Source organism: Streptomyces sp. WZ.A104 (genome assembly GCF_002382885.1).
Classification (GTDB): Bacteria; Actinomycetota; Actinomycetes; order Streptomycetales; family Streptomycetaceae; genus Streptomyces.
Genome location: NZ_NWVL01000014.1, coordinates 56,336 through 112,944 on the forward strand (window position 1 = coordinate 56,336; position 56,609 = coordinate 112,944).

Sequence of the window (56,609 nt, forward strand, 5' to 3'; positions counted from 1 at the left end):
TCCACGTGCACGACCTGCGGGAGTGGACGTACGACCGGCACAACACGGTCGACGACACCCCCTACGGCGGCGGCCCCGGCATGGTCATGAAGACCGAGCCCTGGGGCGAGGCGCTGGACCAGACACTCGCCGACGGCTACGAGTCCGGGGCGCACTCCCCGGTGCTCGTCGTGCCCACGCCCAGCGGCCGCCCGTTCACGCAGGAGCTGGCCGTCGAGCTCTCCGCGCAGCCCTGGCTGGTCTTCACCCCGGCCCGCTACGAGGGCATCGACCGCCGCGTGATCGACGAGTACGCCTCCCGGCTGAGGGTCGTCGAGGTCTCCATCGGGGACTACGTGCTGGCGGGCGGGGAAGCGGCCGTCCTGGTGATCACGGAGGCCGTCGCCCGGCTGCTGCCCGGCGTCCTCGGCAACGCCGAGTCCCACCGGGACGACTCCTTCGCCCCGGGCGCGATGGCGAACCTGCTGGAGGGCCCCGTCTACACCAAGCCGCCCGAGTGGCGCGGCCGGTCCATCCCGGACGTCCTGCTCAGCGGCCACCACGGGAAGATCGCGCGCTGGCGCCGTGACCAGGCCTTCGCCCGCACCGCACTGAACCGGCCGGACCTGATCGAGCGGTGCGAGGCGAGCGCCTTCGACAAGAAGGACCGCGAGATCCTGTCCATCCTGGGCTTCGCGCCGGAGCCCGGCGGCCGATTTTGGCGCAGGCCCTCCGCCGTGGAAGAATAGGCCGCTGCTGTCCGTCCGGTGTGCGCCCCTGCCACAGGGGGAAAGACGCCCGCCCGACGTGATCAGCACCCCGAACTCTTCAACGACCTTCCCGTCGATGACCTGTGGCATCGGCGAAGAAAGCAGAAACCATGGCTTCCCTGCTCGATGGCGTCAACGCCGCCTCCCTCCGTACGGACGTCCCGGCGTTCCGCCCCGGTGACACCGTCAACGTCCACGTGCGCGTGATCGAGGGCAACCGCTCCCGTATCCAGCAGTTCAAGGGTGTTGTCATCCGCCGCCAGGGCTCGGGCGTCAGCGAGACCTTCACGGTCCGCAAGGTCTCCTTCAGCGTCGGCGTCGAGCGCACCTTCCCGGTGCACAGCCCGATCTTCGAGAAGATCGAGCTCGTCACCCGCGGTGACGTCCGCCGCGCCAAGCTGTACTTCCTCCGTGAGCTCCGCGGCAAGGCCGCGAAGATCAAGGAGAAGCGCGACAACTGAGCTGAGTCCCGCGTCCACAGGGCGGCCGGATAAGCTTCGGCCGCGATGGACACGCAAGCACAGCACTCGAAGCGCGACCGCTCCCCGGAACCCGATGCGGGTCCTGGGGAGCGGTCGCGCTTCTCGCGTACCCGGGACCGTATCGTCGCCGTGGTCTCCTGGCGGCGGGTGCTCGCCGGGGCGGTCGCGGGCGCCCTCGCCCTGCTGTTGTGCAGCGCCTATGTGGTCCAGCCCTTCCTGATCCCCAGCGGCTCGATGGAGCCCACGCTCCAGGTCGGTGACCGGGTCCTTGTCAACAAGCTGGCGTACCGTTTCGGCGCTGAGCCCCGGCGTGGCGACGTGGTGGTGTTCGACGGGACCGGCTCCTTCGTACGGGAAGACCTCGACGCGAACCCGGTGGCCGGGCTGCTGCACGGTGCGGCGGCGTCCCTGGGCCTCGCGGAGCCCGCCGACACCGACTTCGTGAAGCGGGTGGTGGGCGTGGGCGGTGACCGTGTCGTCTGCTGCGACGCGCGGGGGAGGGTCCAGGTGAACGACGTCGCCGTGGACGAGCCGTATCTGTACCCCGGTGACACCGCGTCCCGGGCGCCGTTCGACATCGTCGTGCCCACGGGGACCCTGTGGATGATGGGCGACCACCGCAGCCGCTCCAGCGACTCCCGGGACCACCTCGGATCGCCCGGCGGCGGGATGGTCCCCGTCGAGCGTGTCATCGGTCGGGTGGACTGGCTGGGCTGGCCGCCGGCCCGGATCGGCCCGCTGGAGGGGACCGGCGCCTTCGGGGGCGTACGGAAGCCCGGCGGGGCGCATGGGTAACCGCGGGCGCCCGCGCGGCGCTCATGACCCCGACGCGTCCCTGCCGACCGGCAGCAGGCCCACCGGACCGCGCTCGCTGCCCAACCGGGCGGAGCGCCGCAGGCTCGCCAGGAAGGTCCGGCGCAAGCGCCGCAGGTCCGCGGTGAAGGAGATACCCGTCCTCGTCGTCGTGGCGCTGCTCATCGCGCTCGTCCTGAAGACCTTCCTGGTCCAGGCGTTCGTCATCCCGTCCGGATCGATGGAGCAGACCATCCGGATCGGCGACCGGGTGCTGGTGGACAAACTGACCCCGTGGTTCGGGTCGAAGCCGCAGCGCGGTGACGTCGTGGTGTTCAAGGACCCCGGCGGCTGGCTCCAGCAGGAGAACCCCGGGCAGAAGAAGGACCCGCCGATCGGCGTCAAGCAGGTCACCGAGCTGCTGACCTTCATCGGGCTGCTGCCGTCCGACGACGAGCAGGACCTGATCAAGCGCGTCATCGCGGTCGGCGGCGACACCGTGAAGTGCTGCGGCGAGGACGGACGGGTCACCGTCAACGGAGTACCCCTGGCGGAGACGTATCTCCACCCCGACGACCGCCCGTCGGCCATCCAGTTCGAGGTGAAGGTCCCCCCGGGGCGGCTCTTCGTCATGGGCGACCACCGGTCCGACTCCGCCGACTCCCGCTTCCACCTCGACGAGCCCGACCGGGGCACGGTCTCCGAGGAGGAGGTCGTGGGGCGGGCCGTCGTGATCGCCTGGCCCTTCGGGCACTGGAGCACGCTCGAACAACGCGACGCCTTCAGCGCGGTCCCGGACGCGCGCGGCTCCGGGGCGGCTGTGTCGGCCCCGTCGAATAGTGTGGCACCTCCGGATCGATACGGAATGGTCCGGCTCCCGACCCCTGCGGAACTCCCGCTCGTTATGGGAGTGGTGGGCCTGCACCGGATCGGGCGCGGGCAGTGGCACGTATTGAGGAGTGGATGTGGGGGATTTGGCGGTCGGCGCACGATCCGGACACGACGAACCCGAGGACCGGCCGGGGCACGACGAGTCCCCCGCGGCAGGAGGGGCGGACGGGGCGACGGGTGAGTCCGGCCCGGCGGACAGCGGCGGTGCCGCACCCAAGAAGCACCGTTCCTTCTGGGTCGAGCTGCCGCTGCTGGTCGGTATCGCCCTGGTTCTGGCGCTGCTGATCAAGACGTTCCTGGTCCAGGCGTTCTCGATCCCCTCGGACTCGATGCAGAACACCCTGCAGCGGGGCGACCGGGTGCTGGTCGACAAGCTGACCCCCTGGTTCGGCTCCGAGCCGGAGCGCGGCGAGGTCGTGGTTTTCCACGACCCGGGCGGCTGGCTGGAGGACACCGAGACCCCGGACCCCAACGTGGCGCAGAAGTTCCTGAGCTTCATCGGCCTGATGCCGTCCGCCGAGGAGAAGGACCTGATCAAGCGGGTCATCGCGGTCGGCGGCGACACCGTGGAGTGCAAGGAGAACGGGCCGGTCACGGTCAACGGCAAGGCGCTCGACGAGAAGTCGTTCATCTTCCCGGGCAACACCCCGTGCAACGACAGGCCCTTCGGCCCGATCAAGGTGGAGGAGGGCCGGATCTTCGTCATGGGCGACCACCGGCAGAACTCCCTGGACTCCCGCTACCACCAAGAGCTCCCGGGCCAGGGCACCGTCTCCAACGACGAGGTCGTCGGCCGCGCCGTGGTCATCGCCTGGCCCCTGGGCCGCTGGGCGACCCTGCCCATCCCGGACACCTTCGACCAGCCCGGTCTGAACGCGGCCGCCGCGATGGCCCCGGCGGCACTGGGCGTAGCCGGAGCGGTGCCCCTCGTGTTGTGGCGGCGCAGGAGGCTGACCGGCGGGCGTACCGCCGGGTAGGGTGCCGACTCGGATCAGCGATTGTCGATCTCCGACGGGGGAGCGCTGGGATGAGCGGTACAGGACGCAACAACGACGGCCGCGGCCGGGCCGGCACCATGGTGTCGGGCTTGGCGGTGGCCGTCGGCTGTGTGCTCTTCCTCGGCGGTTTCGTCTGGGCCGCGGTGGTCTACCAGCCCTATACGGTCCCGACCGCCTCGATGTCCCCCACGGTCAAGCCCGGCGACCGGGTGCTCGCCGAGCGGATAGAGGGCGCCGACGTCCGGCGCGGTGACGTGGTGGTCTTCACCGACGAGGTCTGGGGGGCCGCCCCCATGGTGAAGCGCGTCGTCGGCGTCGGCGGCGACAAGGTGGTCTGCTGCGACAAGGAGGGGCGGCTCACCGTCAACGGCACCCCCGTCGACGAGCCCTATCTCAGCCGGGGCCCGGCCGCCCCGGGCAAGCAGGCGCCCGCCTCGCCCCAGGACTTCACCGCCGAGGTGCCCCGGGGCCAGATCTTTCTGCTGGGCGACGAGCGGGCCACCTCCCTGGATTCCCGGGTCCATCTGGAGGACGCGGGTCAGGGTTCGGTGCCGCTTAGCGCCGTACAGGCCCGGGTGGACGCCGTGGCCTGGCCGATGAACGGCATGATCGGCCGCCCCGCGTCCTTCGCGGCGCTGCCCGGCGGGGTCTCCGCCGAGGGCCCGCTGCAGCTCCAGCTGGGTGCGACCGCGGTCGGGGCCGCGCTGATCCTGGGCGGAGCGGTGTACGGGCCGGTGGCCGCCCGTCTCGCCCGCCGCAGCCCGCCCGCGGGAGGGGCCCGGTGACCTCCGAGGCCCGCAAGGTCGCCCGGGTGGTCCTCCTGGACCCCGACGACCGCGTACTGCTGCTCCACGGGCACGAGCCGGACGACCCGGCCGACACCTGGTGGTTCACCCCGGGCGGCGGTCTGGAGGGCGACGAGACCCGGGAGCAGGCGGCCCGCCGCGAGCTGGCCGAGGAGACCGGTATCACGGACATCGAGCTGGGCCCGCTGATCTGGACCCGGACCTGCTCCTTCCCGTTCGCCGGACGGCGGTGGGACCAGGACGAGTGGTACTACCTGGCCCGTACGGTGCAGACCGCCACGGCCCCGCAGGGCTTCACGGACCTGGAGCTGCGCAGCGTCGCCGGTCTGAGGTGGTGGACCTCCGCCGAACTGCTCGCGACGCGTGAGACGGTGTACCCGACCAGACTCGCCGAGCTGCTGCTCACGCTCCTCGACGAGGGTCCTCCACATGATCCGTTGGTTCTGGCCCCCGAAATCGTCTAATCGTCCAGGGGCGTCCGAGGCTGACGCACAATGGGGGAACGCACGGCTGAAGGGGAAACATGCCATGAGCGCCGAGGACCTCGAAAAGTACGAGACCGAGATGGAGCTGAAGCTCTACCGGGAGTACCGCGATGTCGTCGGTCTGTTCAAATATGTGATCGAGACCGAACGGCGCTTCTACCTCACCAACGACTACGAGATGCAGGTGCACTCCGTCCAGGGTGAGGTTTTCTTCGAGGTGTCCATGGCGGACGCCTGGGTCTGGGACATGTACCGGCCCGCGAGATTCGTCAAGCAGGTCCGCGTGCTGACCTTCAAGGACGTCAATATCGAAGAGCTCAACAAGAGCGATCTGGAACTTCCGGGAGGCTGACCCCGCGCGGCCCGCAGCCAGGGGCCGCCGGTACGTGCGAGACGTGGGACGAAGGCCCGGTCACCCGTGTGGGTGACCGGGTTTTCCACATCCGCAGGGTTATCCACCAAGATCCACATTTTCTGGCGGGCCGGGTCAGAGTCGGTGCCGGAGGTGGTGCCGATATGAACGCACGGGGGGCACTCGGGCGGTACGGCGAGGATCTGGCGGCACGGCTGCTGACCGGAGCCGGGATGACCGTGGTGGAGCGCAACTGGCGCTGTCGCGCCGGAGAGATCGACATCGTGGCCAGGGACGGAGACGCTCTGGTCTTCTGCGAGGTGAAAACCCGCAGGTCGGAAGCCTTTGAACATCCCATGGCGGCGGTCGGCCCGGAGAAGGCGGACCGGCTGCGGCGGCTCGCCGAGATCTGGCTCGACCGGCACGGCGGGGCCCCGCCCGGCGGGGTGCGCATCGATCTGGTCGGGGTGATCGTGCCCCGGCGTGGCGCCCCGGTCACCGAGCACGCGCGGGGGGTCTCCTGATGGGCTTCGCACGAGCGTGTTCCGTGGCGCTGGTAGGCGTCGAGGGAGTGGTGGTGGAGGTCCAGGCCGACCTGGAGCCCGGGGTCGCGGCGTTCACCCTGGTAGGGCTGCCGGACAAGAGCCTGGTGGAGAGCCGGGACCGAGTGCGGGCCGCCGTGGTCAATTCCGGCGCCGAGTGGCCGCAGAAGAAGCTCACGGTCGGACTCTCCCCGGCCTCGGTCCCCAAGAGCGGCTCGGGCTTCGACCTCGCCGTCGCGTGTGCGGTGCTCGGCGCGGCGGAACGGATCGACCCCGCCTCCATCGCCGATGTGGTGATGATCGGCGAGCTGGGCCTGGACGGCCGCGTGCGCCCCGTACGCGGTGTGCTCCCCGCCGTCCTCGCGGCAGCGGAGGCGGGTTACGAACAGGTCGTCGTCCCCGAGCAGACGGCCGGGGAGGCGGCGCTGGTGCCGGGGGTCTCGGTCCTCGGCGTCCGGAGCCTGCGCCAGCTCATCGCCGTCCTCTGCGACGAACCGGTGCCCGAGGAGCCCGTCGCCGACCAGGGACGCCCCGACGCCATGCTCGCCGGTCTCATGATCCCCGGCACCGGCCTCGGTACGGGGCTCGCCCCGGCCGCCATGAGGGGCGAGGGGCACCGGCCGGACCTGGCGGATGTCGCGGGCCAGCCCCGCCCCCGTCAGGCCCTGGAGGTGGCGGCGGCCGGAGGACACCATCTGCTCTTCTCGGGACCGCCCGGTGCGGGCAAGACCATGCTGGCCGAACGGCTGTCGGCGGTCCTGCCGCCGCTGACCCGACAGGAATCCCTCGAAGTGACGGCGGTCCACTCCGTGGCGGGCATCCTCCCCCCGGGTGAACCGCTCGTCTCCCGGGCGCCCTACTGCGCCCCGCACCACTCGGCGACCATGCAGTCCCTGGTCGGCGGGGGCAACGGGATGCCGAGGCCCGGAGCGGTCTCGCTGGCCCACCGAGGGGTGCTGTTCCTCGACGAAGCGCGGGAGAGAGTTTGACGCCGAAGCGGACAGTACAGCATCGGCCGTTCAGTTCCGGCCCCCTTGACCAGCGCTGTCCGGCAGAGTGAAGGTCGTGCAACCAGGCGCAACGCGCTCGACAGGGAGGGACACCATGGCCTTACGGTTCGTCGGTAAAGATCCCGAGTCCGGAGACCACGGATCACCCGCTGTGTGGGTGGACCAGGAGTCGAAGGATCTCGTGATCCAGGGGTGGACGGCAGATGAGCGGACCACGGGCGAGAGCTCGCGGGATGTGCCGATCCCCGGGCATGAGTCGGTGATCAGGGTTCCGAAGCGGATGATCCCGCTTCTCAGGGAGGCGCTCCGTGTCGCAGAGTCTGACTGACTTCTCTGACCTCATCAGGTCGGTGCGGGAGTCAGCCGTGCATCTTGAGATGCGCGACACGTACGGCGTCGAGAACGAGATCGAAGGCTTCGCCGCATGGAAGCAAGGGCGTCGGCTTGACCCGGAGGACCGGGGTTCGTGGTGGCGTCCTTGGCTCGACCTTGTTCAGGAGGTCACGGCCAAGGGCGTTGTCATCCGACGTGCCCGCATCGTCTCGGAGCCCGTCAGCGATTACATCGCCTTCGAGCACTCGGGCACCTTCACGAATGTGGCGGCTGGGGAGCAGATCCGTTGGCTGCCCCGTCGCAGCGCCTCGGGCCTTGCCCTGCCGGGCAACGACTTCTGGTTGTTCGACGGCCGCCTAGTCCAGTTCAACGTCTTCGATGGAGTCGGCCGGTGGGTCCACACTGACCAGACGGAAGACCCTGCCGCAGTTGAGCTGTGCGCGTCGGCGTTCGAAGCGGTGTGGGAGCGAGCCATCCCGCACGAGAAGTACGCCGTCTGATTCCTGACCGGTCAGCTCATGCCTTCCTCTCCGCTCTCCAGCGCCCAAGCGGCACGAGCCGCTGTGGCTGCCCGCTTGCAGGGCCTCATGCAAGACGCTGGCCTGACAGGGCATGAGCTGGCCGCTCGGTGCGGCTGGCATAAGTCGAAGTCATCACGGATCGCGCGGGGCAAGACGCCGCCCTCGGACGCTGACATCCGTGCCTGGTGCTCTGCCTGCGGGGCCGACGACCACGCGGCTGATCTGATCGCTGCCTCCCGAAACGCAGAGTCGATGTACGTCGAGTGGAGGCAGATCCACCGTGACGGGATGCGGCGCGTTCATGAGCAGACTGTCCCGCTGTACCAGCGGACCCGCTCCTTTCGTGTGTACGCCTCGAACGTCATGCCGGGGATGCTCCAGACCCCCGGCTACGCAACGGGGCTTCTACGGTCCATCACGGCCTTCCAGGGAACCCCGGACGACGTGGCTGACGCGGTGCAGGCGCGGACCCAACGGTCCCGTGTGATCCGGGAAGGGGATCACCGGTTCGCCTTGCTGCTCGAAGAGACGGTTCTCTACTACCGGGTGAGCGACGATGCCGCGATGGCGGCCCAGCTTGAGCACGTGCTCTCGGTGATGGGACAGCAGAACGTATCCCTCGGCATCATCCCGGCACGGGCCCGCCGTACCGTCTGGCCGCTTGAAGCCTTCTACGCCTTCGATGATCGACAGGTGGCGGTGGAAACTCTCACGGCAGAGATCAACCTGACCACCCCCGGCGAGATCCGTACGTACCTCCGAGCCTTCTCCGAGCTGTCCCGATCCGCTGTGCGCGGGACAGATGCCCGCGCCCTGATCACGAAGGCTCTCGCTGCCCTCGGGTGAATCCGTGCAACCGCGTGCAACAGCGTGGACCCCTCACAACCCCGCTCCCTACGGTCTGTTCATCGACCTCGGAAGCGACAGGGAGGGCGCGACGGTGACGAGGACTGAACCCACGCGATGGCAGGAAGTTCCGGTAGAGCTGCCGATCCGGGAGGAGCGCCCCGCGCCCCGTCCGGTGCCCGGCTGTCCCGAGTGCGCCAGGCTCGGCCAGCTCCGGAAGGCAGCCGGGATGGAGCACGACAGCACCACGGTCGCTGACTGCAACATCCTGCTTCGGATGCACGGGACCGGCCACTGATGGACATGCAGACGTGGAGAGACGCGAGGACTCAGGCGACGGACGCGACGGAGTCCATACGTGCGGCACTTGCTGCGCTCGGGGTTCCCGAGTCCGCGTGGAGCAGCGTCCGGCCCGTGGTGACGCACAGCGGGCAGGCGTACGTCCATCTCGGGATGATCCGCGCTGACGCAGTCGAGCAGATCGCAGAGGCTCTGCGGGTGCCCTCGGCTCCTTGAGCCGCTCACAGAATCCTGTCCCTGGTGCCCTCCCAGCAGGAGGCAGGTAGACCCCCGACCGGACAAGGCTTGAACAGGGACAGGACGTGTCCCGTCTGAGCTGACGTGCTCAGGTTCTCCCCCCGGTCCGCTCCTTGACTGGAGTGCCGCCCTGGGCGGTGAGGGCATCGCTCCGGACTCAGGGAAGCCGGGGCATCCACTCCATGACTTCCGTCCGCTACGGGCGGGGGGCGGCCCTGTCCGGGCCGTCAGTAGATCAGGAAGGGCACAACGATGACCGACCTGTACGGGCTCCCCATCAAGGGAGCCGAGTTCTCGAAGGCGTGCGGCGGCAGTACTCACCCGGACGGCGAGGCGTGCGTGACCCTCGCGAAGATCGGGCCGGACGCGTGGGCGATGGGTGACAGCAAGCGCCCGGACGCGGAGCCGCTGCGCTTCACCACGGCCGAGCTGGACGCGGCGGGCATCGACCCCGCCCGCTTCGACCTCTCCGCCTGATCCACGGCACCACCTGAACTGACGGCCCTGCCCTCACGCCGACGGGCGGGGCCGTCGTCATCTCTCGGAACGGAGCAGCGGTGCACCACCACGGTTACGCATGGGTGGGAGAGAAGAAGACGTTCGACAGGGAGAGTGTCCGCAGACCGCCCGGCCAGGCTCCGGCGGCGACCAGTGAGCAAGAGGTGCACGACCGCTACCGGGAAGCCGTGGCAGTCTTCCCGACCACCGACCTCCCTCCGATCCAGACTGCGCACTGGCTCATGAAACCGCCTTCGCTGATCAGGGGGACATGGGAGGAGCCCAAGGAGGCCGGCGAGTGGCTGGGCCTCCAGCTCGCAGAGTTCGCACCCCGGTTCGCCTCGGAGCAGGATCGGGAGGTGACCAGGCTGGTTCTCCTGGTGAAGTCTGCTGTCGAGCGGCTGACGTGGGGAGGAGACGTGTCCCTCGGCCACTACCTGAAGGGCACGGTCTTCCACTCTGTCGCCCTTGTGACGTGCTCGCCGAACCGTGCTGCTCCCGACCTGCTCTGTCCCGCCGGACAGACCCGTGCATGACAGCGGCCCCCGACGTTATGCCGGGGGCCTGTCTGTGTCCGTGTGCGCCTGTCTCAGGCGCTCTCTCCCAGGTGGCGGTACAGCGTGGCCCTGCCGATTCCCAGGGCCTTGGCGATGGCCGTGACGCTGTCTCCCTTGGCGTGCCGGGCACGGGCTACGGCTAGCTTGTCGTCGTCCACCACGGACGGACGCCCACCGACGTTGCCCTTACGGGCCGCAGCGTCCAGCCCTTCCAACGTCTTCTCCCGGATGCCTTCCCGCTCCACCTCTGCACTCACGGCAAGGACGGCGAACACGATGGCACCTGCCCCGTTCGGGTCGTACACACCCTGAAGAGGACCGGACAGGAGTTCTAGTTGGATGCCGTCCGCCTGAAGGGTGGAAGACAGAGTCATCAGCTCTGCCGCACTGCGGGCAAGACGCTTCATCTCGACCACGGTCAGGATGACCGGCTGATTCGGTGCGGCTGCCTTGATCTCCCGTGCCAGCGTGAGCGCCTTCTCCAGTTCCGGCCGCTCCTTCACACGGGTACTGATCTTCTCCGAGAACACGCGGGTGCAGTCGGCACGGGCAAGCATGTCCAACTGAGACTGAAGTTCCTGCCCGACAGTGCTGCACCGGGCGTAGCCCAGCCGGATCGCTGCGCCCGGTATCGCGTCGGACACCTGTGTGACGGGCGTGCCTTCCGTCCATACCTTGCCGGGGTTGCGGTCGGCCGGGGTCTTCACGGTCAGTTCCGCTTTGAGCGCGGGCACCAGGGCGAAGCGGCCCGTGTGGTAGTTCGCCGCCACCTTGCCCGTGGTCGTACGGCAGGGGCTACCGGCGGGGGCATCGCACTTGGGGCAGGCGTGACGTTCGACCTGATCGGCCGGGGTGTTCGTGGTCATGAGCTGACAGTCTCATAAACGTGTCCCGAAAGCTAGTCAGGAGAGGCATCTTTCGGGACGGGTTGCGGGACTGTCGAGTGAGGGCGAAACGGACACGCCCCAAGCGTGGCCGAACCGTCCCGATAACGAAGGTTTACGAGACTCCCTGTCGTGGGTGGTCGTGGTCCTGGTGCTCATGCTTGCCACCCCGGACGGCAGGGCGCTGATGCGCCCTGTCTCTGGCTTGCCCTCTGCCCTAACTGCCTGCCCTGTCGAGCGGCTGTGCGCCTGCCTGCCAGCCTGCCGCTTCGCTCTCGTCCCTTGTGAGGCTTGCGGCCTGTCGGCCCTGCACAGAGCCGTACAGCCGTACGCCTGGCGACGGCGAAGGGAAGGGTGAGGGCTCACACCAGCCCAAGGGCAACGGCGAAGGGGTAGGGGGTATGACCCCCTGAGGGCGCCCGCCTCGACCGCCGTGTCTTAGCAGCTCAGATCCTGCCACGGTTCCAAGGGTCGTCAGAGCGGCCTGCAACCTCAGCCGGCGCAGGGATAGTGCCTGATCACAGGCTTACACCAGCCTTGCTGGCAACGGCGGTGAGGTGCAGAGAGTGAAGGCTTTCGCCCCTTGCTCTGGAGTCTTCGACAGGTGGCCGCGTAGCGGCCCACAAGCCGTATGCCCTTGGTCTAGCGGGCTTGCTCCGTGGGGGCGCGGCAGCGCCCCACTTGGCTTGCCCCTTGCCCTTGCTCTGTCGGCCCCTTCCGGGGCCGCTCCGCCGTTGAGTGCTTGCGACTGTGGCGGCGGAGCCGCCCCCATCCACTTGCCGCTTGCCTCCTTGCCTGTGGGGCGCTGTCGCGCCCTGCTTCTCCTCGCCGCTGGAGTAAGGGGCTTTCCCTTGTCGGCCCCTTCCGGGGCCGCACTGTCGTAGATCCTTCGGCTTGCGCCTGTACGTCTTCACCTTGACGTACATCGCTTGGAGTCTTCCAAGAGAGATAGAGAGGGGCGGCACGTCGCCCCAGGTCAAGAGGCTGTGGCGGCACGTCTCGCGTGTCGTTGGGTGCCGTATCGACATGCCTGGCGTGTGGGTGCCCAGCTTGACTGGCACGCCTGGCGTGTGGCCTACGGCCTGAAGCGCTTGTGCGGGCGCAGCCCGTGTTCGTCGCACGTCCTGTCCCCGATGCCCTTCTGGAAGTGGTACATCGGCAGCACAAGGCATCGACGGTTGGACTCCACCTCGATGAACCCCCACCCCTTCGCCTTGCGGATGTGGTTGTTCACGGCGTTGTGGCTCGGCACCTTGTCGTCCGTGTCCGCGAGGATCTTGTTCAGCTCGCCCGGCGGGAACTCGGCGTGCCCGATCTGGTTCGCCCAACCCATGGCCGCGTACTCGACGCGGTGGGCGTTGTCGAAGCGTGGGTCTCGCGCCCGGCGCTTGTACTCGTCCTGGGAGACGGCGGCGTAGTCGCCTTCAAACTGAAACGGGGTACGCCCCACTGCGGTAGTCCCTTCCTGTGGGCGCACACGAGTGCGCCAGTGACCCCCGCCAGACGGCGGGACATGTGCCTCCCTTTCTTCGCGGGGGTGGCCGTGCGGCGAGCACGGCGCTTCACAGGACGCCCAAGGCTTTCGGGCCTGGACTCGGTCTCTTGCAGTCGGGAGCGACGGCGGCGACCTGGCAGAGCAGGATACAAGACAAAGGAGGCCCCCACCCGGGGGCCTCCTCGCTTCACGTTATGCGTGGGTGGCTGTGTGCTGCCGTATCTTCTCTGCGAAGTTCCTGGGGAAGATGATCTCGATGCGCCCGATGCGCCCGAACATCCTGCCTCGGTCCATCTCCATGAGCCGCTTTCCTCCGACGTACACGGGAGGGATGTCCTCGGTATGCACGATCACTTGGAGCCCGGAGGCGCGTAGTTCCTTGCTCTTCTCGCTGGCCGTCGTGAGCTGTGACCAGCGCTCAGCGTAGGTCTGCCCTGTCGGGATCTCCTCCCAGGTGTCCGGCCGGGCGGGCAAGGACATGAGCTGCTCCCGCTTCCTGTCCATCCGCGCGTACTCCTCGCGGTACTCCTGCTTGCCTGTCTCGGAGGAGTAGAGGCCCGCCTCACGATCTTCTCGGAGTTCCTTCATGGCGCGGGTTACTTCGTTGATGTCGTGTGTGTAGTCGACCCCAGGACGGAAGACCCTACGGATGATCTCAAGCCGACCGGCGACGCTCAGGAACTCCTCTTCGACTGTGCCTTCCAGTAGCGGGGCACTGATGGACTTGCTTTCATCGCAGGACAGACCAGTGATCGCCTTGTTCGCGCACCGGTAGTAGCTCCAGTTCCGGCCGGGGTAGCGGTAAAGGGGCTTGCCGCAGGAGCAGAAGGCGACGCGCAGCAGAGGGGAACCGCCTGTACGGTTGCCCGCCTTCTTGTTGCTGTTCTCTTGCAGCTTGAGGCTGACGCGATCCCAGTCTTCTTTGGAGATCAGCGGCTCCGCTCGCTGAAGGGGCAAGCCGTCCTTGTCGCGTACCAGACGGGTGCGCTTCTCCCTGCGTCCGTCAGGCAGGCTCACTTCCTCAGTCATTTCTACTTGGCCGAGAAGGGTGTGAGAGCGAAGCATCTTGATCAGGTTGCCTACCCGCCACACTGCGCCCTTGGGCTCCTTACCGTTCCGGATGCGTTGAGCATCCAGCGGGGGCGGGGTCTTCCCCCGGTTCTCGTTGAGCCACCGGCAGACGCTGTTGGCCGACTGCCCGTCGATGATCTTCTCGACTATCTCTCGCAGGGTCTCGGCCGTGTTCAGGCCGTACTCATCGGGAACAAGCTTCCACCCGTCGCCTGTGTCCTGCTTCTCCGGCCGGTAGCCGTATGGCACGAACCCTCCCCGCCAGCGTCCCTCCTTCATGAGGTGGACATACGAAGACTTGGCCCGCGCCTTGATCGCTTCGAGTTCTCCCTCAGCAAAGGAAGCGATGAGCTGGAACAGGATGCGCCCCATGGGAGAGGACAGGTCGATGTCTCCCTCAGCCGTGGCGATCTGCTTTCCGTTCTGGTCGCACCACTCGGCCAGTACGTTGACGTGGATCACCCGGCGGGAGATCCGATCAAGCTTCCACGCGGCGATGATGTCGAACTCGGAAGCGCGGGACTCCTCCCATGCGAGACGGTGTTCTATCTCGCTCACGTCCTTGCCGATGGTGGACGGCAGCCACTTGCCGAACTCCGGACGCTTCCACGGTTCGATCCCGCCGGACACGTCGACGTCCTCGACCCATCCGATGATGACGTGTCCCTTACTGTCTGCCCATCGCTGGATGGACTCGCGCTGCCGCACGACCGACGTACTCTCGTCACTCGCCCGGGACAGGCGGAGGACTCCCAGGACCCTTGCCACTCTTGCTCGCTCTCTGCGCCCCGCTTGATCCGGAGGCGACAACCAGTTCGATTATGACTGGTGTCAAACTCGCTCCTTCGATGAGGCTCCCGAGTTCCCGGGCAAGGCCCTGGACGCACTGCGCCAGCCCTTGGAGTCGGGCCATGTGGTGGTCGCGCGGGCGGCCGGGGTGGTGCGGCTGCCCGCCAGGTTCCTGATGGTCCTGGCGGCGAACCCGTGCCCCTGCGGCCGCCACACGCTGACCGGCGCGGGCTGCGAGTGCCCGCCCTCCGTGGTCCGCCGCTACCAGGCACGCCTGTCCGGACCGCTGCTGGACCGGGTGGACCTGCGGGTAGAGGTGGAGCCGGTCGACCGCGCCGGCCTCCTCGGGCAGGGCGGCCGGGGCGAATCGACGGCCACGGTCGCCGCCCGGGTGCGGGCGGCGAGGACACGTGCGGCCGAGCGGCTGGCCGGCACCCCGTGGACCACGAACAGCGAGGTCCCCGGCCATGAGCTGAGGACCCGGCTGCTGGCGGCCCCGGGGGCGCTGGCAGCGGCGGAACGGGACCTGGAATGCGGAATCCTCACGGCCCGGGGCCTGGACCGGGTGCTGAGGGTCGCCTGGACGGTGGCGGACCTGCGGGGCGCCGACCGCCCGGACGCCTCCGACGTGGCGGTGGCCCTGGAGCTGCGGACGGGCATCCAGCGCGGGGTGCCGATGGGGGCGGGTGAGCGGTGAGCGGACTGACGGGGGAGCGCCGGAGTACGGACGGGGACGGGGGATGCGGGATGCCTGGCCAGCGGGAGGAGGAACGGGTGCGGGAGTACGCGCCGCAGCCCGGCCGGGAAGAGGTTCGGGCAGGGGCAGGGGCAGGGGCCTGGGACGGGGAGTGCGACAGGGAGGCGTATGGAGATCGGGAGCCCGCTCGGAGCGGGGCTCGGGCGCGGGGGTCTGACCGCGAAGGAAGCCGGGTGCGGGATCGGGAGCCCAACCACGAAGCCTATGGGGATCGGGAGCCCGACAGGGGTGGCGCTCGGGCGGGAGAGCTGGAGCCGGAGCCTGATCTGGAGCGGGTGGCGCGGGCTGCGTTGACGCGGGTGCTGGAGCCGGGGGACGAGCGTGCCGGGCGGTGGCTCCGGGAGACCGGGCCCGTCGAGCTGATGCGTCGGCTCACCGTCGAGGACGGTTCCGCCGAGGGGCTGCCCGGGATGACCGCTCTGCGGCTCGGCGGCTACCGGCTGCGCGCGGCCGCCGCCGAGCCGGAGCGTGACCTGGCGGCGGTGGCCGCGGTGGGCGGACGCTTCGTCTGCCCGGGGGACCGGGAGTGGCCTAGCCAGCTCGACGACCTGGGCGACGGTCGGCCCGTCGGGCTCTGGGTGCGAGGGCGGCCGGACCTGCGGCTGTGGTCCCTGCGGTCGGTCGCGGTGGTCGGTGCGCGGGCGTGCACGCCGTACGGGGCCCGCATGGCGGCGACCCTCGGCTCCGGGCTGGCGGAGCGGGGCTGGGTCGTGGTGTCGGGCGCGGCGTTCGGCGTGGACGGAGCGGCGCACCGCGGGGCGCTGGCCGCGGGCGGGGCGACGACGGCAGTGCTGGCCTGTGGTGTGGACGTGCCCTACCCGCGCGGGCACGCCGAGTTGCTCGGACGGCTGGCCCAACAGGGGCTCATCGTCGCTGAGTTGCCCCCGTCCGCTCATCCCACCCGCAGCCGGTTCGTCCTGCGCAACCGCGTCATCGCCGCTTTGACCAGGGGAACGGTCGTGGTCGAGGCGGAGTACCGCAGCGGCTCGCTGGTGACCGCCCGTCAGGCACAGCGGCTCGGCCGTTTCGCGATGGGGGTGCCCGGCCCGGCCACCAGCGGGCTGTCTGCCGGGGTCCACGAGTTGCTCCGCGGGGAGGGCGTGCTGGTCACCGACGCGGCCGAAGTCGTCGAACTGGTGGGTGACATCGGCGATCTCGCGCCGTGCAGGCGCGGCCCGGTCCTGCCCCGGGACCGGCTGGACGCGGTCGCCGCGCGGGTCCTCGACGCCCTTCCGTACCACGGCGTCACCCACCCCCGTGACCTCGCCCGCAGCGCGGGGATCTCCGCCGACGAAACGCTCGGGCGGCTGTACGAACTGCACTCACTGGGGTTCGTCGAACGCGAGGGCGACGGCTGGCGATTGACGAACCCGTCGGCACGCAACGACGACGCGCGGCGAGGCGGTACTTGACCTGGAGCATTCGGGTGAAAAGGTAAGGCCGATGACCTCGCACGATCGATCGGTGACCTGCTCAGGGCCGGTGCCCATGGCGACTGCACCGCCCCCGGGCAGGTGCGGACAGCGTGAACGGCAGAACGCAATCACGCGTCATGGAACTGCCGTCCTGCGCGGACTGCGACGCCGCAGTCACGCTACGCTCACAAGGATTCCGCCCCAGACAAAAGTCCCCCAGCACTTCACGGCAGAACGGCTCAAGGCACCACATGCCCCAGCACACCTCCGGGTCTGACCGCGCGGCAGTACCACCCGTTGCGCGTGGCACTGTGCGCCCTCCCGCCCCCTCCTCGCTCGACGAACTGTGGCGTTCGTACAAGACCACGGGCGACGAGCGGCTGCGGGAGCAGTTGATCCTGCACTACTCGCCGCTCGTCAAGTACGTCGCGGGCCGGGTGAGCGTGGGGCTGCCGTCCAATGTCGAGCAGGCAGACTTCGTCTCCTCCGGAGTCTTCGGACTGATCGACGCCATCGAGAAGTTCGACATCGAGCGGGCCATCAAGTTCGAGACGTACGCGATCACCAGGATTCGCGGCGCGATGATCGACGAACTGCGGGCCCTGGACTGGATCCCCCGGTCCGTCCGGCAGAAGGCGCGCAACGTGGAGCGCGCCTACGCCACGCTGGAGGCGCAGCTGAGGCGTACGCCCTCGGAGGCCGAGGTCGCCTCGGAGATGGGCATCGCACTGGAGGAACTGCACGCTGTTTTCAGTCAGTTGTCCCTGGCGAACGTGGTCGCGCTGGAGGAGTTGCTGCACGCCGGCGGGGAGGGCGGCGACCGGCTGAGCCTGATGGACACCCTGGAGGACACCGCCGCCGACAATCCGGTGGAGGTCGCCGAGGACCGCGAGCTGAGACGGCTGCTCGCACGCGCGATCAACACCCTCCCCGACCGGGAGAAGACCGTGGTGACCCTCTACTACTACGAGGGCCTGACCCTCGCGGAGATCGGCAACGTCCTCGGGGTGACGGAGAGCCGTGTCAGCCAGATCCACACCAAGTCCGTCCTCCAGCTCCGGGCGAAACTGGCCGACGCGGGCCGCTGACGATCCCTCCCCGGCCTTCTTCCCGATCCCTCCCGGCCACTCGGTCAGAGGCCGTGCCCTTCCCTCGGACCCCTGCCGCCGTAGAGTGGATGCGTGCCCAGGATTCGAGCGGCCTCCGTGGCCGAGCACCGGACCATGCAGCGCGGCGCCCTCCTGGACGCCGCGCGCTCCCTGCTGTCCGAGGGCGGTACGGAGGCGCTGACCTTCCCCGCACTCGCCGAGCGCACGGGCCTCGCCCGGTCCTCCGTGTACGAGTACTTCCGCTCCCGAGCCGCGGTCGTCGAGGAGCTGTGCGCCGTCGACTTCCCTGTCTGGGCGGCCGAGGTCGAGAACGCCATGCAGCGCGCCGAGACGCCCGAGGCGAAGATCGAGGCGTATGTGCGCCGACAGCTGGACCTCGTCGGCGACCGCCGTCACCGCGCCGTCGTCGCGATCTCCGCGAGCGAGCTCGACGCCGGTGCCCGGGAGAAGATCCGGGCCGCGCACGGTGCGCTGATCGCCATGATCGTCGAGGCCCTCGGCGACCTCGGTCACACCGAGCCGAGGCTGGCCGCCATGCTCCTCCAGGGCTCGGTGGACGCCGCCGTGCGCCGTATCGAGCTCGGTGTCGCGGAGGAGCCGGGCGTCATCGCCGACACCGCCGTCGCGATGGTCCTGCGTGGTGTGAGCGGCTGACCCGGCCCCGCACCCCGCGGAACGCCCCCGCCGTCGCGCTTCCCGGCTCCGGCACCCCGAACACCGGCAGCAACCGCGAAGGGCCTCTCCGCAGTAGTGAGGGCGGCAGCAGCGAGAGCGGGTCCAGGTAGGCGTCACCGCGTCGCAGCCCCCAGTGCAGGCAGCCCGCCGCGCAGTGGAAGGGCCCTTCCTCCAGCGCTCCGACCGGCTGTCCGGCCCGCACGCTCGCGCCCTCCTCGACCAGCGCCCGCACCGGCTCGTACGTCGTGCGCAGCGGAGGCGACCCGCTGCCGCCCACCTCGATGGCCAGCACCCCGCGTCCCGCCACCCGCCCCGCGAACGACACCCGGCCCCCGGCGGCCGCCAGCACCGGGGCGCCCGGCCCCGCCGCGAGGTCGACGCCGCGATGGCCGGGCCCGTAGGGGCCGGTGGGCGGCTGCCACCCCCGTAACACCGCGGGTCTCCCCGTCAGCGGCCAGCTCCGGTCGCCGCCATCGGCGGCAGGGTCGGCATCGACATCTGTGCCCGCCCCCGCCAAGGACGCCTCGGCCCCGGTCGGCATGACGGCTCTGCCCGGCGTGCTGCTCCCGGCCGGGAGCAGCGCGTACAGCAGGAACGCCGGAAGGAGCGGGAACAGGAGCAGGGTGCGGAGAGCGAGGGAGCGGCGTCGGCCGGGGTGGGTGCACATGTCCGCCACCATCGCCCGGAGGCCGGGATTCCGGTGATCATGGACCGTTCCTGTGGACTACTCGCCGGTTGTGGACATCGCCGTCACCCGGCACCCGGCGGGTCCCGTACACTTCTTACGGCGATCCGGGTCACCGGGTCGACTTCGCACGCCCCGCCACCTCCCTCTTCGAGGAGGTGGCCGCGCTCCTCGGTCCCTCGTGGCACGGCGCGTCGGGGCGTCAGGCGCGACAGCAAACCTGCGGTCGCGACAACCGAGCACCTCAAGGAGTACGGCCATGGCCGTCGTCACGATGCGGGAGCTGCTGGAAAGCGGCGTCCACTTCGGTCACCAGACCCGTCGCTGGAACCCGAAGATGAAGCGCTTCATCTTCACCGAGCGCAACGGCATCTACATCATCGACCTGCTCCAGTCGCTGTCGTACATCGACCGCGCCTACGAGTTCGTCAAGGAGACCGTCGCCCACGGCGGCTCCATCATGTTCGTGGGTACGAAGAAGCAGGCCCAGGAGGCCATCGCCGAGCAGGCGACGCGCGTCGGCATGCCGTACGTCAACCAGCGTTGGCTCGGTGGCATGCTCACCAACTTCTCCACCGTCTACAAGCGCCTTCAGCGTCTGAAGGAGCTTGAGCTCATCGACTTCGAGGACGTGGCCGCCTCCGGCCTCACCAAGAAGGAGCTCCTGGTCCTCTCGCGCGAGAAGGCCAAGCTGGAGAAGACCCTCGGTGGTATCCGCGAGATGCAGAAGGTGCCCAGCGCCGTCTGGATCGTCGACACCAAGAAGGAGCACATCGCCGTCGGTGAGGCGCGCAAGCTCCACATCCCGGTCGTCGCGATCCTCGACACCAACTGCGACCCCGACGAGGTCGACTACAAGATTCCGGGCAACGACGACGCGATCCGCTCCGTCACCCTGCTCACCCGCGTGATCGCCGACGCCGTCGCCGAGGGCCTCATCGCCCGCTCCGGCGCCGCCACCGGCGACTCGAAGCCGGGCGAGAAGGCCGCCGGCGAGCCGCTGGCCGAGTGGGAGCGCGACCTGCTGGAGGGCGACAAGAAGGACGAGACCGCGGCTGCCGCCGAGGTCCAGTCCTCCGCCGAGACCGAGAAGGTCGCCGACGCCGAGAAGCCGGCCGAGGCCGTCGCCGAGGCCGAGGCTCCGGCCGCGGACGCCGAGCAGGCCTGACACCCGTCACGGCTACTGACGGCGGGGGCCGACGCCACAAGCGTCGCCCCCGCCGTTCACCCGTAGATCTTTCAGACTTCGAGAGAGACATACAGACTCATGGCGAACTACACCGCCGCTGACGTCAAGAAGCTCCGCGAGCTCACCGGCGCCGGCATGATGGACTGCAAGAAGGCGCTCGACGAGGCCGACGGCAACGTCGACAAGGCCGTCGAGGCGCTCCGTATCAAGGGCCAGAAGGGCGTCGCCAAGCGCGAGGGCCGCTCTGCCGAGAACGGTGCCGTCGTCTCCCTCATCTCCGAGGACCAGACGTCCGGCGTTCTCCTGGAGCTGAAGTGCGAGACGGACTTCGTCGCCAAGGGTGAGAAGTTCCAGGCCGTCGCCAACACCCTCGCCGCCCACGTCGCCGCGACCTCCCCGGCCGACCTCCAGGCGCTGCTCGCCTCCGAGATCGAGGCCGGCAAGACCGTCCAGGCGTACGTCGACGAGGCCAACGCCAACCTCGGCGAGAAGATCGTCCTGGACCGCTTCGCGCAGTTCACCGGCGAGTACGTCTCCGTGTACATGCACCGCACCATGCCCGACCTGCCCCCGCAGATCGGTGTTCTGGTCGAGCTGGACAAGGCCGACGCCGAGCTGGCCAAGGGCATCGCGCAGCACATCGCCGCCTTCGCCCCGAAGTACCTGTCCCGCGAGGACGTCCCGGCCGAGGTCGTCGAGGCCGAGCGCCGCGTCGCCGAGGAGACCACCCGCGCCGAGGGCAAGCCCGAGGCCGCGCTCCCGAAGATCGTCGAGGGTCGCGTCAACGGTTTCTTCAAGGAGGCCACCCTCCTCGGCCAGCCGTACGCGCTGGACGCCAAGAAGTCCGTCCAGAAGGTCTTGGACGAGGCCGGTGTCACCCTGAAGCGCTTCTCGCGCATCAAGGTCGGCATCTGAGTCCGTCCGGGCGAACAGCACCGGACCCGATAGGGTCTGGTGCAGTCGACGGCCGCACCCACGCCGGACGACCGCAGATCTGACGAGGAGGCCATTGCCGCTGTAGGGACACCAGACCCACCGGCAATGGCCTTCTTCGTATGTGCACGAGGAGAATTTCCATGGACAAGGGCGCGGACGCCATCCAGGCCGACGAGAAGCGCGACGACGACAAGGGTTCCGGGCGCTTCATGCTGAAGCTCTCCGGTGAGGCATTCGCCGGTGGCGGCGGCCTCGGCGTCGACCCCGACGTCGTGCACACCATCGCCCGCGAGATCGCCGCCGTCGTACGCGACGGCGCCCAGATCGCGGTGGTCATCGGGGGAGGCAACTTCTTCCGTGGTGCCGAGCTCCAGCAGCGCGGCATGGACCGGGCCCGGTCCGACTACATGGGCATGCTCGGCACCGTCATGAACTGCCTGGCGCTCCAGGACTTCCTGGAGAAGGAAGGCATCGACTCGCGCGTCCAGACGGCCATCACCATGGGCCAGGTCGCCGAGCCGTACATCCCGCTCCGTGCCGTACGGCACCTGGAGAAGGGGCGCGTCGTCATCTTCGGTGCCGGTATGGGCATGCCGTACTTCTCCACCGACACCACCGCCGCCCAGCGCGCCCTGGAGATCGACGCCGAGGCGCTGCTCATGGGGAAGAACGGTGTGGACGGTGTCTACGACTCCGACCCGAAGACCAACCCCGACGCGGTGAAGTTCGACGCGCTGGAGTACGGCGAGGTGATCTCCCGCGATCTGAAGGTCGCCGACGCCACCGCCATCACGCTCTGCCGTGACAACCAGCTCCCGATCCTCGTCTTCGAGCTGACCGCCGAGGGCAATATCGCTCGTGCGGTCAAGGGTGAGAAGATCGGCACGCTCGTGAGCGACGCGAGCACCCGGGCCTGACGGCCCCCAGGATGGACAACGGCCTGCCGGTCGGACACCGCGCAGGTGAGGACGCGACGCAGGACCCGCAGGGCCCGACGATGACGATGCCGGGCCCACCCAAGACACGCAGGAGCACGTGGTGATCGAAGAAATCCTCCTTGAGGCCGAGGAGAAGATGGAGAAGGCCGTCGTCGTCGCGAAAGAGGACTTCGCCGCGATCCGTACCGGCCGTGCGCACCCGGCGATGTTCAACAAGATCGTCGCCGACTACTACGGCGCGCTGACCCCGATCAACCAGCTGGCCTCGTTCTCGGTTCCCGAACCGCGGATGGCCGTCGTGACGCCGTTCGACAAGACGGCGCTGCGCAACATCGAGCAGGCGATCCGCGACTCCGACCTCGGCGTCAACCCGAGCAACGACGGCAACATCATCCGGGTGACCTTCCCCGAGCTCACCCAGGACCGCCGCAAGGAGTACATCAAGGTCGCCAAGAGCAAGGCCGAGGACTCCAAGATCTCGATCCGCTCCATCCGACGCAAGGCCAAGGAAGCCCTCGACAAGCTCGTCAAGGACAAGGAGTCCGGCGAGGACGAGGTGCGCCGCGCCGAGAAGGAGCTCGACGACACCACCGCGAAGTACGTCGCGCAGGTGGACGAGCTGCTCAAGCACAAGGAAGCCGAGCTGCTCGAAGTCTGATGAACGACTCTTCCTGGGGCGCCCCGCAAGGAGCGGGTTACTGGGGCACGCCCGAGATGAGGGCTGCCCCGGCGGGTCCTGCCCACGATGTGCATGACGCCCAGCAGACTCGGCCCATGCCCAACGTGCCGGACGTTCCCGACGCAGGTAGAGACGCAGCCGACCGCGCCGACCGGGACAGGGATGCCGCTCACGTCAGCGGCCCCCTGTTCCGTGACGAGATGCCGCAGGAGCCCATGTCCACCCCGCTGCCGCCCCCGCCGCAGAAGAAGCGCGCGGGGCGTGATCTGCGCGCCGCCATAGGGGTGGGCGTGGGTCTCGGTGCCGTCATCGTCGCCTCGCTGTTCATCGTGAAGGCCGTCTTCATCGGCGTGATAGCGGTCGCCGTCGTCGTCGGCCTCTGGGAGCTCACCTCCCGTCTCCAGGAGCGCAAAGGCATCAAGGCGCCCCTGGTTCCGCTGGCCGTCGGCGGAGCCGCGATGGTCATCGCCGGTTATGTCCGGGGCCCCGAGGGGGCCTGGGTCGCCATGGCCCTCACCGCCCTCGCGGTGCTGGTCTGGCGGATGACCGAACCGCCGGAGGGATATCTCAAGGACGTCACCGCCGGGGTCTTCGCGGCGTTCTACGTCCCCTTCCTGGCCACTTTCGTCGCCCTGCTGCTGGCGGCGGACGACGGGCCGTGGCGGGTCCTCACCTTCCTCGTCCTCACCGTGGTCAGCGACACCGGGGCGTACGCCGTCGGCTGGCGCTTCGGCAAGCACAAGCTCGCCCCCCGCATCAGCCCCGGCAAGACCCGCGAGGGCCTGCTCGGCGCGGTCGCCTTCGCGATGGCCGCCGGTGCGCTGTGCATGGAGTTCCTGATCGACGGCGGCGCCTGGTGGCAGGGGCTGCTGCTCGGCCTCGCGGTCGCGGCCAGCGCCACCCTCGGTGACCTGGGCGAATCCATGATCAAGCGGGACCTCGGCATCAAGGACATGGGTACCCTGCTCCCCGGCCACGGCGGCATCATGGACCGGCTGGACTCGCTGCTGCCCACCGCGCCGGTGGTGTGGCTGCTGATGGTGCTGTTCGTCGGCTCCGGCTGAGCCACCGCACACCCCGTCCCACCTGCAATTCTTTACGGTGAGGGCTCGTTGTCCACAGGGCGGCGGGCCCTCACCCGTCTGTCTGCGACACTGGATGAACCATGCCTAAGCCCGGAGAACTCACTTTCGTCGCGCCCCGCGGAGCCAAGAAGCCCCCGCGGCACCTCGCCGACCTCACGCCCGCCGAGCGCAAGGAAGCGGTCGCCGAGACCGGCGAGAAGCCGTTCCGCGCCCAGCAGCTCTCGCAGCACTACTTCGCGCGGTATGCGCACGACCCGGCCCAGTGGACCAACATTCCCGCCGGGTCCCGGGAGAAGCTCGCCGAGGCGCTGTTCCCCGAGCTGATGTCCGTGGTCCGCCACATCAGCTGCGACGACGACACCACCCGCAAGACCCTGTGGAAGCTGCACGACGGCACGCTCGTCGAGTCCGTCCTGATGCGCTACCCGGAGCGCGTCACGATGTGCATCTCCTCGCAGGCGGGCTGCGGGATGAACTGCCCCTTCTGCGCCACCGGGCAGGCCGGGCTCGACCGCAATCTGTCCACCGCCGAGATCGTGCACCAGATCGTCGACGGCATGCGCGCCCTGCGCGACGGCGAGGTGCCGGGCGGCCCCGCCCGGCTGTCCAACATCGTCTTCATGGGCATGGGCGAGCCGCTCGCCAACTACAAGCGGGTCGTCGGTGCCATCCGCCGGCTCACCGACCCCGAGCCGGACGGCCTCGGCCTCTCGCAGCGCGGGATCACCGTCTCCACCGTGGGCCTCGTCCCGGCGATGCTGCGCTTCGCCGACGAGGGCTTCAAGTGCCGCCTGGCCGTCTCGCTGCACGCCCCGGACGACGAGCTGCGCGACACCCTGGTCCCCGTCAACACCCGGTGGAAGGTCCGCGAGGTCCTGGACGCCGCGTGGGAGTACGCGGAGAAGTCGGGCCGCCGCATCTCCATCGAGTACGCCCTGATCCGGGACATCAACGACCAGGCCTGGCGCGGTGACCTGCTCGGCAGGCTCCTCAAGGGCAAGCGGGTCCACGTCAACCTCATCCCGCTCAACCCCACGCCCGGCTCCAAGTGGACCGCCTCGCGCCCCGAGGACGAGAAGGCGTTCGTCGAGGCCATCGCGGCCCACGGCGTGCCCGTCACCGTCCGGGACACCCGGGGCCAGGAGATCGACGGGGCCTGCGGGCAGCTGGCGGCCTCCGAGCGCTGACAGCGGCCACCTCTCCGGGGTCGGACGAAACCGCCGGTGTAGCCTGGGCCCGCAATCAACTGCATATTCCGACAGGGGAGCGCCACAGCGCTGAGAGTGCGGCACCAAGGACAGGTTGGCCGCAGACCCTCTGAACCTCGCCCGGGTCATTCCGGGTAGGAAGTTCGGACCTTACTCAAGCTGTTGCGTCCTGCCCGCTTCCGGTTACGGCTCCGGCGGCGGGCGGGGCCGCGTCTCTTCCTGGTCACCTCCAGGAGGACCACATGAACACCACCACGAAGTACGCGGCGACCGCGCTCGCCGCCGCGCTCGGCGTCACCGTGCTCGCGGGCTGCGGCAGCGACGACGGCACGGCGGGCTCCGGCGCCTCCAAGGGCAGCGGTTCCAAGACCGTGACCCTGGTCAGCCATGACTCCTTCACCGTCTCGGACGAGGTGCTGAAGGCGTTCACCAAGGAGACCGGCTACACCGTCGAGATCCTCAAGAGCGGCGACGCCGGGGCCGCGCTCAACCAGGAGATCCTGACCAAGGGCTCCCCGCGCGGTGACGTCTTCTTCGGCGTCGACAACACCCTGCTCTCCCGCGCCCTCGACAACGGTCTCTTCACCGCGTACGAGGCCAAGGGCCTGGACCGGGTCGCCAAGGGCACCCAGCAGGACGAGAAGCACCGGGTTACGCCGGTTGATACCGGTGACATCTGCGTCAACTATGACAAGCAGTACTTCACGGACAAGAAGCTCGCGCCGCCGGAGACCTTCGAGGACCTGCTGAAGCCCGCGTACAAGAACCTCCTGGTGACCGAGAACGCGGCCAGTTCCTCGCCCGGTCTCGGCTTCCTCCTCGGCACCATCGCCAGCCAGGGCGAGGACGGCTACGAGGCGTACTGGAAGAAGCTCAAGGCCAACGGCGTCAAGGTCGTCGACGGCTGGGAGCAGGCGTACAACGAGGAGTTCTCCGGCTCCGCGGGCGGCAAGAAGACCAAGGCGGACCGGCCGCTCGTCGTCTCCTACGCCTCCAGCCCGCCCGTCGAGGTCCTCTACGCCGACCCGCAGCCGAAGGAGGCCCCCACCGGGGTCGCGACCGGCACCTGCTTCCGGCAGACCGAGTACGCCGGGCTGCTGACCGGGGCGAAGAACGAGGAGGGCGGCAAGGCGCTGCTGGACTTCATGATCAGCAAGACGTTCCAGGAGGACATGCCGCTGAACATGTTCGTGAACCCCGTCGTGACGGACGCGGAGCTGCCCGAGCTGTTCACGGAGTTCGGCGAGACCGTCGAAGCGCCCCCCACCGTCACGCCCGAGAAGATCGCCGCCAACCGTGAGCAGTGGATCAAGTCGTGGCAGTCGCTCGTCCTGAGGTAGGGCCCGAAGCGGAAGCCGCGCCGCCCGGCCGTGGGTCCGGGCGGCGCGGTGCCGCGGTGCGGCTCGGCCTGATGGCCGTGCCCGTCGCGTTCTTCGCCGTCTTCTTCGCCTACCCCGTGTCCGCGATCGTCGGCCGCGGGGTGAAGACGGACGGCGTCTGGCAGTTCGGGCGGATCGGTGAGGTGCTGGCCCGCCCGGACATCCTCGACGTCCTCTGGTTCACCACCTGGCAGGCCCTCGCCTCGACCGCGCTCACGCTGCTGATCGCCCTGCCCGGCGCGTATGTCTTCGCCCGCTTCGACTTCCCGGGCAAACAGGTGCTGCGGGCGGTCGTCACCGTGCCGTTCGTGCTGCCGACCGTCGTCGTCGGCACCGCGTTCCTGGCGCTGCTGGGGCGCGGCGGGCTCCTCGACGAGCTGTGGGGCCTCCGCCTCGACACCACCGTATGGGCGATCCTGCTCGCCCACGTCTTCTTCAACTACGCCGTGGTCGTCCGGACGGTCGGCGGGCTCTGGTCCCAGCTGGACCCGCGTCAGGAGGAGGCCGCCCGGGTGCTCGGTGCGGGACGGTTCGCCGCCTTCCGCCGGGTGACCCTGCCCGCACTCGCCCCCGCCGTCGCCGCCGCCGCGCTGATGGTCTTCCTCTTCACGTTCACCTCCTTCGGCGTCGTGCAGATCCTCGGCGGACCGGCGTACTCCACCCTGGAGGTGGAGATCTACCGGCAGACCGCGCAACTGCTCGACCTGCCGACCGCCGCCGTGCTGACCATGGTCCAGTTCGTGGCCGTCGGCGCGATCCTCGCCGTGCACGCCGTGACCGTACGCCGCCGGGAGCGGGCGCTGAAGCTCGTCGACCCGGCGCAGACGTCCCGCAGGCCGCGCGGCGCCGGACAGTGGGCGCTGCTCGGCGGCGTCCTGCTCACCGCACTGCTGCTGATCCTGATGCCGCTCGGAGTGCTGGTGGAGCGCTCCTTCGACGGAGCGGACGGAGCCGACGGGCCGGGCGGCTACGGCTTCGGCTACTACCGGGCCCTCCAGTCGGCCGGGTCGGGCGGCTCCTCCACCTTCCTGGTGCCGCCGCTGGAGGCCGTCGGGAACTCCCTGCGGTACGCGCTCGTCGCCACGCTCATCGCCCTCGTCGTCGGCGGGCTCGCGGCCGCGGCCCTGACCCGCCGGGCGGGACGGCTCGTGCGGGGCTTCGACGCGCTGCTGATGCTGCCCCTGGGGGTCTCCGCCGTCACCGTCGGTTTCGGCTTCCTCATCACCCTCGACAAGCCGCCGCTCGACCTGCGAACCTCCTGGATCCTGGTCCCGCTGGCCCAGGCGCTGGTCGGTGTCCCCTTCGTCGTACGGACCATGCTGCCCGTGCTGCGCGCGGTCGACGACCGGCTGCGGGAGGCCGCCGCCGTGCTCGGGGCCTCGCCGCTGCGGGCGTGGCGTGAGGTCGATCTGCCGCTGGTGCGGCGGGCGCTGCTGGTCGCGGCGGGGTTCGCGTTCGCCGTGTCGCTCGGGGAGTTCGGCGCCACCGTCTTCATCGCGCGGCCGGACAACCCGACCCTGCCGGTCGCCGTGGCCCGGCTGCTGGGCCGGTCCGGGGAGCTCAACTACGGGCAGGCGATGGCCCTCAGCACGATTCTGATGCTGGTGTGCGCGGTGTCGCTGCTGCTCCTCGAACGCATCCGCACCGACCGATCCGGGGAGTTCTGAACGACATGCTGAGCTTGCAGGCGGCCACCGTACGGTTCGGGAAGCGGGCCGCGCTCGACGCCGTGGACCTGGAGGTCGCCGACCACCGGATCTCTTGCGTCCTCGGGCCCAGCGGCAGCGGGAAGTCCACCCTGCTGCGCGCCGTCGCCGGGCTTCAGCCCATGGACGGCGGACGGGTGCTGCTGGCCGGGCAGGACCAGGCGGGCGTCCCGGTGCACCGGCGCGGCCTCGGCCTGATGTTCCAGGACCACCAGCTCTTCCCGCACCGGGACGTCGGCGCCAACGTCGCCTTCGGGCTGCGCATGCACGGCACCGGGCGTGCCGAGTCCGAGCGCCGGGTCCGGGAGCTGCTGGAGATGGTGGGCCTGCCGGGAGCCGAACGCCGCGCGGTCGCCGCGCTCTCCGGCGGCGAGCAGCAGCGTGTCGCCCTGGCCCGGGCGCTGGCCCCGCGCCCCAGGCTCCTGATGCTGGACGAGCCGCTCGGCCAGCTCGACCGCAGCCTGCGCGAACGGCTCGTCGTCGAACTGCGCACCTTGTTCAGGGAGCTGGGTACGACGGTGCTCGCCGTCACCCATGACCAGGGCGAGGCGTTCGCGCTCGCCGACCGGGTCGTCGTGATGCGGGACGGCAGGATCGCCCAGGAGGGCAGCCCGCTGGAGGTCTGGCAGCGTCCCGCCTCCGCGTTCGTCGCCCGCTTCCTAGGCTTCGACAACGTCACCGCGGCCACGGTCACCGGACAGGCCGCCGCCACCGTCTGGGGCAAGGTCCCGGTGCCCGAGGGCTCCCCGCAGGGCGAGGCCGATCTGCTGGTCCGCCCCGCCGGGGTCCTGATCGGCGCTCCCGAGGAGGGCCTGCGCTGCACGGTCGGCGTCCGTACCTTCCGCGGCAACCATGTGACCGTGCGCCTGACGCCCGAGAACGCGCCGGTGCTGGAGGCCGAATGCGCCCTGCGTGACACCCCGGACGAGGGTGCGGTCGTGGGCGTCCGCTTCGACGCGGCGGAGACGGTGGTGCTGGCGGATTCCGGGCAGCCGTCAGGGGCGTGAGGGGCGGCCGTCAGGAGCCGGAGGTCCCCGCCACCACCAGCCCCAGCTCGTACGCCAGGATCACCGCCTGCGCCCGGTCCCGCAGCCCCATCTTCGCGAACAGCCGGTTGATGTGGGTCTTCACCGTGTGATCGGTGATGGTCAGCCGGTCCGCGATGTCCGCGTTGGACAGGCCCTGGGCGATCAGGACGAGCACCTCGGCCTCGCGCGCGGTCAGCCCCTCGACGGAGCGCGGCGGGCGAGCGCCGGTCCGCTGCCGGGTGAACTCGGAGATGAGCCGCCCGGTGATCTCGGGGGCCAGCAGGGCGTGCCCGTCGGCCACCACCCGGACCGCGTGGAGCAGTTCGGGAAAGGTCGCGTCCTTCAGGAGGAAGCCGCTGGCCCCGGCGGTGAGCGCGTCGTACACGTACTCGTCCAGGCCGAAGGTCGTGAGCATCAGCGCCCTCGTCGCCCCGCCGGACGCGGCGACGATCTCCCGGGCCGCGTCGATGCCGCCGAGCCGGGGCATCCGGATGTCCAGCAGCGCCACGTCGGGCCGCAGTGCGGCGGCGGCGCGGATCGCCTGCTCGCCGTCCTCCGCCTCCCCGACCACCTCGATGTCGTCCTGGGTGTCCAGCAGGCTGGAGAACGCCGTCCGTACGACCGCCTGGTCGTCGGCCACCAGTACCCGGATCACCACGGAAGTTCCGCCTCCACCAGAAAGCCACCGGCCGCACCTCGGCCGGTGGTGAGTCTGCCACCGAGCAGGGTGGCCCGTTCGGCCATCCCCACCAGGCCGTGTCCCGCGCGGTCGGGGGTGTCGCCGGACGCGCCGGGCCCCGGCCCGTCGTCGGATGCCCGGACCGTCAACAGGCCCGGCCGGTAGTTCAGTTCCACGACCGTGCGGGCGCCCGGGGCGTGCCGCCGGGCGTTGGTCAGGGCCTCCTGGACGATCCGGTACGCCGACAGCTCCCAGGACGCGGGCAGGGGGACGCGCTCGCCGGTGACGCGCAGTTCGGCCGTACCGCCCGCCGCCCGGTGCTGGTCGAGCAGATCGTCGAGACCGGCCAGCGACGGCTGCGGGGCGGTGAGCGGGACCGGTTCGGCGCCGTCGCCCGTCCGCAGCACCCCGAGCAGCCGTCGCAGCTCCGCCATCGAGGAGCGTGCCGTGCCCGCGATCTCCTGGAAGGCGTCCCGCGCCGGGGGCGAGAGATCGGGTGTCGTGTACGTGGCGCTCTCGGCCCGCACCGCGATCACCGAGACCGAGTGCGCGATCATGTCATGCAACTCCCTTGCTATCGCGGCACGTTCCGCCTCGGCCGCCTGCCGCCGCTCCATCGCCAGCAGCCGGGACTGGGCGGCGGCCCGCGTGTGCCGGCTCTCCTCGCGCGCCCGCACCGCGTCCCCCGTGCTCACCGCACCAAGGATCATCACCGTCAGCACCAGCGTCTCGGCGTATAGACCGAGGCTGAAGCGGTCGGTGCCCTGGAGCGCGGGCAGCCCGGGGGAGCCGTCCCGCGCCCACCGGTCGATGTGCACCAGGTTGACGGTCAGCGCCGTCAGCGAACCGGCCAGCACGAGGACCGCCGGATGCTGCACCCGGTGCCGCCCCAGGGTGTAGCAGCCGAGCAGGGCCCCGGCGACGGTCGCGTACGCCATGTTGCCGTCGGTGGCGAAGCTGAGCAGGGCCGCGCCCACGGTCAGGAACCCCACGGCGGGCCACACCGCGCGCAGCGCGAGCGAGGCCGTGCAGGCCAGCACCCCGAACGCCGTGACCGCCGAACCCGGCACGACGACCAGCTCCACGACCGCGAAGAGCGTCAGCGCCGCCCCGGTCAGCCAGGCGTACGAGGGTGCCGCCGCCCAGCGCCGCAGCCGTTGCCGTGCACCGTCCGCCGGCGGCGGAGCGGTCGCCGTGGCGGCGGTGGCGGCGGCCGGGCGGTCCGGCGTGATGGTGCGCGTCATACGGCGATTCTTCGTCACCGCCGGGGGCGGACGCATCGGAGCACGGGTGGAGTTCGGTGTGCCGTGTCATGCCACGGGTTGATCCGGAGGACCGGAGGGTGGTGTGACGATCGGTGAGCGGCCCGTTCCTAGCCTCGGATCCATGGCCACCATCGCGTCCTTCACCCCTTCTGACCAGCACCGAAAGCGTCCACCGCTGCCCGGCGGCACCGCCTGGTGGGTGTTCTGCGCGGCCACTGCCTCGGCGCTCGCCGTCTTCTCCTCGCTCGGCCCGCACCGCGTCTGGGGAACCGCCGCCGCACTCGGCTACACGGCCGCCGCGCTGCTCGCCGTACGCGGGCGGAGCCCCCGTACGGCCGGTGCGGTCGCCGTCACCGGAGCGGTGCTGCTGCCCCTGCTGGTGCTGCTCGCCGTGGACCGGGCACAGTTGGAGGTGCGGGTGGTGGCGCGCTCGGCCGGGCTGCTGCTCACCGACGGGACGCCGTACCTCCAGCATCCCCTGGTGCCTGCTGACTTCAACCCGTACCTCCCGGGCATGGCGGTCTTCGGGCTGCCGGAGGCCGTCGCCGGACCAGGGCCGCTCACCGACCCCCGGCTGTGGATGGGAACGGCGTTCCTGGGGGCGCTCGCGCTCGCCCTCCCGGCGGGTTCCCGGCGCGAGCCGCTGCGCTGGATCGCCGCCTGCCCGCTGGTGGCCCTGCCGCTCGCGGTCGGGGGCGTCGATCTGCCCGTGGCCGGACTGATGTGCCTCGGGCTCGCGTTGGCCGGGCGGGGGAGAGCGGACGCGGCCGGACTGGCGCTCGGTCTGGCCGCCGCCCTCAAGTGGACGGCCTGGCCCGCGATTCCGGTGGCCCTCGCACTGCTGGCCGCGGCCTCCCGGGGCGAGGACCGCCCGGGAAACCGCACCGCCCCGCGCTGCGGGCTCGTCGCCCTCCTCACCACGGCCGCGCTCGTCCTGCCCGCCGCCCTGCGCGACCCGGGTGCCTTCCGCGCCCATGTCGTCGACTTCCCGCTCGGGCTGACCGACGCGGTCTCCTCCGCCGCCAGCCCGCTCCCCGGCCACCTGATCGCCGCCCATGTCCCCGGCGGCGGGACCCTGGCGCTGCTCCTGCTCGGGGTGAGCGCTCTCCTCCTGGCATTCTCCCTGCTCGTCCGGCCCCCGGAGACGGCGACAGCCGCGGCGGGGAGGCTCGCGCTCGGGCTGCTCCTGGCCATCGCGTTCATGCCCGCGACCCGGTTCGGCTACCTGGTGCACCCGCTGGTCCTCGCGGCGTGGGCGGCAGCCCGGCACGCACCCGTCCACCCCCTTCTCGTACGGGTACGGAAGCAGGCCTCCCGATGACGCGTCGCCGCACCCTCGTGGTCACCAACGACTTCCCGCCGCGCCAGGGCGGTATCGAGACCTTCGTCCACGCCATGACCAGCCGGTTCCCCGCGGACTCCGTCGTCGTGTACACCTCCGCCGAACCGGGGGCGGCCGCCCACGACGCCGGTCTGCCGTACCCCGTGATCCGCGACCCCGCCCGGATGCTGCTGCCGACCCCGCGCGTCACCGCCCGCGCCGCGGACCTCGCCCGCCGCCACGGCTGCGGCAGTGTCTGGTTCGGGGCCGCCGCGCCGCTCGGGCTGATGGCGGACCGGCTGCGGCGGGAGGCCGGGGTGCGGCGGGCCGTCGCCACGACGCACGGGCACGAGGTGTGGTGGGCCCGCACCCCCGGCGCCCGGGCGCTGCTCGGGCGGATCGGCGAGCGGACCGACGCGGTGACCTACCTCGGCGCGGCCACCCGCGCGCCCATCGCAGCCGCGCTCGGCCCGGCCGCCGCCCGCCGCATGGTGCGCCTGGCTCCCGGGGTGGACGCGGCGGCGTTCCGGGTACGGCCCGGGACGCGGGAGGCTCCGGGGGCTCCGGCCCAGGGGGTCCGGCAACGGTACGGGCTCGGCGCGCGGCCGGTGATCCTGTGTGCGGCGCGGCTCGTCCCGCGCAAGGGCCAGGACACCCTGATCCGCGCCCTGCCCGCCGTGCGGCGCGCGGTGCCCGGTGCCGTACTCCTGCTGACCGGGGACGGGCCGTACGCCCCCACCCTGCGCCGGCTCGCGGCGGACACCGGGGTCGCGGACGCGGTGGTCCTGGCGGGCGGGCAGCCCCACACGGCCATGCCCGGGCACTACGCGGCCGCCGACGTCTTCGCCATGCCGTGCCGCACCCGCAGGCGCGGCCTGGAGGTGGAGGGGCTCGGCATCGTCTTCCTGGAGGCCGCCGCCGCCGGGCTGCCGGTCCTCGTCGGCGACTCGGGCGGTGCGCCCGACACCGTACGGGACGGGGAGACCGGTCATGTGGTCGACGGGCGGGACGTGGCCGCCGTCGCGGACCGGCTCGTCGCGCTGCTGCTCGACCGGGCGGCGGCCGCGGAGATGGGGGAGAAGGGCCGGGCCTGGGTGCGCGAGGCGTGGGGGTGGGAGAGCGCGTACGACACCCTCGCGGGGCTGCTGCGGCCCTGACCCTCCGCAGTGTCGTCCGCCCTCGACCGTACGCCGCGACAGCGCGCCCCCGGCCCGGCAAGCTGGAGGTCCGGACCCCGTACGCCGCACGCCGTACGGCACCGACGTCGACAAGGACCGTGACCATGACCGGCGCCACCCGCGAGGGCATCGACCTCACCCGCGTCCTGCACGCCCCGCAGCAGCGGGTCTTCGCGGCCTGGACGTCACCGGAGGACTTCGCCGCCTGGTACGGGGGAGAGGCGGACGTCCCCCTGGACCGGGTGGCGATGGACGTGCGGCCCGGTGGCTCGTGGAGCCTGGTCATCGTGATGCCGGGCGTCGAGATGCCGTTCCGCGGGGTCTACCGGGAGGTCAGCGAGCCCGACGGGCTGGTCTTCACACTGAAGGACGGCTCAGCCCCCGAGGACTCCGAGGGCGAGGTCGTGACGGTCACCTTCAGCGACCTCGGGGGCGGCCGGACCGAGCTGGCCTTCCAGCAGCGCGGCGGCCACCTCACCCCCGAGCAGTACGCGGCGGCCGAGGACGGCTGGGAGGCATTCTTCGACGCCCTCGCCGACCGCCTCGCCGCCCACCCCTGAGCCCGTCGGGCCCAAGGGCGCTCACTTCGCCAGCGGAAGCGCCGCCAGCTGGGCGATCACCCAGGTCAGCGGGGCGAACAGCGCCAGCAGAGCCCCCGCCCGCAGGGCCGTCGCCGACCGCAGCGTCGAGGCCGGGGCGCCCATCCTCAGCAGCGCCTGCGCGGTGTGCGCGCGGGCGTGCTTGGCCTCCAGGGCGGTCGTCAGCAGCGTCGCAGTCGTACAGCCGAGGACCAGCACCGCGCCGAGTGCCGTGAGCGGGCCGTAGGGGCGTTCGTCGCCCCCGTACAGCGCGGCCGCGGCGATCGCCGCGGCCAGCACCGCGCAGACGACTCCGAGCGGGCGGCCGATCCGGCGCGCCTCGTCCATCAGGACCCGCCCCGCCAGCAGCCGCACGGCACCGGGGCGCACCGCTTGGAGCGCCTTGCCGCACAGATGGGTCAGCCCCGGTCCGGCCATGGCCAGGCCGATCGCGGTGAGCGTCCACCCGATGAGCACCGCCACCGGGGTGGCGTCGAAACGGCCGGGCAGCGGGAACGGGTTCCCCGCCGCCTCCCGTGACGCGTACGCCTCGACCGCGAGCCCGGCGGCCGTCAGCGCCACGCCCCAGGGCAGCCCGGTCGGGGCGGGCGCGGGAGCGGGCAGTTCCTCGGAACCGAAGGTGTCCCGCGCCGGATCGGGCCGGGATCGCAGCGCCAGCGCGCACGCCGTCGCCGAGGCGAGCGGTACGAGGGCCAGCAGCATCAGTGCTGCGGCCGGCGGCAGCGGGGTGCCCGCCCCGAGGAACTCCGCCGCACCGCCGTCGAACGGCATCCCGTTCAGATCGCCGCGCAGATGCAGGAAGAACAGCAGGGCCACCATCGAGCCCAGCGTGGTGGAGACGGCCGTGGAGACCGCTGCCAGCACCGAGAGCCGCACCGGTCCGAGGCCCACCGAGGAGAGGCCCGGCCGGGGCCGGGTGCTCGGGTCCGTACGGGCCACCGCCACGGCGAACTGCACGGTCGCGGCAAGCGGGACGAAGCACCACAGCAGCCGCAGCACCGAACCGGAGGACGCGGGGTGGGCCGAGGCGTATCCGAGGGCGGCCAGGAGGAGGAAGCCGACGCCCGCCGACGCGGCGGCGACCAGCAGCCGCCGGACCAGGACGAGGGGGTGGGAACCGCGGGCTAGACGGAGAGCGAGCACGCCGCGCGGCCCTCCGCTTCCGGTTCCGCGGGCAGGGAGACGGTGGCCACGCGGCGGCCGTCCAGCAGCGCAACGTTCCGGTCGGCGAGGGCGGCGACCTCGGCGTCATGGGTGGCCAGGATGACGGTGATGCCGTGCGAGCGGGCCGCGGTGGTCAGGGTGCGCAGGACCTGGGTGCGGTCGGCGCGGTGCAGCGTCGCGGTCGGCTCGTCGGCGAAGATCACGGTCGGTGAGGCGCACAGGGCACGGGCCACCGAGATCCGCTGGCGCTGCGCCTGGAGCAGGGCGTGCGGCCGCTCCCTGGCGAAGGCGGCGATGTCGAGGCGCTCCAGCCACTCGGTGGCGGCCTTCCTCGCACCGCGGTGCGAGGTTCCGCGCAGCAGCAGCGGCAGGGCGGTGTTCTCCCAGACGGTCAGCTCCGGGACCAGTTCCGGATCGGCGGCGATCCAGCCGAAGCGTTCCCGCCGTAGCCGCTCGCGGACCCGTGGAGTCATGGTGTGGACGGGGACGCTGTTGAACCAGACCTCGCCCTGGTCGGGCACGAGCCGGCCCGACAGGCAGTGCAGCAGGGTGGTCTTCCCGCTGCCGCGCGGGCCGGTCACGGCCAGGATCTCGGCGTCCCGGACACCGATGGAGACACCGCCCAGACCGGGCGAGCCGTTGTGGGAGTGGTGCAGGGAACGCGCCCAGATCACGTCGTTGTCCGGCGGGGCCACCATGGCGTACACCTCGGTTCAGGTCGGATTTCCTGTTCCCCCGTACGGGGGAACGAAGACGCGGCCGATCGGTCACTCGGCACCGTAGATAGTCGGACCGGTGTGGGCGCACAGCACGCGGCCCGGATGCGCCCCTTCTCACTCGAACGGGCGTATCCGGGCCGATGGACCGTATGAAATGACCCCTGGATGATGATCATCCAGGGGTCATGGCAGGGGTCAGAGCTTCGTCCAGGCCTCCGTCAGCACGGCCCGCAGGATGCCCTCGATCTCGTCGAACGTCGACTGGTCGGAGATCAGCGGCGGGGCGAGCTGGACGACCGGGTCGCCGCGGTCGTCGGCCCGGCAGTACAGCCCGTTCTCGTACAGCGCCTTGGAGAGGAAGCCGTACAGGACGCGCTCGGTCTCCTCGTCGGTGAACGTCTCCTTGGTGGCCTTGTCCTTCACCAGCTCGATGCCGTAGAAGTACCCGTTGCCGCGGACGTCGCCGACGATCGGCAGGTCGTGCAGCTTCTGGAGCGTCGTCAGGAAGGCGTTCTCGTTGTCGAGGACGTGCTGGTTGAGGTTCTCGCGCTCGAAGATGTCGAGGTTGGCGAGGCCCACCGCGGCGGAGACCGGGTGACCGCCGAAGGTGTAGCCGTGCAGGAAGGTGTTGCCGCCCTGGTAGAACGGCTCCGCGATCCTGTCCGAGACGATGCAGGCGCCGATCGGGGAGTAGCCCGAGGTCATGCCCTTCGCGCAGGTGATCATGTCCGGTACGTAGCCGAACTTGTCGCAGGCGAAGATCGTGCCGAGGCGGCCGAAGGCGCAGATGACCTCGTCGGACACGAGCAGCACGTCGTACCGGTCGCAGATCTCGCGGACCCGCTGGAAGTAGCCGGGCGGCGGGGGGAAACAGCCACCGGCGTTCTGCACGGGCTCCAGGAAGACGGCCGCGACGGTCTCCGGGCCCTCGAAGAGGATCTCCTGCTCGATCTGGTCGGCGGCCCAGCGGCCGAAGGCCTCGGGGTCGTCGCCGAAGAGCGGGGCGCGGTAGATGTTGGTGTTCGGAACCTTGTGCGCGCCGGGGACCAGCGGCTCGAAGGGGGCCTTCAGGGCCGGGAGACCGGTGATGGACAGGGCGCCCTGCGGGGTGCCGTGGTAGGCGACGGCGCGCGAGATGACCTTGTACTTGGTCGGCTGGCCCTTGAGCTTGAAGTACTGCTTGGCCAGCTTCCAGGCCGTCTCGACGGCCTCGCCGCCACCGGTGGTGAAGAAGACCTTGTTGAGGTCGCCCGGGGCGTAGTCGGCGAGGCGCTCGGCCAGCTCGACCGCCTTCGGGTGGGCGTAGGACCACACCGGGAAGAAGCCCAGCTCCTGACCCTGCTTGTACGCCGTCTCGGCGAGCTCGTGACGACCGTGACCGGCGTTGACCACGAACAGGCCGGAGAGACCGTCCAGGTAGCGCTTGCCCTTGTCGTCGAAGATGTACGTTCCCTCGCCACGCACGATGGTGGGAACGGGCGCGTTCTCGTAGTCCGACATGCGGGTGAAGTGCATCCACAGGTGGTCGTACGCGGTTCGGCTGAGGTCCTTGCTCACGGCTATCGGGTTCCCCACATATAGGTCTGCTTCTTGAGCTTGAGGTAAACAAAGCTCTCGGTGGAGCGCACGCCGGGAAGGGTCCGGATGCGTTTGTTGATCGTCTCCAGCAGGTGGTCGTCGTCCTCGCAGACGATCTCCACCATCAGGTCGAAGGAGCCCGCGGTCATGACCACGTACTCGCATTCGGCCATGGCCGACAGGGCCTCGGCCACCGGGTCGAGGTCGCCCTCGACATTGATGCCGACCATCGCCTGCCGCCGGAGTCCCACGGTGAGCGGGTCCGTGACGGCGACGATCTGCATCACGCCTTGGTCGAGCAGCTTCTGGACGCGCTGGCGCACAGCCGCTTCGGAGAGGCCGACGGCCTTGCCGATCGCGGCGTACGGACGGCGTCCGTCCTCCTGGAGCTGCTCGATGATTGCGAGGGAGACGGCATCGACCGCTGGCGGTGATCCGTTCCCGTTCCTGGAGTCTGCGCTGCGACTGGCCACAGACCCACTGTGCACCGCTCCTCGTCCGTCTCGCAACCCCAGATCGATGAAATTCGTTGTTCAAGTGCTCGGATCTCACTGAATCCGAAGTTTGGGGTAGGCGGGTATGTCGAAAGCGTCGCCGAAGCGATTAGGGTGGATGTCTCACCCATCGGACAGCCGACAGGAGGGGTGGTTGTGACCACCGAGGTGCGCCGTCTGCGCAACTACATCAACGGAGAGTTCCGGGACGCCGCGGACGGGCGGACCATCGATGTGGTCAGCCCGGTGACGGAAGAGGTCTACGCGACCTCGCCGCTCTCCGGCCAGGCCGATGTCGATGCCGCCATGGAAGCCGCCGCGGCCGCGTTCCCGGCCTGGCGCGACACGACGCCCGCCGAGCGTCAGAAGGCGCTGCTGAAGATCGCGGACGCCTTCGAGGAGCGGGCCGAGGACCTGATCGCCGCCGAGTCGGAGAACACCGGCAAGCCGCTGGGCCTCACCCGCAGCGAAGAGATCCCGCCGATGGTGGACCAGATCCGCTTCTTCGCGGGCGCCGCCCGGCTCCTTGAGGGCCGCTCGGCCGGCGAGTACATGGAGGGCCTGACCTCCATCATCCGCCGCGAGCCGGTCGGTGTCTGCGCCCAGGTCGCGCCGTGGAACTACCCGATGATGATGGCCGTGTGGAAGTTCGCCCCGGCCCTCGCCGCGGGCAACACGGTCGTCATCAAGCCGTCCGACACCACCCCGGCGTCGACGGTCCTGATGGCCGAGATCATCGGGCAGATCCTCCCCAAGGGCGTCTTCAACGTCCTGTGCGGCGACCGGGACACCGGCCGCGCCATGGTCGAGCACCCGACCCCGGCGATGGCCTCCATCACCGGTTCCGTACGGGCGGGCATGCAGGTGGCCGAGTCCGCGGCCAAGGACGTCAAGCGGGTCCACCTGGAGCTCGGCGGCAAGGCGCCCGTCGTGGTCTTCGAGGACACCGACATCGCGGGCGCCGTCGCGGGCATCTCCGAGGCGGGCTTCTTCAACGCGGGCCAGGACTGTACGGCCGCCACCCGGGTGCTGGTCCACGAGTCCATCCACGACGAGTTCGTCACGGCGCTCGCCAAGGCCGCCTCCGACACGAAGACCGGGCAGCCGGACGACGAGGACGTGGCGTACGGCCCGCTCAACAACGCCAACCAGCTGAAGCAGGTCAGCGGCTTCATCGAGCGGCTCCCCGCCCACGCCAAGGTCGAGGCGGGCGGCCACCGGGTCGGCGACAAGGGCTACTTCTACGCCCCGACCGTCGTCTCCGGCCTCAAGCAGGACGACGAGATCATCCAGAACGAGGTCTTCGGCCCCGTCATCACCGTCCAGTCCTTCACCGACGAGAAGCAGGCCGTCGAGTACGCCAACGGCGTCGAGTACGCGCTCGCCTCCTCCGTGTGGACCAAGGACCACGCCCGCGCCATGCGGCTGTCCAAGAACCTCGACTTCGGCTGCGTGTGGATCAACACCCACATCCCGCTGGTCGCCGAGATGCCGCACGGCGGGTTCAAGAAGTCCGGCTACGGCAAGGACCTCTCCGCGTACGGCTTCGAGGACTACACGCGCATCAAGCACGTGATGACGTCCATCGAGGGCTGACCGACCTCTCCGGCTGTACGAGGACGGCCCCGGGCTCCCCGCCCGGGGCCGTTCCCGTGCGCGCGGCGCCCCGCCCTGTACAGGGTGTGCGGAACAGGCCCGCCCCGCTGGACGGTTGGTCCATTGCCCGCCCCGCCGCCCGACCGGCATCCTGCGCGGGTGCGAGCGATCAGGAACAACCCCATGTCCCGTCGTTCCCTGCTGCGCGCCCTCGGGGCGTCGGCGGCCGGGACCGCCCTGGCCGGCTGCGGGGTCCCCGCCGCCTTCGTCGAGCCGGGCGACCGGGCCGGGCACGACAGCTCGGAGACCGACCCCACCCTGCACTTCGCCAACTGGCCGCTCTACATCGACACCGACGACGAGGACGAGTCGAAGCGGCCCACCCTGGATGCCTTCACGGAGCGGACCGGGATCTCCGTCACGTACACCGAGGAGATCAACGACAACGACGAGTTCTTCGGGAAGATCAGCCCCGCGCTGATGAACCGCCAGCAGACCGGCCGGGACCTCATCGTCATCAGCGACTGGATGGCCGCCCGCTTCGTCCGGCTCGGCTGGGTCCAGGAGATGGACCGGGCGAGGCAGCCCAACGTCGCCAAGTACCTCGACCCGCAGCTGCGGACCCCCGCCTTCGACGAGGGGCGCCGCCACAGCGTCCCCTGGCAGTCCGGGATCACCGGCATCGCCTACAACCGCAGGAAGCTCGGCCGTGAGATCCGGTCCACCGGCGACCTGTGGGCGGACGACCTGCGCGGCCGGGTCACCCTGCTCTCCGGGCTCGACGAGTCGTTCGCGCTGCTGATGCAGGGCAACGGCGTCGACATCACCCGGTGGACCGCCGACGACTTCCACGAGATCTGCGAGCAGACGCGGAAGCGGGTCCGCTCCCAGCACATCCGCCGCTTCACCGGCAACGACTACATCAAGGACCTCGCCACCGGCGACGTGCTCGCCTGCCAGGCGTACTCCGGCGACGTCATCCAGCTCCAGGCCGACAACCGGACATCGAGTTCGTCGTCCCCGAGGAGGGCGCCGAACTGTGGGCGGAGTCCCTGATGATCCCCAACCTCGCCCGCCACAAGCGCAACGCGGAGCGGCTGGTGGACCACTACTACGACCCCGAGGTCGCCGCCGAACTGGCCACCTGGGTCAACTACGTCTGCCCCGTCCCCGCCGCCCGCGACGTCCTGGCCTCGGCCAAGGACGAGGAGACCGCCGCACTCGCCGAGGACCCGCTGATCTTCCCCGACGACGCGATGCGGAAACGGCTCGCCATCGCGCGCGACATCACCTCCGAGGAACGGATGGACTTCGCCAGGAAGTGGAACACCATCGTCGGCTTGTGAAGCCCTAGCAGGGGTGCCGTAAAGAGGCAGTAAACGCGGGCGTACGCTGCGGATATGAGCGAGCGACACGCCCTCACGCGGCGTATACGCAGGTGGTTGGTGTTCTTCATGGTGTGTCTGGTGCTGAGCGGGCTCACGGCCTTCCCGCTCGTCACCGAACTCCGCTGGGCCGAGGACCTGCTGAGCGCCTCGGCCTCCCCGGTCCCCGAGCACCTTCCCGGCCTGATGGAGTGGATCACCCGGGTCCGCGAAGGGCTGGACACCGTCGACCGCGACCAGCCCTTCATGCTGTACGGCACCGACTGGCTGGCCTTCGCCCACCTGGTCATCGCGGTCGCCTTCTACGGTCCCTACCGCGACCCGGTCCGCAACATCTGGGTCATCGAGTTCGGCATGATCGCCTGCGCCGGGATCATCCCGCTCGCCCTGATCTGCGGCCCGATCCGCGACATCCCGTTCTGGTGGAGCGTGATCGACATGTCCTTCGGGGTCTTCGGCGTCATCCCGCTGCTGATCGTCCGCCGCATGATCAAGCGCCTCGAAGGGCTGGAGCAGGCGGCCCCCGAACCCCTTCCGGCGGCCGTCTGAGTCAGGGCTTCCGGGCCACCCCGAACCGGGCGACCTCCGGCCCCCGCGGGTTCGTACGCCGGCGGGAGCAGGAGGCAGCCCGGCGCCGGGGGCCGGGAACCGGTCCACGCCCGAGGAACCGCGCGTCGTGCCCGATGCCGGAACGTATCCGGGCGGGGGCTTCCCGCGGGCGGCGGTCCATCACGTCCGCTCCTCGGTACAGGGGCCCGGCGGCGGGCGGTACGGGGCCCTCCGCCGCGCCGGACCGATTCAAGAGCCGCCGCGCCCGGGCGAGTCGGCCAGCAGGCCGTGCAGGGCGTCGATCCGGTTGGTGGTGATCGAGTCGACGCCCCGCTCGATCAGCCGGCGCATGGTGCGTTTCGTGTCGGCCGTCCAGGCGGAGACCAGCAGCCCGTCCCGGTGCGCCCGGTCCGTCAGCTCCCGGCTCACCAGGCCGAACCGGTAGTTCAGCCAGCGCGGCTTCACCGCGGCCAGCAGCTCCGGGCGCGGCGGGGCCAACGTCGTCCAGGTCAGGGCGATCTCGGCGGAGGGGTCGGCGGCCCGCACCCGCAGCATCGCGTCCGCGCTCGCGCAGTAGTAGGCCCGCTCGCCCGCCCCGCACTCCCGGACCGTGCCGACGATCTTCTTCACCGAGGCGTCCGTGGAGCCGGGCAGGTCCACCATCACCCGGTGCGCCCCGACGGCGAGCAGCGCCTCGCGGAGCGTGGGCACCCCGCCGCCGGTCAGTTCCTTCAACTCCGTGTGGTCCAGCCGGTCCAGGCGCAGGTCATGGCCCCACAGCCGCTCCAGCGTCGCGTCGTGCAGCAGGACGGGCACGCCGTCACGGGTGACCCGCACATCGATCTCGACCGCGTCCGCCCCCCGGTCGAGGGCCGAGCGGATCGAGGGCAGGGTGTTCTCGCGGGCGCGGTACGGGTCGCCGCGGTGCGCGACGGCGGTGACGCGGGAGACGGTGTCGGCCATGGGTCCATTGTGACGACCGGGGTCAGCGGCCGGGGGCCCGGAGCCAGTTCGCCGTGTACGTGTCGATCTCCTCGGCCAGCTTCCGCTTGCCCGCCGGGTCGAGGAACGAGGCCTCCACGGCGTTCTTCGCGAGGTCCGCGATCCCGCGCTCGTCGAGCTCCAGCAGCCGGGCGGCCACCGCGTACTCGTTGTTGAGGTCGGTGCCGAACATCGGCGGGTCGTCGCTGTTGACGGTGACCAGGACGCCCCCCTGCACCATCTCCCGGATGGGGTGGAGTTCGATGTCGGTGACCGCGCGGGTGGCGATGTTCGACGTCGGGCAGACCTCCAGCGCGATGCGGTGCTCGGCGAGGTGCTCCAGCAGCTCGGGGTCCTGTACGGAGCTGGTGCCGTGCCCGATGCGCTCGGCGCGCAGCGCGGTCAGCGCGTCCCAGACGGTCCCCGGCCCGGTGGTCTCCCCGGCGTGCGGGACCGAGTGCAGGCCCTCGGCGATGGCCCGGTCGAAGTAGGGCTTGAACTGGGGGCGGTCCACCCCGATCTCCGGGCCGCCGAGCCCGAAGGAGACGAGCCCGTCCGGCCGCCGCTCCACCGCGAGCCGCGTGGTCTCCTCGGCCGCCTGGAGCCCGGCCTCGCCCGGGATGTCGAAGCACCAGCGGAGCACGACGCCCAGCTCGGCCTCGGCCGCCTTGCGGGCGTCCTCCAGGGCCTCCATGAAGCCGACCTCGGGGATACCCCGGCGGGTCGAGCTGAAGGGGGTCACGGTCAGCTCCGCGTACCGGATGTTCTGCCGGGCCATGTCCCGTGCCACCTCGAAGGTGAGCAACCGGACGTCCTCGGGGGTGCGGATCAGGTCGACCACCGAGAGGTACACCTCGATGAAGTGCGCGAAGTCGGTGAAGGTGAAGTAGTCGGCCAGCGCCTCCGGGTCCGTGGGGACCTTGGAGTCCGGGTGGTGGGAGGCCAGCTCGGCGACGATGCGGGGCGAGGCCGAACCGACGTGGTGGACGTGCAGTTCGGCCTTGGGCAGCCCGGCGATGAAGGGGTGCGGATCGGTCATCGGAAATCTCCCGGTTCGTCGTGACGTCGGCCGGGCGCACCGGCTGCACCGATCATCGTAGGCGGGGTCCGGGACCGGAGAGCCGGGCCGTAGCATGCAGGGACCACGATGGGGGAGGCCCATGTCAGACAACACAGAGCAGCCCGCGGGCGGGGCCGCACCGCGCGATCCGTGGGCGCCGCCGGACAGCAGGGTGGAGCTGAACCAGCAGGGCCCGAACACTCCGCCGCCCGCGGTCCACGACCAGCAGACGGTGACGTCGATGCCGAGCGCCGGACCGGCCGCCGGGGAGAGCACCGGGCCGATACCGACGCCCGGTGGCTTCGGCCCGGCGCCCTCCGTACCGCCACCGCCGATCGGGCCGAACGGCCCCGGCCCCGGTCCCGGCCATGCGACGCCGCCCACGGCCGGGCACTACGGCTACCCGGCGCCGCCCGCGCAGCCCTACGGCGGCTATCCGGGCCACGGGGCCTACGGCGCCGGTCCGGCCGGCTGGGCACCCGCGCCCTCGAACGGGCTCGGTACGGCCGCCATGGTGCTCGGCATCGTCTCGGTGGTCGGCTTCTGCCTCTACGGCATCAACATCATCCTCGGCATCCTCGCCCTGATCTTCGGCATCATCGGCCTCGGCCGGGCCAAGCGCGGCGAGGCCACCAACCGGGGTATGGCGATCGCGGGGATCATCCTCGGCTCCATCGGCATGGTCCTGGGCTCCGTGATCCTCGGGGTCATCATCTGGGCCGGTGTGAACGCCGAGTCCGACGACGGCTCCGACGAGGACACCTACGACGACCCGTTCGCCACGTCGCTGGTCGTCGAGGGCCGCAGCTGAGGCCCTGCGCGATAGCCGCAGCCCGGGGCGCGGAAGATTCTCTTCCCGCGCCCCGGGCGGCCTCGCGCTCCCGGGCGTCGGCCCAGGACCTCCCGGCGTCGGCCCGTAGCTCTCGGCCGTCGGCCTGGAACTCTGACGGTTGTCCCGTAGTTCCCGGGCGCCGGCTCGGGACCCTCGGGCGTTGCGCCGGGGCCCTCGGGCATCGCCCCGGCCCCTTCCCCGTCAGCCCACAACCCCCGCGCGCAGCGCCGCCCGCGCCTCCATCAGTGCGAAGCCCAGCAGATTCAGCCCCCGCCACTGCTGCGGCCGCTCCACCCGCTCGTCGTCGGCGGCCAGCCCCACGCCCCAGATCCGGTCCAGCGGGGACGCCTCCACCAGCACCCGGTCGCCCGTGCCGAGGAGATAGCCGCCCAGCTCCGGGTCCTGCCCGAACTTGTGGGTGCTGCCCGCCACCACCAGGGCGAACCGCTCCCGTATCCACACGTCCTCGTCGAAGCCGTGCACCAGCCGCCCCGCCTTCTTGGCCGCCGCCGGGCTCTTCGCGGACACCGCCGCCCGCTCCGCCTCGGCGTCGCCGAAGATCCGCGCCTTCCCGGCCATCATCCAGTGCTCGGCGCTCGCGTACGTCACCCCGTCCACGGTGAACGGCGACGGCCACCACTGACTGAGGCAACTGGCCCCCAGCCGCCCGTCCGGGCGCGGCTGGTGGCCCCAGAACGGCAGATACTTCACCCGCTTGCCCCGCGCCACGTCCGCCAGAAGCTCATCGATCGGTCCCATGGCATGTGAGTGTGGCATCCGCCACTGACACTCCGTACGGGGATTTCCGTACCGACACGACACATGGTCGACAGATTCCGTCGCGTAACCAAAAGGCAACAACGGAATCACTTGTTGGGCTTGGGCCCCTCTGTCAGGATCGGCACTCAATTCACGAAGAAGCTACGCCGACCCCGCCCAGCGGGCACAGCGGCGGAGGAGAGCGTCATGAGCAAGGGCTTCGAAGTTCAGGACCGCTTCGCGGAAGGTGCGCAGTACATCGGCGGCAAGCTGCTCCCCGGCACGTCCGGCCGCCACCACGAGGTGGTGAACCCCGCGACCGGCGAGAGCGTGTTCCGCTACGAGCTCGCGGGCACCGAGGACGTGGACGCGGCGGTCGCCGCCGCCCGGGCCGCCTTCCCCGGCTGGTCGGGCGCGACCCCCGGCGAACGCTCCGAGGCGATGCACCGGTTCGCCGCCGTACTCGCCGAGCAGGCCGACGACTTCGCGTACGCCGAGTCCCTCCAGTGCGGCAAGCCGGTCAAACTCTCCGCCGAGTTCGACGTTCCCGGCACCGTCGACAACGCCGCCTTCTTCGCCGGGGCCGCCCGCCACCTGGAGGGCAAGGCCGCGGCCGAGTACGACGGCGACCACACCTCGTACGTACGGCGTGAGGCCATCGGGGTCGTCGGCTCCATCGCCCCCTGGAACTACCCCCTCCAGATGGCCGCCTGGAAGGTCCTCCCGGCCGTCGCCGCGGGCAACACCATCGTCCTCAAGCCCGCCGAACTCACCCCGCTGACCTCGCTGATGTTCGCCCAGGCGGCCACCGAGGCGGGCATCCCCGACGGCGTCATCAACATCGTCACCGGTGCGGGCAAGGACGCGGGCGAGCACCTCGTCGGCCACCCCGATGTCGTGATGACCTCCTTCACCGGCTCCACCGCCGTCGGCAAGCGGGTCGCGGAGATCGCCACCGCCACCGTCAAGCGCCTCCATCTGGAGCTCGGCGGCAAGGCCCCCTTCGTGGTCTTCGACGACGCCGACCTGGAGGCCGCCGTCCACGGCGCGGTCGCCGGCTCGCTCATCAACACCGGCCAGGACTGCACGGCCGCCACCCGCGCCTACGTCCAGCGCCCGCTCTACGACGCCTTCGTCCGGGACGTCGCCGCCCTCATGGAGACCGTCCGGCTCGGCGACCCCTTCGACGCGTCGACGGACCTCGGCCCCCTCATCAGCCACGCCCAGCGCGACCGCGTCGCCGCCCTCGTCGAGCGGGCCCGCGGCTACGCCCGGGTCGTCACCGGCGGCGAGGCCCCCGGCGGCGACCTCGCCGAAGGCGCGTACTACCGGCCGACCCTCATCGCGGACGCCGCCCAGGACAGCGAGGTCGTCCAGTCGGAGATCTTCGGCCCGGTCCTGGTCGTCCTGCCCTTCGACACCGACGACGAGGGCATCGCGCTCGCCAACGACACCCCCTACGGACTGGCCGCCTCCGCCTGGACCCGCGACCTGTACCGCGCGAACCGCGCCACCCGCGAGATCCAGGCTGGCTGTGTGTGGGTGAACGACCACATCCCGATCCTCTCCGAGATGCCGCACGGCGGATACAAGGCCAGCGGCTTCGGCAAGGACATGTCGGCGTACTCCTTCGAGGAGTACACGCAGGTCAAGCACGTCATGTACGACAACACCGCGGTCGCCCGCAAGGACTGGCACCGCACGATCTTCGGGGACCGATAGCAGCTGCCGCACCAGCAGGGCCGAGCGGCCCTGGCGGCCTTCCACCCGAAAGGGCAAACGCGTATGGAGAGTTACGAGCCCGAGCGCCTCTCGTCAGCCCAGCTGGCGGCCATGAGGCGTTCCCTCACCAACGGCAGGGGCGCCCTCACCCGCCGTTCCCTGCTGCGCGCCTCCGGCATGGGCGCCCTCGCGCTGGGCGGCATAGCCACCCTCGGCGCGTGCGGCATCCCGCCCGCCGGACGCGCCGAGGGCGCCGCGGCCGCCGACGACCATTCGGCGAAGGAGAAGGTGCTGAACTTCTCCAACTGGACCGAGTACATGGACGTCGGCGAGGACGAGAAGAGCCGCCCCACCCTCGCGGCGTTCACCGAGCGGACCGGGATCAGGGTCAAGTACACCGAGGACATCAACGACAACGTCGAGTTCTTCGGGAAGATCAAGCCGCAGCTGGCGGCCGGGCAGGACACCGGGCGCGACCTCATCTGCGTCACCGACTGGCTCGCCGCCCGCATCATCCGGCTCGGCTGGGCCCAGAAGCTCGACCCGTCGAACCTCCCGCACGCCTTCGCCAACGTCTCCGCCCAGTTCCGCAGCCCCGACTGGGACCCCGGCCGGGCCTACTCCTACCCCTGGACCGGCATCCCGACGGTGATCGCGTACAACGCGAAGGCGACCGGCGGCCGCAAGGTCGACTCCGTCACCCAGCTGCTCGACGACCCGAAGCTCAAGGGCCGCGTCTCCTTCCTCTCCGAGATGCGCGACACCATCGGCATGACCCTCCTCGATCAGGGCAAGGACCCGGGGAAGTTCACCGACGCCGACTTCGACGGCGCGATCGGCCGTCTCCAGAAGGCCGTCGACAAGCGGCAGATCCGCCGCTTCACCGGCAACGACTACACCGCCGACCTCAGCAAGGGCGACATCGCCGCCTGCATCGGCTGGGCCGGGGACATCATCCAGCTCCAGGCCGACAACCCGGACATCAAGTTCGCCATCCCGGCCGCCGGATACATCACCTCCAGCGACAGCCTCCTGGTCCCCGCCCAGGCCCGGCACAAGACCAACGCCGAGAAGCTCATCGACTACTACTACGAGCCGCCGGTCGCCGCCCAGCTCGCCGCGTACATCAACTACGTCTGCCCGGTCGACGGCGTACGCGAGGAACTGGCGAAGATCGACGAGTCGATGGCCTCCAACACCCTGATCCTCCCCGACAAGGAGATGGCGGCGAAGTCCCGCTCCTTCCGCTCCCTGAGCACGGAGGAAGAGACGGCGTACGAAGAGAAGTTCGCCAAACTCATCGGCGTCTGACCAGGCACCTCACCGGTGGCCCAGGCACCTCACCGGTAGCCCGACCCGGTCCCCCCTTCCCCGTACCCCCCCCCGAACACACTGGGACTGCGACCCATGACACAGCAGCAGACCGCGGGCGGCGATGTCCGCCTCGCCGGGATCAGCAAGACCTACGGCTCCTTCACGGCCGTGCACCCGCTCGACCTGACCGTCCCCCAGGGCTCCTTCTTCGCCCTGCTCGGCGCGTCCGGCTGCGGCAAGACCACCACCCTGCGAATGATCGCGGGCCTGGAGGAGGCCACCACCGGTACGGTCTTCCTCGGCGACGAGGACATCACCGACCTGCCCCCGTACAAGCGGCCCGTCAACACCGTCTTCCAGAGCTACGCGCTCTTCCCGCACCTGGACATCACCGAGAACATCGCCTTCGGGCTGCGCCGACGCGGCATCAAGTCGGTGAAGAAGCAGGTCGACGAGATGCTGGAGCTGGTCGAGCTCGGCGACTTCGCCCGCCGCAAACCGCACCAGCTCTCCGGCGGCCAGCAGCAGCGCGTCGCCGTGGCCCGCGCCCTCATCAACCACCCGCAGGTCCTGCTGCTCGACGAACCGCTCGGCGCCCTCGACCTCAAGCTGCGCCGCCAGATGCAGCTGGAGCTCAAGCGCATCCAGACCGAGGTCGGCATCACCTTCGTCCACGTCACCCACGACCAGGAGGAGGCCATGACCATGGCCGACACCGTCGCGGTGATGAACGGAGGCCGCGTCGAACAGCTCGGCGCCCCCGCCGACCTCTACGAGAACCCGCGCACCACGTTCGTCGCCAACTTCCTGGGCACCTCCAACCTCATCGAGGGCGAGATCGTTTCCACCGGCGACGATCTCGTCGTGGCGGCGGGCGGCGGCAAGCTCACCCTGCCCCGCGAGCGGTGTTCGGCCCCCACCACCAGCGGCGGCCGCCTCCTGCTGGGCATCCGGCCCGAGAAGATATCCCTGGCCCACGCGGACGACGCCGATGACATCGCCGCGGGCCGCAACCGCGTCACCGGACGCATCACGGACTCCAGCTTCATCGGCGTCTCCACCCAGTACGTGGTCGAGAGCCCGGCCGGAACGGCCCTCCAGGTGTACGAGCAGAACGTCGACAGGCGCGCCGGACTCCTCCCCGGCGCCGAGGTCGTCCTGCACTGGAACCCCGCCCACACCTTCGGCCTCGACGCCGCCCAGGACATCGACGCGGGCGCGACGAGTGTGGAGGACGCGGAGTGAGCGTCACCGAGGCGCCGCCCGCGCCCCCTTCACAGCCCGAGGAGCCCCAGGAGCCCAAGCTCCGCAAGCCCTCCACCCGCAAACGGCTGATCCCGTACTGGCTGCTGCTTCCCGGCATCCTCTGGCTGGTCGTCTTCTTCGCGCTGCCGCTCGTCTACCAGGCCTCCACCTCCGTACAGACCGGCTCTCTGGAGGAGGGCTTCGAGGTCACCTGGCACTTCCAGACGTACGTGGACGCGCTGCGCGACTACTACCCGCAGTTCATCCGGTCCCTGCTCTACGCGGGCACCGCCACGATCCTCTGCCTGCTGCTGGGCTACCCGCTCGCCTACCTCATCGCCTTCAAGGCGGGCCGCTGGCGCAACCTGGTGCTGGTGCTGGTCATCGCCCCGTTCTTCACCAGCTTCCTCATCCGTACGCTGGCGTGGAAGACGATCCTGGCCGACGGCGGCGCGGTCGTGGACGTGCTCAACACCCTGCACGTCCTGGACGTCACCAGCTGGCTCGGCTGGACCGAGTCCAACCGGGTCCTCGCCACGCCGATGGCCGTCGTCTGCGGCCTCACGTACAACTTCCTGCCGTTCATGATCCTGCCGCTCTACACCTCGCTGGAGCGGATCGACGGCCGGCTGCACGAGGCGGCGGGCGACCTCTACGCCACCCCCGCCACCACCTTCCGCAAGGTGACGTTCCCGCTCTCCATGCCGGGCGTCGTCGCCGGGACCCTGCTGACCTTCATCCCGGCCAGCGGCGACTACGTCAACGCCGAGCTGCTGGGATCCACCGACACCAAGATGGTCGGCAGCGTCATCCAGAGCCAGTTCCTGCGGGTCCTGGACTATCCGACGGCCGCCGCGCTCTCGTTCATCCTCATGGCGGTCGTCCTGCTGATGGTCACCTTCTACATCCGCCGCTCCGGGACGGAGGACCTGGTCTGATGCCCGCACTGCGCTGGATACGCCGGAACCTGGTCGTCATCGCGGGTCTGACGACCCTCGCGTACATGATCCTTCCGAACATCGTCGTGATGGTGTTCTCGTTCAACAAGCCGAACGGGCGCTTCAACTACTCCTGGCAGCGGTTCTCGCTGGACGCCTGGAAGGACCCCTGCGGCGTCGCCGACCTCTGCGGCTCGCTCTCGCTCTCCCTCCAGATCGCCTTCTGGGCGACGCTGGGGGCCACCGCGCTCGGCACGATGGTCGCCTTCGCGCTGGTCCGCTACCGCTTCCGGGCGCGCGGCGCGATCAGCTCGCTGATCTTCCTGCCGATGGCGATGCCCGAGGTCGTCATGGCCGCCTCCCTGCTCACGCTCTTCCTGAACATGGGTGCCCAGCTCGGCTTCTGGACCGTGCTGATCGCCCACATCATGTTCTGCCTCAGCTTCGTGGTGACGGCCGTCAAGGCGCGTGTGATGTCGATGGACCCGAGACTGGAGGAAGCCGCCCGCGACCTGTACGCGGGCCCTGTGCAGACCTTCGTACGGGTGACCCTTCCCATCGCCGCCCCGGGGATCGCGGCGGGAGCCCTGCTCGCCTTCGCGCTCTCGTTCGACGATTTCATCATCACGAATTTCAACGCGGGCTCCAGCGTCACCTTCCCCATGTTCGTCTGGGGATCGGCACAGCGCGGCACACCCGTGCAGATCAATGTCATCGGCACCGCCATGTTCATCATCGCGGTACTGATGGTTCTCGTCGGCCAGCTCATCGCGAACCGGCGAAAGAGCAACGCTCGATCCTGAAAGTCCTGAAGGAGTTGGAAACCATGGCCCCAGCTGCCATGCGTATCGCTGCACAATCGCTCTCCGGTGCCAAGCCGGTCTCCTACTGGCTCGACGACCCGGCCAGGCCCGACGCGCTCCCCGCCCTCACCGGCGACGAGCACACCGACCTCCTGGTCATCGGCGGCGGCTACAGCGGCCTGTGGACCGCGCTCATCGCCAAGGAGCGCGATCCCGAGCGGGACGTCGTCCTCATCGAGGGGCATGAGGTGGGCTGGGCAGCCTCGGGCCGCAACGGCGGCTTCTGCGCCGCCTCCCTCACCCACGGCCTGGCCAACGGCGTCGAGCGCTGGCCCGACGAGATCGCGAAGCTGGAGGAGCTGGGGGAGCGGAACCTCGACGCCATCGAGGCAGCCGTCACCCGCTACGGGATCGACTGCGAGTTCGAGCGGACCGGCGAGATCGATGTCGCCACCGAGCCCCACCAGCTCGAAGAGCTGCGGGAATGGCACGAGGAGATCGTGCGGCTCGGCATCACCGGGGTGGACTTCCTGGACCGTGAGGCCCTGCGCGCCGAAGTCGACTCGCCCACGTTCCTCGGCGGCCTCTGGGACCGCCGGGGCGTGGCGATGCTGCACCCGGCCAAGCTCGCCTGGGGCCTGAAGCGGGCCTGCCTGGAGCTCGGCGTACGTATCTACGAGCACACCCGGGGTCTCGACCTCGTGCGCTCCGGCCCCGGGATGGCGGTGCGCACGCCGTACGGGCGGGTCCTCGCCCGCCGGGTCGCGCTCGGTACCAACATCTTCCCCTCACTCGTCAAGCGGGTCCGCCCGTACACCGTGCCGGTCTACGACTACGCGCTGATGACCGAGCCGCTCACGCCCGAGCAGCTCGAATCCATCGGCTGGAAGGGGCGCCAGGGACTCGGCGACAGTGCCAATCAGTTCCATTACTTCCGGCTTTCCGCAGACAATCGGATCCTGTGGGGCGGATACGACGCGATCTATCCTTACGGGGGAAAGCTGAGCGCCGATCTCGACCAGCGTCCGGAGACGTTCCTGAAACTCGCAGGACAGTTTTTCGACTGTTTTCCCCAGCTTTCCGGACTGGGTTTCTCCCACGCCTGGGGCGGTGCGATCGACACCTGTTCCCGGTTCACCGCGTTCTTCGGAACGGCTCATCAGGGGCGGGTCGCCTACGCCGCCGGATTCACCGGTCTCGGTGTCGGCTCCACCCGTTTCGGGGCGGACGTGATGCTGGATCTGCTCGCGGGCCAGGAGACCGAGCGGACCCGCCTCGAAATGGTCCGTTCCAAGCCGATGCCGTTCCCGCCCGAGCCGTTCGCCTGGGCCGGGATCGAGATCACCAAGCGGTCCCTCGCCCACGCCGACAGCAACGGCGGACACCGCAATCTGTGGCTGAAGACCATGGACAAGCTGGGCCTCGGCTTCGACAGCTGACAGCCAGTCCAACAGTGTGACCCACGTCACCGCTGTTGGTGGTCCAACCCGCGTCATAGTCGGCGCCCAACCCTCTCTCGCACGTGAACGCACCGGCGGAACCCCGCCGGTGCTCACGTCAACGGGAGGCAGGTCATGACGGGACCGGAGACGAAAGCCGCGGTCGAGTGGCTCACATCGGTGGCGCCGGACCCCGGCGCCTGCCGGTGGGAATGGGCGCGCAACCCGCAGGGGGTCGTGCTCCTTCCCGCCGGCCGGCGCTGGGACGTTCTGATCCTCCCCGGCGGGCTGGGCTGCCCGACGCTCGACATCCTCACCCGTCTCATCGACCGCCCGGGCCCCGTCCTCGCCGACTTCGGTGAGGCCAGGCTGGGCTTCTTCGTGCCGCCGGGCACCGTCTCCCGCTGGATCGGCACCGGGATCAGGGGCTGCGGTCAGGGCACCTGGATCGTCGTCCCCTACCCGGGGCGGGCCGCCGGGGGTGTGCGCTGGCTGATCCCGCCGGACGGCTCGGGCACCCTCACCGACGCCGGGCTGCTGGAGCTGGCGATGCACGAGGCGGCGGGCGCCGCCGCCCGGGACGCCCGCGGGAAACGCCGCCCGGAGGGCTGAGAAAGGCCGCCAGAGGTCTTGACAACCCCATTGGTCTGGACCATGTTGTGCGCACGCCGCTCCCCGAATTCCCCCCTGCGCGGAGGCTGTTGTGGAACGCACCGGACCAACCGTCAGACTTTCCCGGCTTCTGGCCGTCGGCTCGGCCGCTCTGCTCGCTGCCGGTGCCCTGGTCGCATCGGCCCCGGCGGCAGGCGCGGCCGATGCGGACCTGGTGCGCAACGGCGGCTTCGAAGCGGGACTCGACGGCTGGAGCTGTTCGGCCTCCAGCGGCTCGGTCGTCGCCACCCCCACGCACAGCGGCACCGCGGCGCTCAAGGCGACCCCGGTCGGCGGTGACCACGCGAAGTGCTCGCAGAAGATCACGGTCAAGCCCGACTCCACGTACACGCTGAGCGCCTGGGTGCAGGGCGGGTACGTCCACCTCGGCGCATCCGGCACCGGCACGACCGACGTCACCACCTGGACGCAGTCCCCCGGGAGGTGGGAGCGGCTCACCACCGGCTTCACCACCGGCCCCGCCACCACATCCGTGACCGTCTACACCCACGGCTGGTACGGCACCCCGGCCTACTACGCCGACGACCTCACCCTCATCGGCCCCGGCGGCGACCCCGTCCAGATCCCCGCCGTGCCCGGGGGCCTGAAGCCGACGGCGACCACGGCCTCCTCGGTCTCCCTCTCCTGGAACGCCGTCTCCGGCGCGAGCGGCTACAACGTCTACCGGGGCGGTACGAAGGTCGACTCGGTCACCGCGACCTCCGCCACCGTGACGGGCCTGGCAGCCTCCACCGCGTACAGCTTCCAGGTCGCGGCCACCAACGAGGCCGGTGAGTCCGCGAAGTCGGCGGCGGTCAGCGCGACCACCGCGGAGAGCGGAGGCGGCGGGGCCGAGCTCCCGGCCCGCGCGCTCGTCGGCTATCTGCACTCCAGCTTCGCCAACGGCTCCGGCTACACGCGGATGGCGGACGTGCCCGACTCCTGGGACGTCATCAACCTCGCCTTCGGCGAGCCCACCAGCGTCACCTCCGGCGACATCCGCTTCGCGCTCTGCCCGGTCGCGGAGTGCCCGAACGTCGAGTCCGAGGCGGAGTTCAAGGCCGCCATCAAGGCCAAGCAGGCCGCGGGCAAGAAGGTGCTGATCTCCATCGGCGGCCAGAACGGCCAGGTGCAGCTCGCCTCCACCGCCGCCCGCGACGCCTTCGTCACCTCGGTCTCGAAGATCATCGACACCTACGGCCTGGACGGCCTGGACATCGACTTCGAGGGCCACTCCCTCTCGCTGAACACGGGCGACACCGACTTCCGCAGCCCCACCTCACCGGTGATCGTCAACCTGATCTCCGCCGTCAAGACCCTCAAGGCGAAGTACGGCTCCGACTTCGTCCTCACGATGGCCCCCGAGACCTTCTTCGTACAGCTGGGCTACCAGTTCTACGGCTCCGGGCCCTGGGGCGGCCAGGACCCGCGCGCCGGCGCCTACCTGCCGGTCATCCACGCCCTGCGCGACGACCTGACCCTGCTCCACGTCCAGGACTACAACTCCGGCCCGATCATGGGAATCGACGATCAGTACCACACGATGGGCGGGGCGGACTTCCACATCGCGATGACCGACATGCTGCTCGCGGGCTTCCCGGTGGCGGGAGACCAGAGCAAGGTCTTCCCGGGCCTGCGCCCCGACCAGGTCGCCATCGGCCTTCCGGCCTCCACCCACGCGGGCAACGGCCACACCGCACCGGCCGAGGTCAACAAGGCGCTCAACTGCCTGATCAAGAAGACCGACTGCGGCTCCTACCAGACCCACGGCACCTGGTCCGACCTGCGCGGCCTCATGACCTGGTCCATCAACTGGGACCGCTTCAACAACGAGGAGTTCTCCCGGAACTTCGACTCCTACTTCGGCGACTGACCCATCCGGGAGCGGACCTGAGGCCGTCCCCCACCGAACCGATGCCCGTCGCCGGGGTGAAGAGGACTGCGGCGACGGGCATCATCCATGCCGCCCTCCGGGCTCTCCTGGAGTGGGCGCGAGGCCGGAGGCGGTGCCCGGAGCAGTGCCCGGAGCAGTGCCCGGCGACGGACCGCTGGGCATCCACTTCGCGACGATCAGCCACGACAGCCCGGAGCTCACCGAGTGGCTCACGGCGCTTTTCACCGCCGCCGAGCGACCCACCACAGGGGCGCGAGCAGCAGCGGCCCCAGGCACCAACTGGCCAGCACATCCAACGGCCAGTGGTAACCGTGCAGCACCAGACCGAAGCCCGTCGCCGCGGTCAGCAGCACCGCGGCGACGGGCGGGAGCCAGGCCCGCAGCCACGACGGGCGGGGCAGCGCCAGGAGCAGCAGGGCCGAGGCCCCGTACGCCACGGCCGCCGTCGCCGTATGCCCGGACGGGTAGTAGTTGACCGCCTCGGTCAGGGGGCCCTGCCGGGCGGTGGCCAGCTTCAGCGGAATCACCAGCGCGGGTACCGCCGCCATGGTGAGGGCCGCGTACACGGGCAGCCGCCGTGCGCCGCGCCACAGTGCGTACGCGATCGCGCAGACGAGCACGGGAAGCGCGACCGGCATACCGCCCAGGTCGGAGAAGAGCTGGGTCAGCCGGGCCGGGCCGCGCCCGAACAGCTCGCCGCCGAGCCGCTCGTCCAGCCGGAAGAGGGGGCCCTCGGCCGCGACCTGCCAGGTGATCAGGGCGAAGAGCACCGCGAGGGAGCAGAGGACACCGGAAACGAGAGGTGCCGGCCACCCGGGAACAGGGGGGGTTGTTCCGGGATGGCCGGCGGGATCGGTTCGCCGCGCGCCCCGGGGGGTGTGGGGCGGGCGGCCGTCCGACCGGTGAGGAGTCCCGGAGCCGGAGGCTCCGGTGGCGTGCGCGGAGGCACGCCCGGGACGGTGCTGGGGAAGCCCCGGCCCGGAACCGCCCATGGTCTCCCGCGGGCGATGTGTTTCT

General features: G+C 70.4%; 53 protein-coding genes, 3 pseudogenes and 1 riboswitch (1 of these 57 cut by a window edge). Of the genes and pseudogenes, 42 read left to right on the plus strand and 14 right to left on the minus strand.

Annotated elements, in window-relative coordinates; translation table 11 throughout:
* The 14 genes and pseudogenes from trmD to CIB93_RS10450 form a co-directional block, all read left to right on the plus strand.
* Positions 1-728, plus strand: the 3' portion of a protein-coding gene (gene trmD / locus CIB93_RS10370) for a tRNA (guanosine(37)-N1)-methyltransferase TrmD (protein ID WP_096626350.1). 94 nt of this gene lie to the left of the window's left edge; 728 of the gene's 822 nt are visible here — the last part of the coding sequence; its start codon lies beyond the left edge, outside the window; its stop codon occupies positions 726-728.
* Positions 729-859: 131 nt separating this feature from the next.
* Positions 860-1,210 (plus strand): 50S ribosomal protein L19, encoded by a 351-nt coding sequence (rplS, locus tag CIB93_RS10375; protein WP_096626352.1) that lies wholly within the window; start codon positions 860-862, stop codon positions 1,208-1,210.
* Between the two features lie 45 nt (positions 1,211-1,255).
* Positions 1,256-2,026 (plus strand): signal peptidase I, encoded by a 771-nt coding sequence (gene lepB, locus CIB93_RS10380; RefSeq protein WP_096626354.1) that lies wholly within the window; start codon positions 1,256-1,258, stop codon positions 2,024-2,026.
* On the plus strand, positions 2,019-3,095 hold the full coding sequence (gene lepB, locus CIB93_RS10385) for a signal peptidase I (RefSeq protein ID WP_096626356.1): 1,077 nt from the start codon (positions 2,019-2,021) through the stop codon (positions 3,093-3,095). The genes lepB (CIB93_RS10380) and lepB (CIB93_RS10385) overlap by 8 nt, the downstream gene beginning before the upstream one ends.
* Entirely contained in the window at positions 2,998-3,891 is an 894-nt protein-coding gene (lepB, locus tag CIB93_RS10390; RefSeq protein ID WP_096626358.1) for a signal peptidase I, read from the plus strand. Before lepB (CIB93_RS10385) ends, lepB (CIB93_RS10390) begins: the two co-directional genes overlap by 98 nt.
* Before the next feature lie 50 nt (positions 3,892-3,941).
* Positions 3,942-4,697, plus strand: a complete 756-nt coding sequence (gene lepB, locus CIB93_RS10395; protein WP_096626360.1) for a signal peptidase I — start codon at positions 3,942-3,944, stop codon at positions 4,695-4,697.
* Positions 4,694-5,182, plus strand: coding sequence for an NUDIX hydrolase (locus CIB93_RS10400; protein ID WP_096626362.1), 489 nt, complete (start codon positions 4,694-4,696; stop codon positions 5,180-5,182). Before lepB (CIB93_RS10395) ends, CIB93_RS10400 begins: the two co-directional genes overlap by 4 nt.
* A 64-nt stretch (positions 5,183-5,246) precedes the next feature.
* The gene (locus tag CIB93_RS10405; RefSeq protein ID WP_003965949.1) at positions 5,247-5,555 is read left to right on the plus strand and encodes a DUF2469 domain-containing protein; all 309 of its coding nucleotides are present in this window, start codon (positions 5,247-5,249) and stop codon (positions 5,553-5,555) included.
* A 164-nt stretch (positions 5,556-5,719) separates the two neighbouring features.
* Positions 5,720-6,079, plus strand: coding sequence for a YraN family protein (locus CIB93_RS10410; protein WP_096626364.1), 360 nt, complete (start codon positions 5,720-5,722; stop codon positions 6,077-6,079).
* Positions 6,079-7,077: pseudogene (locus tag CIB93_RS10415) on the plus strand (YifB family Mg chelatase-like AAA ATPase); the annotation flags it as partial. The gene CIB93_RS10410 and the pseudogene CIB93_RS10415, both read left to right, overlap by 1 nt.
* Positions 7,078-7,415: 338 nt before the next feature.
* Positions 7,416-7,940: a DUF6879 family protein gene (locus CIB93_RS10425; protein WP_096626368.1), complete on the plus strand. Its 525-nt coding sequence runs from the start codon at positions 7,416-7,418 to the stop codon at positions 7,938-7,940.
* 18 nt (positions 7,941-7,958) lie between these two features.
* On the plus strand, positions 7,959-8,807 hold the full coding sequence (locus tag CIB93_RS10430; RefSeq protein ID WP_096626370.1) for a helix-turn-helix transcriptional regulator: 849 nt from the start codon (positions 7,959-7,961) through the stop codon (positions 8,805-8,807).
* A gap of 789 nt (positions 8,808-9,596) precedes the next feature.
* Positions 9,597-9,821 (plus strand): DUF397 domain-containing protein, encoded by a 225-nt coding sequence (locus tag CIB93_RS10445; protein ID WP_096626374.1) that lies wholly within the window; start codon positions 9,597-9,599, stop codon positions 9,819-9,821.
* Positions 9,822-9,901: 80 nt separating this feature from the next.
* A complete protein-coding gene (locus CIB93_RS10450; protein ID WP_096626376.1) occupies positions 9,902-10,378 on the plus strand; it encodes a hypothetical protein in 477 nt (158 codons plus the stop codon).
* A gap of 53 nt (positions 10,379-10,431) precedes the next feature.
* On the opposite strand, the gene CIB93_RS10455 is transcribed toward CIB93_RS10450, so the two are convergent.
* From CIB93_RS10455 to CIB93_RS10465, 3 genes are all read right to left on the minus strand, one after another.
* A complete protein-coding gene (locus CIB93_RS10455; protein ID WP_096626378.1) occupies positions 10,432-11,265 on the minus strand; it encodes a recombinase family protein in 834 nt (277 codons plus the stop codon).
* A gap of 1,093 nt (positions 11,266-12,358) precedes the next feature.
* Positions 12,359-12,733, minus strand: coding sequence for a hypothetical protein (locus CIB93_RS37830; RefSeq protein WP_179500054.1), 375 nt, complete (start codon positions 12,731-12,733; stop codon positions 12,359-12,361).
* 237 nt (positions 12,734-12,970) lie between these two features.
* Positions 12,971-14,617, minus strand: a complete 1,647-nt coding sequence (locus CIB93_RS10465; protein WP_096626380.1) for a recombinase family protein — start codon at positions 14,615-14,617, stop codon at positions 12,971-12,973.
* A gap of 79 nt (positions 14,618-14,696) precedes the next feature.
* Here CIB93_RS10465 and CIB93_RS10470 point away from each other — a divergent pair.
* The 4 genes and pseudogenes from CIB93_RS10470 to CIB93_RS10490 all read left to right on the plus strand — a co-directional run.
* Positions 14,697-15,335, plus strand: a pseudogene (locus CIB93_RS10470) (ATP-binding protein); the annotation flags it as partial.
* 359 nt (positions 15,336-15,694) lie between these two features.
* The gene (dprA, locus tag CIB93_RS10480; protein ID WP_096626386.1) at positions 15,695-16,807 is read left to right on the plus strand and encodes a DNA-processing protein DprA; all 1,113 of its coding nucleotides are present in this window, start codon (positions 15,695-15,697) and stop codon (positions 16,805-16,807) included.
* 254 nt (positions 16,808-17,061) lie between these two features.
* On the plus strand, positions 17,062-17,898 hold the full coding sequence (gene whiG / locus CIB93_RS10485) for an RNA polymerase sigma factor WhiG (RefSeq protein WP_096626388.1): 837 nt from the start codon (positions 17,062-17,064) through the stop codon (positions 17,896-17,898).
* A 117-nt stretch (positions 17,899-18,015) separates the two neighbouring features.
* Positions 18,016-18,573 (plus strand): TetR/AcrR family transcriptional regulator, encoded by a 558-nt coding sequence (locus CIB93_RS10490; protein WP_096626390.1) that lies wholly within the window; start codon positions 18,016-18,018, stop codon positions 18,571-18,573.
* Here CIB93_RS10490 and CIB93_RS10495 read toward each other — a convergent pair.
* Positions 18,524-19,261 (minus strand): murein hydrolase activator EnvC, encoded by a 738-nt coding sequence (locus CIB93_RS10495; RefSeq protein WP_096626460.1) that lies wholly within the window; start codon positions 19,259-19,261, stop codon positions 18,524-18,526. The two genes, CIB93_RS10490 and CIB93_RS10495, sit on opposite strands and share 50 nt — an antisense overlap.
* A gap of 277 nt (positions 19,262-19,538) precedes the next feature.
* Here CIB93_RS10495 and rpsB point away from each other — a divergent pair, with 277 nt between their 5' ends.
* The 9 genes from rpsB to CIB93_RS10540 all read left to right on the plus strand — a co-directional run bounded on the left by rpsB (position 19,539) and on the right by CIB93_RS10540 (position 29,406).
* The gene (gene rpsB / locus CIB93_RS10500; protein ID WP_019766411.1) at positions 19,539-20,447 is read left to right on the plus strand and encodes a 30S ribosomal protein S2; all 909 of its coding nucleotides are present in this window, start codon (positions 19,539-19,541) and stop codon (positions 20,445-20,447) included.
* Between the two features lie 99 nt (positions 20,448-20,546).
* Positions 20,547-21,383: a translation elongation factor Ts gene (tsf, locus tag CIB93_RS10505; protein WP_096626392.1), complete on the plus strand. Its 837-nt coding sequence runs from the start codon at positions 20,547-20,549 to the stop codon at positions 21,381-21,383.
* A 161-nt stretch (positions 21,384-21,544) separates the two neighbouring features.
* Positions 21,545-22,321 carry a UMP kinase gene (gene pyrH / locus CIB93_RS10510; RefSeq protein ID WP_096626395.1) on the plus strand — a complete coding sequence of 259 codons (777 nt, stop codon included), beginning with the start codon at positions 21,545-21,547 and terminating at the stop codon, positions 22,319-22,321.
* Between the two features lie 121 nt (positions 22,322-22,442).
* Positions 22,443-23,000: a ribosome recycling factor gene (gene frr, locus CIB93_RS10515; protein WP_073771532.1), complete on the plus strand. Its 558-nt coding sequence runs from the start codon at positions 22,443-22,445 to the stop codon at positions 22,998-23,000.
* The gene (locus CIB93_RS10520) at positions 23,000-24,085 is read left to right on the plus strand and encodes a phosphatidate cytidylyltransferase (protein WP_096626397.1); all 1,086 of its coding nucleotides are present in this window, start codon (positions 23,000-23,002) and stop codon (positions 24,083-24,085) included. Before frr ends, CIB93_RS10520 begins: the two co-directional genes overlap by 1 nt.
* 101 nt (positions 24,086-24,186) lie before the next feature.
* Positions 24,187-25,293, plus strand: coding sequence for a 23S rRNA (adenine(2503)-C(2))-methyltransferase RlmN (rlmN, locus tag CIB93_RS10525; RefSeq protein WP_096626399.1), 1,107 nt, complete (start codon positions 24,187-24,189; stop codon positions 25,291-25,293).
* A gap of 63 nt (positions 25,294-25,356) precedes the next feature.
* Positions 25,357-25,473: riboswitch (TPP riboswitch) on the plus strand.
* 83 nt (positions 25,474-25,556) lie between these two features.
* Positions 25,557-26,654, plus strand: coding sequence for a thiamine ABC transporter substrate binding subunit (locus tag CIB93_RS10530; RefSeq protein ID WP_096626401.1), 1,098 nt, complete (start codon positions 25,557-25,559; stop codon positions 26,652-26,654).
* A 71-nt stretch (positions 26,655-26,725) separates the two neighbouring features.
* Complete coding sequence (locus tag CIB93_RS10535; protein ID WP_096626462.1) at positions 26,726-28,360, plus strand: iron ABC transporter permease; 1,635 nt, start codon at positions 26,726-26,728, stop codon at positions 28,358-28,360.
* A 5-nt stretch (positions 28,361-28,365) separates the two neighbouring features.
* On the plus strand, positions 28,366-29,406 hold the full coding sequence (locus tag CIB93_RS10540; RefSeq protein ID WP_096626403.1) for an ABC transporter ATP-binding protein: 1,041 nt from the start codon (positions 28,366-28,368) through the stop codon (positions 29,404-29,406).
* A 10-nt stretch (positions 29,407-29,416) separates the two neighbouring features.
* Here CIB93_RS10540 and CIB93_RS10545 read toward each other — a convergent pair whose 3' ends face one another.
* Both CIB93_RS10545 and CIB93_RS10550 read right to left on the minus strand, forming a co-directional pair.
* Positions 29,417-30,085 carry a response regulator transcription factor gene (locus CIB93_RS10545; protein WP_096626405.1) on the minus strand — a complete coding sequence of 223 codons (669 nt, stop codon included), beginning with the start codon at positions 30,083-30,085 and terminating at the stop codon, positions 29,417-29,419.
* Positions 30,079-31,350, minus strand: coding sequence for a sensor histidine kinase (locus CIB93_RS10550; protein WP_096626407.1), 1,272 nt, complete (start codon positions 31,348-31,350; stop codon positions 30,079-30,081). The genes CIB93_RS10545 and CIB93_RS10550 overlap by 7 nt, the downstream gene beginning before the upstream one ends.
* Positions 31,351-31,492: 142 nt before the next feature.
* Between CIB93_RS10550 and CIB93_RS10555 the strand changes: the two genes are divergently transcribed.
* The 3 genes from CIB93_RS10555 (at position 31,493) to CIB93_RS10565 (ending at position 34,430) form a co-directional block, all read left to right on the plus strand.
* Positions 31,493-32,692: a DUF2029 domain-containing protein gene (locus CIB93_RS10555; protein ID WP_096626409.1), complete on the plus strand. Its 1,200-nt coding sequence runs from the start codon at positions 31,493-31,495 to the stop codon at positions 32,690-32,692.
* Positions 32,689-33,849, plus strand: a complete 1,161-nt coding sequence (locus CIB93_RS10560; RefSeq protein ID WP_096626411.1) for a glycosyltransferase family 4 protein — start codon at positions 32,689-32,691, stop codon at positions 33,847-33,849. The genes CIB93_RS10555 and CIB93_RS10560 overlap by 4 nt, the downstream gene beginning before the upstream one ends.
* A gap of 125 nt (positions 33,850-33,974) precedes the next feature.
* Entirely contained in the window at positions 33,975-34,430 is a 456-nt protein-coding gene (locus CIB93_RS10565; protein ID WP_096626413.1) for an SRPBCC domain-containing protein, read from the plus strand.
* 21 nt (positions 34,431-34,451) lie between these two features.
* On the opposite strand, the gene CIB93_RS10570 is transcribed toward CIB93_RS10565, so the two are convergent.
* From CIB93_RS10570 to CIB93_RS10585, 4 genes are all read right to left on the minus strand, one after another.
* On the minus strand, positions 34,452-35,612 hold the full coding sequence (locus tag CIB93_RS10570) for a hypothetical protein (protein ID WP_096626415.1): 1,161 nt from the start codon (positions 35,610-35,612) through the stop codon (positions 34,452-34,454).
* Entirely contained in the window at positions 35,594-36,331 is a 738-nt protein-coding gene (locus tag CIB93_RS10575) for an ABC transporter ATP-binding protein (RefSeq protein ID WP_096626464.1), read from the minus strand. The genes CIB93_RS10570 and CIB93_RS10575 overlap by 19 nt, the downstream gene beginning before the upstream one ends.
* Positions 36,332-36,547: 216 nt before the next feature.
* The gene (locus CIB93_RS10580) at positions 36,548-37,927 is read right to left on the minus strand and encodes an aspartate aminotransferase family protein (RefSeq protein ID WP_096626417.1); all 1,380 of its coding nucleotides are present in this window, start codon (positions 37,925-37,927) and stop codon (positions 36,548-36,550) included.
* Positions 37,912-38,418 carry an Lrp/AsnC family transcriptional regulator gene (locus CIB93_RS10585; RefSeq protein WP_096626419.1) on the minus strand — a complete coding sequence of 169 codons (507 nt, stop codon included), beginning with the start codon at positions 38,416-38,418 and terminating at the stop codon, positions 37,912-37,914. The genes CIB93_RS10580 and CIB93_RS10585 overlap by 16 nt, the downstream gene beginning before the upstream one ends.
* A gap of 162 nt (positions 38,419-38,580) precedes the next feature.
* Here CIB93_RS10585 and CIB93_RS10590 point away from each other — a divergent pair, with 162 nt between their 5' ends.
* From CIB93_RS10590 to CIB93_RS10600, 3 genes and pseudogenes are all read left to right on the plus strand, one after another.
* Complete coding sequence (locus CIB93_RS10590) at positions 38,581-40,020, plus strand: gamma-aminobutyraldehyde dehydrogenase (RefSeq protein ID WP_096626421.1); 1,440 nt, start codon at positions 38,581-38,583, stop codon at positions 40,018-40,020.
* A gap of 183 nt (positions 40,021-40,203) precedes the next feature.
* Positions 40,204-41,366 (plus strand): annotated as a pseudogene (locus CIB93_RS10595) (PotD/PotF family extracellular solute-binding protein).
* Between the two features lie 54 nt (positions 41,367-41,420).
* The gene (locus CIB93_RS10600) at positions 41,421-41,954 is read left to right on the plus strand and encodes a hypothetical protein (RefSeq protein WP_096626423.1); all 534 of its coding nucleotides are present in this window, start codon (positions 41,421-41,423) and stop codon (positions 41,952-41,954) included.
* Between the two features lie 249 nt (positions 41,955-42,203).
* Here the strand turns inward: CIB93_RS10600 and CIB93_RS10610 are convergent, their stop codons facing one another.
* Entirely contained in the window at positions 42,204-42,917 is a 714-nt protein-coding gene (locus CIB93_RS10610) for a glycerophosphodiester phosphodiesterase (protein WP_096626427.1), read from the minus strand.
* A 22-nt stretch (positions 42,918-42,939) separates the two neighbouring features.
* On the minus strand, positions 42,940-43,974 hold the full coding sequence (locus tag CIB93_RS10615; protein WP_096626429.1) for an adenosine deaminase: 1,035 nt from the start codon (positions 43,972-43,974) through the stop codon (positions 42,940-42,942).
* A gap of 121 nt (positions 43,975-44,095) precedes the next feature.
* Between CIB93_RS10615 and CIB93_RS10620 the strand changes: the two genes are divergently transcribed.
* Positions 44,096-44,806: a DUF4190 domain-containing protein gene (locus CIB93_RS10620; protein ID WP_096626431.1), complete on the plus strand. Its 711-nt coding sequence runs from the start codon at positions 44,096-44,098 to the stop codon at positions 44,804-44,806.
* Positions 44,807-45,028: 222 nt separating this feature from the next.
* On the opposite strand, the gene CIB93_RS10625 is transcribed toward CIB93_RS10620, so the two are convergent.
* Positions 45,029-45,586 (minus strand): NADAR family protein, encoded by a 558-nt coding sequence (locus CIB93_RS10625; RefSeq protein WP_096626433.1) that lies wholly within the window; start codon positions 45,584-45,586, stop codon positions 45,029-45,031.
* A gap of 207 nt (positions 45,587-45,793) precedes the next feature.
* On the opposite strand from CIB93_RS10625, the gene CIB93_RS10630 reads away from it, so the two are divergent.
* The 8 genes from CIB93_RS10630 to CIB93_RS10665 all read left to right on the plus strand — a co-directional run bounded on the left by CIB93_RS10630 (position 45,794) and on the right by CIB93_RS10665 (position 55,571).
* The gene (locus tag CIB93_RS10630; protein ID WP_096626435.1) at positions 45,794-47,308 is read left to right on the plus strand and encodes a gamma-aminobutyraldehyde dehydrogenase; all 1,515 of its coding nucleotides are present in this window, start codon (positions 45,794-45,796) and stop codon (positions 47,306-47,308) included.
* A gap of 63 nt (positions 47,309-47,371) precedes the next feature.
* A complete protein-coding gene (locus CIB93_RS10635) occupies positions 47,372-48,619 on the plus strand; it encodes a PotD/PotF family extracellular solute-binding protein (RefSeq protein ID WP_096626436.1) in 1,248 nt (415 codons plus the stop codon).
* Positions 48,620-48,715: 96 nt separating this feature from the next.
* Positions 48,716-49,867: an ABC transporter ATP-binding protein gene (locus CIB93_RS10640; RefSeq protein ID WP_096626438.1), complete on the plus strand. Its 1,152-nt coding sequence runs from the start codon at positions 48,716-48,718 to the stop codon at positions 49,865-49,867.
* A complete protein-coding gene (locus CIB93_RS10645; protein WP_096626440.1) occupies positions 49,864-50,805 on the plus strand; it encodes an ABC transporter permease in 942 nt (313 codons plus the stop codon). Before CIB93_RS10640 ends, CIB93_RS10645 begins: the two co-directional genes overlap by 4 nt.
* On the plus strand, positions 50,805-51,608 hold the full coding sequence (locus tag CIB93_RS10650; protein WP_096626442.1) for an ABC transporter permease: 804 nt from the start codon (positions 50,805-50,807) through the stop codon (positions 51,606-51,608). The genes CIB93_RS10645 and CIB93_RS10650 overlap by 1 nt, the downstream gene beginning before the upstream one ends.
* Positions 51,609-51,631: 23 nt before the next feature.
* Positions 51,632-53,047 carry an FAD-binding oxidoreductase gene (locus tag CIB93_RS10655; RefSeq protein WP_096626444.1) on the plus strand — a complete coding sequence of 472 codons (1,416 nt, stop codon included), beginning with the start codon at positions 51,632-51,634 and terminating at the stop codon, positions 53,045-53,047.
* Between the two features lie 135 nt (positions 53,048-53,182).
* Complete coding sequence (locus tag CIB93_RS10660) at positions 53,183-53,659, plus strand: hypothetical protein (RefSeq protein ID WP_096626446.1); 477 nt, start codon at positions 53,183-53,185, stop codon at positions 53,657-53,659.
* Positions 53,660-53,750: 91 nt separating this feature from the next.
* On the plus strand, positions 53,751-55,571 hold the full coding sequence (locus CIB93_RS10665; protein WP_096626448.1) for a chitinase: 1,821 nt from the start codon (positions 53,751-53,753) through the stop codon (positions 55,569-55,571).
* A gap of 242 nt (positions 55,572-55,813) precedes the next feature.
* Here the strand turns inward: CIB93_RS10665 and CIB93_RS10670 are convergent, their stop codons facing one another.
* Complete coding sequence (locus CIB93_RS10670) at positions 55,814-56,350, minus strand: phosphatase PAP2 family protein (protein WP_373558730.1); 537 nt, start codon at positions 56,348-56,350, stop codon at positions 55,814-55,816.
* Between the last annotated feature and the right edge of the window lie 259 nt (positions 56,351-56,609).

Coding starts and splice junctions, on each gene's coding strand:
- rplS (WP_096626352.1), top strand. CDS start 860: ATGGCTTCCCTGCTCGATGGCGTCAACGCCGCCTCCCTCCGTACGGAC.
- lepB (WP_096626354.1), top strand. CDS start 1,256: ATGGACACGCAAGCACAGCACTCGAAGCGCGACCGCTCCCCGGAACCC.
- lepB (WP_096626356.1), top strand. CDS start 2,019: ATGGGTAACCGCGGGCGCCCGCGCGGCGCTCATGACCCCGACGCGTCC.
- lepB (WP_096626360.1), top strand. CDS start 3,942: ATGAGCGGTACAGGACGCAACAACGACGGCCGCGGCCGGGCCGGCACC.
- CIB93_RS10405 (WP_003965949.1), top strand. CDS start 5,247: ATGAGCGCCGAGGACCTCGAAAAGTACGAGACCGAGATGGAGCTGAAG.
- CIB93_RS10410 (WP_096626364.1), top strand. CDS start 5,720: ATGAACGCACGGGGGGCACTCGGGCGGTACGGCGAGGATCTGGCGGCA.
- CIB93_RS10430 (WP_096626370.1), top strand. CDS start 7,959: ATGCCTTCCTCTCCGCTCTCCAGCGCCCAAGCGGCACGAGCCGCTGTG.
- CIB93_RS10445 (WP_096626374.1), top strand. CDS start 9,597: ATGACCGACCTGTACGGGCTCCCCATCAAGGGAGCCGAGTTCTCGAAG.
- CIB93_RS10455 (WP_096626378.1), bottom strand. CDS start 11,265: ATGACCACGAACACCCCGGCCGATCAGGTCGAACGTCACGCCTGCCCC.
- whiG (WP_096626388.1), top strand. CDS start 17,062: ATGCCCCAGCACACCTCCGGGTCTGACCGCGCGGCAGTACCACCCGTT.
- CIB93_RS10495 (WP_096626460.1), bottom strand. CDS start 19,261: ATGTGCACCCACCCCGGCCGACGCCGCTCCCTCGCTCTCCGCACCCTG.
- rpsB (WP_019766411.1), top strand. CDS start 19,539: ATGGCCGTCGTCACGATGCGGGAGCTGCTGGAAAGCGGCGTCCACTTC.
- tsf (WP_096626392.1), top strand. CDS start 20,547: ATGGCGAACTACACCGCCGCTGACGTCAAGAAGCTCCGCGAGCTCACC.
- pyrH (WP_096626395.1), top strand. CDS start 21,545: ATGGACAAGGGCGCGGACGCCATCCAGGCCGACGAGAAGCGCGACGAC.
- CIB93_RS10520 (WP_096626397.1), top strand. CDS start 23,000: ATGAACGACTCTTCCTGGGGCGCCCCGCAAGGAGCGGGTTACTGGGGC.
- rlmN (WP_096626399.1), top strand. CDS start 24,187: ATGCCTAAGCCCGGAGAACTCACTTTCGTCGCGCCCCGCGGAGCCAAG.
- CIB93_RS10530 (WP_096626401.1), top strand. CDS start 25,557: ATGAACACCACCACGAAGTACGCGGCGACCGCGCTCGCCGCCGCGCTC.
- CIB93_RS10535 (WP_096626462.1), top strand. CDS start 26,726: ATGGCCGTGCCCGTCGCGTTCTTCGCCGTCTTCTTCGCCTACCCCGTG.
- CIB93_RS10540 (WP_096626403.1), top strand. CDS start 28,366: ATGCTGAGCTTGCAGGCGGCCACCGTACGGTTCGGGAAGCGGGCCGCG.
- CIB93_RS10550 (WP_096626407.1), bottom strand. CDS start 31,350: ATGACGCGCACCATCACGCCGGACCGCCCGGCCGCCGCCACCGCCGCC.
- CIB93_RS10555 (WP_096626409.1), top strand. CDS start 31,493: ATGGCCACCATCGCGTCCTTCACCCCTTCTGACCAGCACCGAAAGCGT.
- CIB93_RS10560 (WP_096626411.1), top strand. CDS start 32,689: ATGACGCGTCGCCGCACCCTCGTGGTCACCAACGACTTCCCGCCGCGC.
- CIB93_RS10565 (WP_096626413.1), top strand. CDS start 33,975: ATGACCGGCGCCACCCGCGAGGGCATCGACCTCACCCGCGTCCTGCAC.
- CIB93_RS10575 (WP_096626464.1), bottom strand. CDS start 36,331: ATGGTGGCCCCGCCGGACAACGACGTGATCTGGGCGCGTTCCCTGCAC.
- CIB93_RS10600 (WP_096626423.1), top strand. CDS start 41,421: ATGAGCGAGCGACACGCCCTCACGCGGCGTATACGCAGGTGGTTGGTG.
- CIB93_RS10610 (WP_096626427.1), bottom strand. CDS start 42,917: ATGGCCGACACCGTCTCCCGCGTCACCGCCGTCGCGCACCGCGGCGAC.
- CIB93_RS10615 (WP_096626429.1), bottom strand. CDS start 43,974: ATGACCGATCCGCACCCCTTCATCGCCGGGCTGCCCAAGGCCGAACTG.
- CIB93_RS10620 (WP_096626431.1), top strand. CDS start 44,096: ATGTCAGACAACACAGAGCAGCCCGCGGGCGGGGCCGCACCGCGCGAT.
- CIB93_RS10625 (WP_096626433.1), bottom strand. CDS start 45,586: ATGGGACCGATCGATGAGCTTCTGGCGGACGTGGCGCGGGGCAAGCGG.
- CIB93_RS10630 (WP_096626435.1), top strand. CDS start 45,794: ATGAGCAAGGGCTTCGAAGTTCAGGACCGCTTCGCGGAAGGTGCGCAG.
- CIB93_RS10635 (WP_096626436.1), top strand. CDS start 47,372: ATGGAGAGTTACGAGCCCGAGCGCCTCTCGTCAGCCCAGCTGGCGGCC.
- CIB93_RS10640 (WP_096626438.1), top strand. CDS start 48,716: ATGACACAGCAGCAGACCGCGGGCGGCGATGTCCGCCTCGCCGGGATC.
- CIB93_RS10650 (WP_096626442.1), top strand. CDS start 50,805: ATGCCCGCACTGCGCTGGATACGCCGGAACCTGGTCGTCATCGCGGGT.
- CIB93_RS10655 (WP_096626444.1), top strand. CDS start 51,632: ATGGCCCCAGCTGCCATGCGTATCGCTGCACAATCGCTCTCCGGTGCC.
- CIB93_RS10660 (WP_096626446.1), top strand. CDS start 53,183: ATGACGGGACCGGAGACGAAAGCCGCGGTCGAGTGGCTCACATCGGTG.